General features: G+C 71.2%; 52 protein-coding genes, 1 pseudogene and 1 riboswitch (2 of these 54 only partly in view). Of the genes and pseudogenes, 12 read left to right on the top strand and 41 right to left on the bottom strand.

Features of this window, described 5'->3' with window-relative positions; translation table 11 throughout:
- Both EDD31_RS10470 and EDD31_RS10465 read right to left on the bottom strand, forming a co-directional pair.
- Positions 1-499 carry the 5' portion of a type II secretion system F family protein gene (locus EDD31_RS10470; RefSeq protein ID WP_342768043.1) on the bottom strand. The gene continues 206 nt to the left of window position 1, outside the view, so the window shows 499 of its 705 coding nt (coding positions 1-499); it begins with the start codon at positions 497-499; the stop codon falls past the left edge of the window.
- A gap of 146 nt (positions 500-645) precedes the next feature.
- Positions 646-1,884, bottom strand: a complete 1,239-nt coding sequence (locus EDD31_RS10465) for a TadA family conjugal transfer-associated ATPase (protein ID WP_123304099.1) — start codon at positions 1,882-1,884, stop codon at positions 646-648.
- Between the two features lie 186 nt (positions 1,885-2,070).
- Between EDD31_RS10465 and EDD31_RS10460 the strand changes: the two genes are divergently transcribed.
- Positions 2,071-2,706, top strand: coding sequence for a class I SAM-dependent methyltransferase (locus tag EDD31_RS10460; protein WP_123304098.1), 636 nt, complete (start codon positions 2,071-2,073; stop codon positions 2,704-2,706).
- Between the two features lie 68 nt (positions 2,707-2,774).
- Complete coding sequence (locus EDD31_RS10455) at positions 2,775-3,917, top strand: phosphotransferase (protein ID WP_123305423.1); 1,143 nt, start codon at positions 2,775-2,777, stop codon at positions 3,915-3,917.
- 9 nt (positions 3,918-3,926) lie between these two features.
- On the opposite strand, the gene EDD31_RS10450 is transcribed toward EDD31_RS10455, so the two are convergent.
- Positions 3,927-7,154: an ATP-dependent DNA helicase gene (locus EDD31_RS10450; protein WP_123305421.1), complete on the bottom strand. Its 3,228-nt coding sequence runs from the start codon at positions 7,152-7,154 to the stop codon at positions 3,927-3,929.
- A complete protein-coding gene (locus EDD31_RS10445) occupies positions 7,151-10,456 on the bottom strand; it encodes an ATP-dependent DNA helicase (protein ID WP_170163272.1) in 3,306 nt (1,101 codons plus the stop codon). The genes EDD31_RS10450 and EDD31_RS10445 overlap by 4 nt, the downstream gene beginning before the upstream one ends.
- Before the next feature lie 111 nt (positions 10,457-10,567).
- Between EDD31_RS10445 and EDD31_RS10440 the strand changes: the two genes are divergently transcribed.
- The 3 genes from EDD31_RS10440 to EDD31_RS10430 all read left to right on the top strand — a co-directional run bounded on the left by EDD31_RS10440 (position 10,568) and on the right by EDD31_RS10430 (position 13,098).
- Entirely contained in the window at positions 10,568-10,795 is a 228-nt protein-coding gene (locus EDD31_RS10440; protein ID WP_123304096.1) for a DUF3107 domain-containing protein, read from the top strand.
- A 230-nt stretch (positions 10,796-11,025) separates the two neighbouring features.
- Positions 11,026-12,708, top strand: a complete 1,683-nt coding sequence (locus tag EDD31_RS10435) for a DEAD/DEAH box helicase (protein WP_123304095.1) — start codon at positions 11,026-11,028, stop codon at positions 12,706-12,708.
- 42 nt (positions 12,709-12,750) lie between these two features.
- On the top strand, positions 12,751-13,098 hold the full coding sequence (locus tag EDD31_RS10430; RefSeq protein WP_123304094.1) for a hypothetical protein: 348 nt from the start codon (positions 12,751-12,753) through the stop codon (positions 13,096-13,098).
- Here the strand turns inward: EDD31_RS10430 and EDD31_RS10425 are convergent.
- Positions 13,095-13,736: a MarC family protein gene (locus tag EDD31_RS10425; RefSeq protein WP_123305419.1), complete on the bottom strand. Its 642-nt coding sequence runs from the start codon at positions 13,734-13,736 to the stop codon at positions 13,095-13,097. The genes EDD31_RS10430 and EDD31_RS10425 overlap by 4 nt on opposite strands.
- Positions 13,737-13,738: 2 nt before the next feature.
- A complete protein-coding gene (locus tag EDD31_RS10420) occupies positions 13,739-14,602 on the bottom strand; it encodes a PHP domain-containing protein (protein WP_123304093.1) in 864 nt (287 codons plus the stop codon).
- A 248-nt stretch (positions 14,603-14,850) separates the two neighbouring features.
- Between EDD31_RS10420 and EDD31_RS10415 the strand changes: the two genes are divergently transcribed.
- Entirely contained in the window at positions 14,851-16,422 is a 1,572-nt protein-coding gene (locus tag EDD31_RS10415) for an aminopeptidase P family protein (protein ID WP_123304092.1), read from the top strand.
- A 60-nt stretch (positions 16,423-16,482) separates the two neighbouring features.
- Here the strand turns inward: EDD31_RS10415 and EDD31_RS10410 are convergent, their stop codons facing one another.
- The 4 genes from EDD31_RS10410 to EDD31_RS14895 all read right to left on the bottom strand — a co-directional run bounded on the left by EDD31_RS10410 (position 16,483) and on the right by EDD31_RS14895 (position 19,823).
- A complete protein-coding gene (locus EDD31_RS10410; protein WP_123304091.1) occupies positions 16,483-17,013 on the bottom strand; it encodes a GNAT family N-acetyltransferase in 531 nt (176 codons plus the stop codon).
- Positions 17,014-17,143: 130 nt separating this feature from the next.
- Positions 17,144-18,001, bottom strand: coding sequence for an alpha/beta hydrolase (locus EDD31_RS10405; protein ID WP_123304090.1), 858 nt, complete (start codon positions 17,999-18,001; stop codon positions 17,144-17,146).
- Between the two features lie 197 nt (positions 18,002-18,198).
- Positions 18,199-19,038, bottom strand: a complete 840-nt coding sequence (locus EDD31_RS10400) for a sugar phosphate isomerase/epimerase family protein (RefSeq protein WP_123304089.1) — start codon at positions 19,036-19,038, stop codon at positions 18,199-18,201.
- On the bottom strand, positions 19,035-19,823 hold the full coding sequence (locus EDD31_RS14895; RefSeq protein ID WP_211336107.1) for a YflT domain-containing protein: 789 nt from the start codon (positions 19,821-19,823) through the stop codon (positions 19,035-19,037). The genes EDD31_RS10400 and EDD31_RS14895 overlap by 4 nt, the downstream gene beginning before the upstream one ends.
- A gap of 120 nt (positions 19,824-19,943) precedes the next feature.
- On the opposite strand from EDD31_RS14895, the gene EDD31_RS10390 reads away from it, so the two are divergent.
- Positions 19,944-21,074, top strand: a complete 1,131-nt coding sequence (locus EDD31_RS10390) for an Mrp/NBP35 family ATP-binding protein (protein ID WP_123305417.1) — start codon at positions 19,944-19,946, stop codon at positions 21,072-21,074.
- Between the two features lie 82 nt (positions 21,075-21,156).
- Here the strand turns inward: EDD31_RS10390 and EDD31_RS10385 are convergent, their stop codons facing one another.
- From EDD31_RS10385 to sigE, 4 genes are all read right to left on the bottom strand, one after another.
- Positions 21,157-21,723 carry a twin-arginine translocase TatA/TatE family subunit gene (locus EDD31_RS10385; protein WP_123304088.1) on the bottom strand — a complete coding sequence of 189 codons (567 nt, stop codon included), beginning with the start codon at positions 21,721-21,723 and terminating at the stop codon, positions 21,157-21,159.
- Positions 21,724-21,795: 72 nt separating this feature from the next.
- Positions 21,796-23,184 (bottom strand): S1C family serine protease, encoded by a 1,389-nt coding sequence (locus tag EDD31_RS10380; protein WP_123304087.1) that lies wholly within the window; start codon positions 23,182-23,184, stop codon positions 21,796-21,798.
- Positions 23,181-24,101: an anti-sigma factor family protein gene (locus EDD31_RS10375; protein WP_123304086.1), complete on the bottom strand. Its 921-nt coding sequence runs from the start codon at positions 24,099-24,101 to the stop codon at positions 23,181-23,183. The genes EDD31_RS10380 and EDD31_RS10375 overlap by 4 nt, the downstream gene beginning before the upstream one ends.
- Entirely contained in the window at positions 24,098-24,694 is a 597-nt protein-coding gene (gene sigE, locus EDD31_RS10370) for an RNA polymerase sigma factor SigE (RefSeq protein ID WP_123304085.1), read from the bottom strand. Before sigE ends, EDD31_RS10375 begins: the two co-directional genes overlap by 4 nt.
- Before the next feature lie 165 nt (positions 24,695-24,859).
- Here sigE and EDD31_RS10365 point away from each other — a divergent pair, with 165 nt between their 5' ends.
- The gene (locus EDD31_RS10365) at positions 24,860-25,492 is read left to right on the top strand and encodes an O-methyltransferase (protein WP_123305415.1); all 633 of its coding nucleotides are present in this window, start codon (positions 24,860-24,862) and stop codon (positions 25,490-25,492) included.
- Here the strand turns inward: EDD31_RS10365 and EDD31_RS10360 are convergent.
- The 8 genes from EDD31_RS10360 to EDD31_RS10325 form a co-directional block, all read right to left on the bottom strand.
- The gene (locus EDD31_RS10360) at positions 25,489-26,145 is read right to left on the bottom strand and encodes a response regulator (RefSeq protein WP_123304084.1); all 657 of its coding nucleotides are present in this window, start codon (positions 26,143-26,145) and stop codon (positions 25,489-25,491) included. The genes EDD31_RS10365 and EDD31_RS10360 overlap by 4 nt on opposite strands.
- Positions 26,133-27,437 carry a sensor histidine kinase gene (locus EDD31_RS10355; protein WP_123304083.1) on the bottom strand — a complete coding sequence of 435 codons (1,305 nt, stop codon included), beginning with the start codon at positions 27,435-27,437 and terminating at the stop codon, positions 26,133-26,135. The genes EDD31_RS10360 and EDD31_RS10355 overlap by 13 nt, the downstream gene beginning before the upstream one ends.
- A 107-nt stretch (positions 27,438-27,544) precedes the next feature.
- Positions 27,545-29,164 carry a leucyl aminopeptidase family protein gene (locus tag EDD31_RS10350; protein WP_123304082.1) on the bottom strand — a complete coding sequence of 540 codons (1,620 nt, stop codon included), beginning with the start codon at positions 29,162-29,164 and terminating at the stop codon, positions 27,545-27,547.
- A 1-nt stretch (position 29,165) separates the two neighbouring features.
- Complete coding sequence (locus EDD31_RS10345; RefSeq protein ID WP_123304081.1) at positions 29,166-29,333, bottom strand: DUF3117 domain-containing protein; 168 nt, start codon at positions 29,331-29,333, stop codon at positions 29,166-29,168.
- A gap of 174 nt (positions 29,334-29,507) precedes the next feature.
- Positions 29,508-30,302, bottom strand: a complete 795-nt coding sequence (locus tag EDD31_RS10340) for an LOG family protein (protein ID WP_123304080.1) — start codon at positions 30,300-30,302, stop codon at positions 29,508-29,510.
- Positions 30,303-30,308: 6 nt separating this feature from the next.
- Positions 30,309-31,439: a succinyl-diaminopimelate desuccinylase gene (dapE, locus tag EDD31_RS10335; protein ID WP_123304079.1), complete on the bottom strand. Its 1,131-nt coding sequence runs from the start codon at positions 31,437-31,439 to the stop codon at positions 30,309-30,311.
- On the bottom strand, positions 31,432-32,874 hold the full coding sequence (locus EDD31_RS10330) for an NAD(P)H-quinone dehydrogenase (protein WP_245991345.1): 1,443 nt from the start codon (positions 32,872-32,874) through the stop codon (positions 31,432-31,434). The genes dapE and EDD31_RS10330 overlap by 8 nt, the downstream gene beginning before the upstream one ends.
- Positions 32,875-32,998: 124 nt before the next feature.
- The gene (locus EDD31_RS10325) at positions 32,999-33,922 is read right to left on the bottom strand and encodes a glycerophosphodiester phosphodiesterase (RefSeq protein ID WP_123304077.1); all 924 of its coding nucleotides are present in this window, start codon (positions 33,920-33,922) and stop codon (positions 32,999-33,001) included.
- Between the two features lie 129 nt (positions 33,923-34,051).
- On the opposite strand from EDD31_RS10325, the gene EDD31_RS10320 reads away from it, so the two are divergent.
- Both EDD31_RS10320 and EDD31_RS10315 read left to right on the top strand, forming a co-directional pair.
- Positions 34,052-34,906: a purine-nucleoside phosphorylase gene (locus tag EDD31_RS10320; RefSeq protein ID WP_123304076.1), complete on the top strand. Its 855-nt coding sequence runs from the start codon at positions 34,052-34,054 to the stop codon at positions 34,904-34,906.
- A gap of 38 nt (positions 34,907-34,944) precedes the next feature.
- On the top strand, positions 34,945-36,690 hold the full coding sequence (locus tag EDD31_RS10315; RefSeq protein ID WP_123305413.1) for a phospho-sugar mutase: 1,746 nt from the start codon (positions 34,945-34,947) through the stop codon (positions 36,688-36,690).
- Here EDD31_RS10315 and EDD31_RS10310 read toward each other — a convergent pair.
- The 10 genes from EDD31_RS10310 to EDD31_RS10265 all read right to left on the bottom strand — a co-directional run bounded on the left by EDD31_RS10310 (position 36,687) and on the right by EDD31_RS10265 (position 45,800).
- A complete protein-coding gene (locus tag EDD31_RS10310) occupies positions 36,687-36,902 on the bottom strand; it encodes a hypothetical protein (protein WP_123304075.1) in 216 nt (71 codons plus the stop codon). The genes EDD31_RS10315 and EDD31_RS10310 overlap by 4 nt on opposite strands.
- A gap of 148 nt (positions 36,903-37,050) precedes the next feature.
- The gene (locus tag EDD31_RS10305; RefSeq protein ID WP_123304074.1) at positions 37,051-38,352 is read right to left on the bottom strand and encodes a thymidine phosphorylase; all 1,302 of its coding nucleotides are present in this window, start codon (positions 38,350-38,352) and stop codon (positions 37,051-37,053) included.
- 7 nt (positions 38,353-38,359) lie between these two features.
- A complete protein-coding gene (locus tag EDD31_RS10300) occupies positions 38,360-38,773 on the bottom strand; it encodes a cytidine deaminase (protein ID WP_123304073.1) in 414 nt (137 codons plus the stop codon).
- Positions 38,770-40,056, bottom strand: coding sequence for an amidohydrolase (locus EDD31_RS10295; RefSeq protein ID WP_123304072.1), 1,287 nt, complete (start codon positions 40,054-40,056; stop codon positions 38,770-38,772). Before EDD31_RS10295 ends, EDD31_RS10300 begins: the two co-directional genes overlap by 4 nt.
- Positions 40,057-40,080: 24 nt before the next feature.
- Positions 40,081-41,172, bottom strand: coding sequence for a mannose-1-phosphate guanylyltransferase (locus EDD31_RS10290; protein ID WP_123304071.1), 1,092 nt, complete (start codon positions 41,170-41,172; stop codon positions 40,081-40,083).
- Positions 41,173-41,174: 2 nt separating this feature from the next.
- Positions 41,175-42,383: a YihY/virulence factor BrkB family protein gene (locus EDD31_RS10285; protein WP_123304070.1), complete on the bottom strand. Its 1,209-nt coding sequence runs from the start codon at positions 42,381-42,383 to the stop codon at positions 41,175-41,177.
- A gap of 34 nt (positions 42,384-42,417) precedes the next feature.
- A complete protein-coding gene (locus EDD31_RS10280; protein ID WP_123304069.1) occupies positions 42,418-44,244 on the bottom strand; it encodes a glycoside hydrolase family 2 protein in 1,827 nt (608 codons plus the stop codon).
- A 50-nt stretch (positions 44,245-44,294) separates the two neighbouring features.
- Positions 44,295-44,663, bottom strand: a complete 369-nt coding sequence (locus EDD31_RS14890; RefSeq protein WP_211336104.1) for a DUF202 domain-containing protein — start codon at positions 44,661-44,663, stop codon at positions 44,295-44,297.
- Positions 44,663-45,031: a YidH family protein gene (locus EDD31_RS10270; protein ID WP_123304068.1), complete on the bottom strand. Its 369-nt coding sequence runs from the start codon at positions 45,029-45,031 to the stop codon at positions 44,663-44,665. Before EDD31_RS10270 ends, EDD31_RS14890 begins: the two co-directional genes overlap by 1 nt.
- A gap of 1 nt (position 45,032) precedes the next feature.
- Positions 45,033-45,800 (bottom strand): SDR family oxidoreductase, encoded by a 768-nt coding sequence (locus EDD31_RS10265; protein ID WP_123304067.1) that lies wholly within the window; start codon positions 45,798-45,800, stop codon positions 45,033-45,035.
- 81 nt (positions 45,801-45,881) lie between these two features.
- Between EDD31_RS10265 and EDD31_RS10260 the strand changes: the two genes are divergently transcribed.
- A complete protein-coding gene (locus EDD31_RS10260) occupies positions 45,882-46,622 on the top strand; it encodes an SDR family oxidoreductase (RefSeq protein ID WP_123304066.1) in 741 nt (246 codons plus the stop codon).
- Positions 46,619-47,293, top strand: a complete 675-nt coding sequence (locus tag EDD31_RS10255) for a FadR/GntR family transcriptional regulator (RefSeq protein ID WP_170163271.1) — start codon at positions 46,619-46,621, stop codon at positions 47,291-47,293. Before EDD31_RS10260 ends, EDD31_RS10255 begins: the two co-directional genes overlap by 4 nt.
- 12 nt (positions 47,294-47,305) lie before the next feature.
- Here the strand turns inward: EDD31_RS10255 and galK are convergent, their stop codons facing one another.
- From galK to ribD, 9 genes and pseudogenes are all read right to left on the bottom strand, one after another.
- Positions 47,306-48,625: a galactokinase gene (gene galK / locus EDD31_RS10250; RefSeq protein ID WP_123304064.1), complete on the bottom strand. Its 1,320-nt coding sequence runs from the start codon at positions 48,623-48,625 to the stop codon at positions 47,306-47,308.
- The gene (locus EDD31_RS10245) at positions 48,622-50,043 is read right to left on the bottom strand and encodes a UTP--glucose-1-phosphate uridylyltransferase (protein WP_123304063.1); all 1,422 of its coding nucleotides are present in this window, start codon (positions 50,041-50,043) and stop codon (positions 48,622-48,624) included. The genes galK and EDD31_RS10245 overlap by 4 nt, the downstream gene beginning before the upstream one ends.
- Positions 50,044-50,139: 96 nt before the next feature.
- Complete coding sequence (locus EDD31_RS10240; protein WP_123304062.1) at positions 50,140-50,991, bottom strand: exodeoxyribonuclease III; 852 nt, start codon at positions 50,989-50,991, stop codon at positions 50,140-50,142.
- 74 nt (positions 50,992-51,065) lie between these two features.
- Positions 51,066-51,944, bottom strand: a complete 879-nt coding sequence (locus EDD31_RS10235) for a bifunctional 5,10-methylenetetrahydrofolate dehydrogenase/5,10-methenyltetrahydrofolate cyclohydrolase (RefSeq protein ID WP_123305412.1) — start codon at positions 51,942-51,944, stop codon at positions 51,066-51,068.
- A 20-nt stretch (positions 51,945-51,964) separates the two neighbouring features.
- The gene (gene glyA / locus EDD31_RS10230) at positions 51,965-53,284 is read right to left on the bottom strand and encodes a serine hydroxymethyltransferase (protein ID WP_170163270.1); all 1,320 of its coding nucleotides are present in this window, start codon (positions 53,282-53,284) and stop codon (positions 51,965-51,967) included.
- Between the two features lie 39 nt (positions 53,285-53,323).
- A riboswitch (ZMP/ZTP riboswitch) is annotated at positions 53,324-53,411 on the bottom strand.
- Between the two features lie 53 nt (positions 53,412-53,464).
- Positions 53,465-53,950 (bottom strand): 6,7-dimethyl-8-ribityllumazine synthase, encoded by a 486-nt coding sequence (gene ribH, locus EDD31_RS10225; protein ID WP_123304061.1) that lies wholly within the window; start codon positions 53,948-53,950, stop codon positions 53,465-53,467.
- 8 nt (positions 53,951-53,958) lie between these two features.
- Positions 53,959-54,597, bottom strand: a pseudogene (gene ribB, locus EDD31_RS10220) (3,4-dihydroxy-2-butanone-4-phosphate synthase); the annotation flags it as partial.
- 11 nt (positions 54,598-54,608) lie between these two features.
- A complete protein-coding gene (locus EDD31_RS10215; RefSeq protein WP_123304059.1) occupies positions 54,609-55,208 on the bottom strand; it encodes a riboflavin synthase in 600 nt (199 codons plus the stop codon).
- A protein-coding gene (gene ribD / locus EDD31_RS10210) for a bifunctional diaminohydroxyphosphoribosylaminopyrimidine deaminase/5-amino-6-(5-phosphoribosylamino)uracil reductase RibD (protein ID WP_123304058.1) crosses the window boundary here: on the bottom strand, positions 55,208-55,701 show its final stretch. It continues 553 nt past the right edge of the window; only the last 494 of its 1,047 coding nucleotides appear in the window; the start codon falls outside the window, past its right edge; its stop codon occupies positions 55,208-55,210. Before ribD ends, EDD31_RS10215 begins: the two co-directional genes overlap by 1 nt.

The raw sequence follows: 55,701 nt of genomic DNA, 5'->3' as shown, positions 1-55,701 counted from the left end.
ATTGGCGGGCTTCGACCTCGCCCCGAGTGCGAAGGTCCTCACGGAGCATGCGCGCCAGCGTGCGCAGCAGCACTCCGAGATCCGTACCGCCGACCTCCCGGGCCAGGCGTAAGGCTTCGCAAATCCGGTCAGCGACGGGATCGGCCAACCGACCCTTGAGCGCATCGAGAGATTCCACGAAGCGGCCGGTTGCTCGGTAGTCCTCGGTGAAGCGCTGGAACTCGCCGCGCACTTCCTCGGGGCCGCGTTCCCCGATGGCGATCAAGGCCTCCGGCAACGACAGGCCCGCACGGATGGCCGAGACGATGTCATCGATGACGTCCGGCCAGACGGCGCGGAGTCGCATGCGTCGCTTGCGGGCGCGAGCCCGGACCAGGACCAACGGCGCTCCCGTCGCGATGATGGTGAAGCACAGTGCGACAGTAGAGATTCCGGTGACGGCGAGAGTCACGACCCCGGCGGCCAAGCCGACGCCCATGCTGGCAAGAACCAGACCCATCGGCGTCACCGTGGGAGCTCCCGCATGAACCAAGAGGTCCTGCGTCCGCTCGATCCAACCAGCCCGCACCCGACGCCGGGGCGGACCCGGTTCGAAGAACGAGAACCAGATGCTCAGGAGGCCGGCGCCCAGGACTAGCCCCGCTACTACCCCCATGCGGCGACCTCCGGATGGAGCAGGCTGGACAACTCGAAGCCCGCGCGACGAAAAGCCTCGCCCTTGGGCGGATACCCATCAGCGCGCTGCAGCGCACCCTCACGGTGGTGGAAGATCTCGGCGGTCTCAACCACGGCCCCCTCGACACGACCGGTGACCGCCACGATCTCGCGCACCGAGCGGCGGCCATCACGCTCGAGGTCGAGGTGGACGACGAGATCAATCGCCGAGGCAACAGTGGGCACGACAAAGGACGCGGTCACGTTCTCACCCGCGAGCAGCGGCAGCGTGCATAGCTTGGTCACCGCTTCGCGGGCCGAGTTGGCATGCAGGGTGCACATCCCGGGGAGGCCGGAGTTCAAGGCGATCAACATGTCGAAGGCTTCAGCCTCGCGAACCTCACCGATGATCAGGCGGTCGGGGCGCATGCGCAGCGCCTCCTTGACCAAGCGGCGCAACGGGACCTCGCCCGCCCCCTCCAGGTTCGCCTGTCGAGTCTGCAACGCGACGGTGTCGCGTGCTGGGAGGTTGAGTTCGAAGACCTCTTCGCAGCTGATGATGCGCTCGGTGGCCGGTATCGAACCGGCGAGCGCGCGGATCATCGTGGTCTTGCCTGCTTGGGTAGCGCCGGAGACCAGCACGTTCAAGCCCGATACGACAGCCGCGTGCAGGAAGTCGGCAGCCTGCGGTGTGAGCGACCCGAGCGTGACCATGTCGGGAAGGCTGCGGGCTCGAGCGACGAACTTACGGATGTTGACCGCCCATCCGGTCGTGATGTCCGGGATGACAACGTGGACACGCTCCCCGCCGCTCAAGGTGGCATCCACGAAGGGAGTGGACAGGTCGAGCCGGCGACCAGAGGTCCGCAGCATGCGCTCGACCAGCTCACGCACCTGCCGGTCATCGAGGATGGTGGTGGTCAGTTCGGGGCGGCCACGCCGCGCGACAAACACCTTCCCCGGCTCATTGATCCAGATCTCCTCGATCTCGTCGTCCTCGAGATAGCGCTGGAGCGGGCCCAGACCGGCGACGGCGTCCATGACGTCCTTGATCGCGGCCTCGGGATCCACCAGCGGGGGCACCAGTCCGGCAAGCGAACGATCGTCATAGTCAGCCAACGCAGCGGCAACGAGGACCTGCATGCCCTCAGCATCACGAGCCGGATCCACTCCACGCCGGCGCACGAGCTCGCGCACTTCGCTCTCCAGTAGCGCGACGCCGTCATCCATCCGGCACTCCCCCCGTGCAGATCGCGATCCCCCGACCACGATGTGGCAGAAATGTAGTGGAAGGCCTCGTTTCCGGCCAAGGGCTCGGGCGCATCTGTGGACAACGGCTGGCTGATCGAATCATCGATCTTTGCCGAACCGGCAAAACCGCAACCAGAATCGGGATGCCCGGTGCACGATGAGCGCATGGATGATCTGCACGCCTCGCCGGCCGAATCGCCCGCCAGCTTCTGGGAGTCGAGGTACTCGAACGCTCCGCGGGTCTGGTCCGGCCGGGTCAATCAGGTGCTGGCTGACGTGGCCGCTCCTCTCCCGCCGGGCCGGGCGCTGGACCTGGGGTGCGGGGAAGGGGCGGACGCGATCTGGCTGGCACAGCAGGGGTGGAACGCCACCGGGATGGACATCTCTGCCACCGCCATCGCGCGCGCACGAGCGGCGGCAGCCCACGCGGCCGCGGGAGGCGCGCACTACCTCGTCTCCGACCTCTCCCAGCTCCCCTCCGGCGTCTACGACCTGGTTTCCGCGAGCTATTTCCACTCCCCCGTGGAACTCGCGCGCGTCGAGATCCTGCGGCGCGCCAGTGCGCTCGTCGCACCCGGAGGTCATCTCCTCGTCACCTCCCACGCCGATTTCCCGCCCTGGGCCGAGAAGCCGCATCACGACCACCACTTCCTCAATCCACAGGAGGAGATCGACCAGCTCGAGCTCGAGCCCGGCCAGTGGGAGATCGAGCTGGCCGAGACCCGGCCGCGCCAGGCCACCGGACCACAGGGCGAGCGCGCGACTCTGGACGACGTCGTGGTGCTGATCCGCCGCCGCTGAACCGGGCCTCGCCCTCCCCTCGGCGCGTGCACCGGGCAGCGCGGGGCACTCAGGCCTACCGTGACCCTGTGCCACGTTCGATGCTCGCTCTCGCCGCCCTCGCCACCTCAGCAGTGCCCGGCCTGGACGTGGTGGCCACGCGCCCGCCCCAGCTGACCACGAGCGAGTTCCAGAGCACCGGAGTACTAGACGGCAATGGCCGCGCCTGGGTGGTGCGCGCTCCGCTGACCGATGCTGCCGGTGCCGCGCTGGAGGCCGAGGCCGCGTTGCTGGTCCGCCTGGCTGAGGAGGTCTCCTCCGGGCGGCTGCCGTTCGCGGTGCCGCAACCGGCCGGTTTCGCCCAGCTGCCTGAGGGCGGGCGCGCCATGGTCCACCGCGCGCTCGTGGGCCGCGAGGTGCTGCTCGATGAACTGGACGGCGGCCCCCTGGCCGTGGATCTTGCCCGCGCCATCGCCGCGATCCATGAGCTCGACATCGCTCTGGTGGCCGAGCTCGGCCTGCCCGTCTACGACGCCGAGGCCTTCCGCAAACGCCGTCTGGCCGAGGTGGATGAGGCCTCACGCACTGGGCACGTGCCCGCGGCGTTGATCAACCGTTGGGAACGGGCGCTGGAGGACCTGCGGCTGTGGACCTTCGAACCGGTGGTGGTCCATGGCGATCTCGCTCCCGAACACGTGCTGGTCCACGACGGCGAAGTGAGCGCCATCCACTCCTTCTCGGCCGCACATGCCAGCGATCCGGCGGAGGACCTGGCCTGGTTGCAAGCCTCCGCCCCGGAGGACGCCCTGCCGATCATCGCTGAGGCCTATGCGGCCGCGCGCAGCGGCGCCGAGGATCCAGCCCTGATGGACCGTGCGCTGCTCGCCTCCGAACTCGCCCTGGCGCGTTGGTTGCTGCACGGCGTGCGCACCGAGGACGCCACGATCGTGGACGACGCCACGGCCATGCTGCGCACGCTGGAAGAGGACGTGGCCGACGCTCCGGAGATCGGCCGCAGCGAGCCGGCCGTGCACTGGGAGGTCGCTCCCGAGGAGGATGAACCGGCCGGTGACACGGACTCCGACGACGATCGCGTCGAGCACGCGGATCCCGACGAGGACCACGAAGCCGACCAGGCCACTGACCTGGAGGGCACCGCCCCGCACCGCATCGCCGGCCCAGCGGAAGAGACCGAGCAACTCCACCTCGGCGAACGGCTCGAGGATCGCTGAGGCCCGCGCTCAGTCCGGGCGCCCAGCCGCTACGGCCAGGCGCTCGACGATCTCATCCTCGGTGAGCATCCCGGCGTAGATCGGCTCGTCATGGCCGATGTACTGGAAGGCGGCCCGCACCTGCTCCAGCGGCACCTGACGCTCGCGCGCCCATGCGAGGCGGTACAGCGCCAGCTGCATCTCCTTGACCGCGAGCTCCTGCGCGTCCACGGGCGGGCGTCCGGTCTTCCAGTCCACCACGATGAAGCCGCCGGGATGTTCGTGGTCGGGGAAGACGGCATCGATCCGGCAGCGCACGATGGTGCCGCCCACCGGCGTGAGCAGGTCGGTCTCAATGGCCACCGGGGTGCGCTGCGCCCACGGGGAGGCCGCGAAGTGCTCGCGCAACTGCACCAGGTCCGCATCGGAGGGGACGGCCTCCTCCACGCCGCTGATGATGTCCTCGGCATCGATGAGCGCGGCGCGGTGGTAGTACTCCTGGATCCAGGCGTGGAAGCGGGTGCCGCGGCGCGCGCCCACAGTGGGCTTGGCGGGCACCGGGCGGCGGCGCTGCAGAGCGAAGCCCGCCGGATCAGACATCAGCGACATCATGGCCGAAGCGGAGAGCCGGCCCGCGATGGCGACCTCCTCGGGCTCGCGGGTGTCGCGCTCAGCCAGGAGTAGCCGCGCCTCGGCCCGCCAGCGATCGACCACCGGGTCGCGCGAGTCCTCGGAGAGTTCCGCCGGCTCTGCGCTCAGCACGGCACGGGCGGCCTTCTCCACCGCCGGACGGCGCGCGCCAAGCACATCCGGTACCCACTCGGCCCGTTCGGATTCCAGGGCAGGGTTCTCCGCCCCGTCCTCGGGCGCCTCGGCCCAGGGCCGGCACTCGTCAGCGAGACGGCTCGCGGCGAGGAGGAACCGAGACGGCGGAAGCGGGGTCTTGCCGGCGCGGAAGTGCGATGCGGACACCAGCATCGCCCGCTTGGCCCGGGTGAGGGCCACGTACGCCAGGCGGGTCTCCTCGCTCAGGCGGTGCGCACCGGCGGCCTGCCGGAACTCCTCCCGGGCCGCTGCGACGTCCTGGTGCGTGGCGGCGCCCGCCACGTCCAAGGAGGGCAGGTCGGCGGCGTCCTGCCGCAGCGGGTAGGGAAGCTCGCCGATCGAGGTCAACCAGGCGTTGTCGGTGACGGAGAGGTCGTCCTGGGGTTTCGAGGCGTAGTTCGGAAACTGCTTCTCCACCAGCCCGGGCACGGCCACGACGTCCCACTCCAGGCCTTTGGCGGCGTGGATGGTCAGGAGCTGAACCACATCGGTCTCCGGCTCGTCCTCGGCGATGTCCGCGCCCTCCAGGCCGCGCTCATGCTCAGTGGCGGCGTCGAGCCAATCCAGGAAGGCCCCGAGCGTGGGGCGCAACGCCCCGGCTGCGGCGTCCTGGGCGTAGCCGGCGGCGACCTCGGCGAAGGCGTCGAGCCGGCTGCGCCCCGCAGGGCCGTAGCGCGCGGTGAGTTCGAGATCCACGCCGAGGATCTGCTCGGCTGCCCGCACCAGCTCAGGGAGCGCCAGCTGCGTAAGACCTCGGAGCCGGCGCAGCTGCCCGGCGAGCCGGAGCACACGCTCGGTCGCTGCGGCGGACAGGCCGCCGGCTTCGGCCTCGGCGCTGGTGAGCGCATCGAGGGCCTCTACCAGGGGCACCTCCCGGCCCAGCGAGCGGGCGAATCCGGCCAGGGCGTGCAGGTCGGCCGCGCCCAGGTTCAGCGAGGTGAGCAAGCGCACGAGCTGGTCCCCGCGCCCGGCGTCGTCGATGACGCGCAGGGCTGCGCGCAGGTCGAGGACCTCCGGGCAGGTGAGCAGGCCGCCCAGGCCCAGCACCCGGTAGGGCACGCCGCGGGCTTCGAAGACCTCGATCAGGGGGCGAAACTGGGCTCGGTTGCGGCACAGCACCGCGGCGGTGTCTTGGCCGCGCCGCCAATGCTGCTCCAGAAAGGCAGCGACCTCCTCGGCCTCCTCGGGCTGGGTGGAGGCCAGCGCAGCACGCACGTGACCGGGCCCGGCGCCGGGGCGCGCCGTCAGCTCCCGCACCGCGAAAGGGCTGGTGGCGCGCAGCGGTGCGGCCACGGCATTGGCCAGGCGGAGGATCCCGTGGTCGTTGCGCCAGGCGGTGGTCAGGTCGAGCGTGGGCGCCGGGGCGCCGTCGGCGGTGGTGAACTGCTCCCGGAAGCGCTTGAGTGAGGCCGCTGAGGCGCCGCGCCACCCGTAGATGGCCTGGTTCGGGTCCCCCACCGCCGTCACCGAGTGCCCGGACTCACCCGAGGCGGTGCCGAAGAGGTGGGAGAGGAAGTCCAGCTGGGCCACGGAGGTGTCCTGGAACTCGTCCAGCAACACCACCCGGTAGGCGTGACGCAGCTGCGCACCGGCCTCGGGCACCTGGCGGGCCACGCGTGCGGCGAGCGCCACCTGGTCGGCGAAGGTCACCAGCCCCAGTTCCCGCTTGCGCTGCTCCACCGCCTCGACCAGATCGAGCAGCTCGCGACGCTCGGCCAGGGCGCTGATCGCGGCGGCGACGTCCTTGGCCGGCCCTTTGCTCCGAGACCCCGGCGCCGGGGACTTGGCGCTCAGGTCGGTGAGCAGATCCTCAAGGAGCTCGCGGGCGTCGGCGATGCTCAGCACGTTCTCGGTGACTCCGGCTGCCAGGCCCAGCAGCGCCGTGGTCAGGGCCGGGGCCTTGCGGGTGGTGGCGAGGTCGTCCTGCCAGGACCGCAAGGCCCGGTCAGCCAGCTGCCAGGCCCCGGCGTCGGTAAGCAGGGCGGCGTCCGGGTCACCGCCCACCCGCAAGGCATGCTCGGCGGCAACCGCCGCAGCAAAGGAGTTGTAGGTGGAGATCTCCGGTTGGTGGGCCAGCGCGTCCTGGTCGGCCTCGCCGCCCTCGATCTCGGCGATGCGCTGCTGGAACCGGCTCAGCCGGGCACGGATGCGCTGGGACAGCTCCGCAGCCGCCTTGCGGGTGAAGGTCAGCCCCAGCACCTCCTCGGGCCGGACCACGCCGTTGGCCACCAGGTAGACCACCCGTGCCGCCATGGTCTCGGTCTTGCCCGAGCCGGCCCCGGCCACGACGAGCACAGGGCCGTGGCCGGCGCGGATGACCTCCTCCTGCTCAGCGGTGGGGGGGTGCTGGCCCAGGATCTCCGCGATCCGTCTAGGGCTGTAGGTCTCGGGCACAGCGCTCGTCGAGGCCGCTCCGGTAGGGCTGCTGGTCATGACGTCACCCGCGCCCCGTCGGCCTTGGCCGGGCACAGCGTCACGAAAGGGCAGGTGCGGCAGTGTTTGCCGGGCGTGGCCGCGAAGTGGGCGCCGCCCATCGTCTCCGCGGTCTGCGCGATGAGCTGGTGGGCCCAGGAATCCGGGCCGTCCAAAGCCGGCTGGCCGCGCTCGGGTGCCTTCCTCTGGCCGGTGCCGAGATAGACCAGGCGTGCCCCGCCGGCACGTAACCCCGGGAAGGCGCCGGCCTCCGCCGCCACCTGGTAGGCGCCGAGCTGGGGGTGCTCGGGGGCCTCGGTTTGGGAGATGGCCGTGCCGGAGGTCTTCAGGTCCACCACGCGCACCAAGCCGGCCTCCAGATGCTCGACCCGGTCCACGGATCCGCTCAGGTGCGCGCGGCCGACGTCCACGCGGAACCGTTTCTCCGTCTCGACTTCGCCGGGCACCTGGGCGATGTACCCGGCGTAGTGCTCGAGCATGGCCTCGGCCCGGGCCCGTTCGGCGCGGGCGAGCCAGCCGTGCCCGAGAGCAGGAGCCATGCGCGGCCACTTCTCCTCGAGCGCCACACGCAGCTGCTCGATGGGTGAGTGCGGGTGTTCTTCGGCGATCTCGTGGATGAGCGTGCCGAGATCCTGGTGCACCGAGCCCTCCTCGTGCCCCGCGGCCTCGGTGAGCATCCAGCGCAACGAGCAGTCCCGCACCCGCTCCACCGCCGAGGGGCGGATGCGCACGCGCTCGCCCGGTTGGGCCAGCGGCGCGACCGAGCTCGGCGCGGGCAGCCCGGCCCAGCTCCCCGGATCCGCTCCCGGCACCCCCTCAGCACGCAAGCGGGCCAGGAGGGCCGCGGCCTCGGTGCGGCGGGTGCGCGAGGTGCCCGGTTCGGTCAGGGCGTGCCGGAGTTCAGCCACCAGGGACCGCAGATCCAGGGAGGTCACCGGCGGTTCGGGCCGCTGCTCCGGCGCAGCGAGCTCGAAGAAGACCGAGGGGCGGGTCTCGTCATCGAGGACGGCCGTCAGCACCAGCTGGCGGCGCGCCCGGGAGGTGGCGACCGCGAACATGCGCAGCTCGTCGTCCAGCACCGCGCGGCGGGCCGCGGCGTAGTCCCGGCTACCCCGACCGGAGACCAGGTCCATGAGCAGGCCCGACGCCAGCGCGGTGTCCCGCAACCGCAGATCGGGCCAGACGTCTTCCTGCAGACCGGCGACCACCACCAGATCCCACTCCCGCCCGGCGGCGCCGGCGGCGGTGAGGATCTCCACGCTCTCGGCGCGCACGCCCTGGGCCGCGAGCGAGTCGGCGGGTAGTTCCTGACTGCGCAGGTGCTCCAGGAAGTCCGCGGCCCGCGCCCCGGGAGCGCGCTCGGTCCACTGCTCCGCCGCCTGGAAGAGCGCCATGACGGCGTCCAGGTCCGCGTCGGCGCGCTGCCCGGCGGCGCCACCTCCAAGGGCCTGGCGACGCCAGTGCTCGGCCAGCGACAGTGCCTGCGGCGGCTCAGCCGACGATTCCTCCGGCGCCGGCGGACCACTGCGAGCCTGGCGCGGGGCCTGGGCGGCATCCCACAGCGCCCACAGCGCCGTCTCCGCGCCAGCGCCGGGGCGTTCCAGCTCGGTGCGCGCGGCGCGCAGGAGCCTCGAGATCTGCTGCATGGGCCGGGCCGCCTCGCGCAGCGCCTCAGCAGCATCGTCCTCGCTCACTGCCGCGCCCTCCAGTGCGCGCGCTTGCAGCAGCTCGTCCAGCGGATCCGCGCTGCTCAGTAAGGCGGCCAGTACCTCGTCGATGGCGCGCCCCTCGGCCAGTGGGGTGAGCCGCACCTGACGGCGCAGCCGGCGCAACCCGATGGCATCGGCGCCCCCCAGTGGCGAGACCAGCAGCTCGGCGGCGTCCTCGCCGGAGACCTCCCGTCCGCCGAGCTGGGCGAGGGCGACGTCGAGCGCCAGCAGCAGCGGACGCACGGCGGGTTCCTCATGTAGCACTCGCGGCAGGGTCTGACCGCTGGCGGGGATTCCCCAGGAACGCAAGAGCCGCTGCACGCGCCGGGCATGGCCGGCGGATCGCGTGATCACGGCCATCTGTGCCCAGGTGCGGCCTCCCGCCAGGTACTCCGACCGCAGCCGCCGAGCGATCCACGCCCCCTCCTGAGCTGCGGACCCCACCACCGCGGTGGTGAGCGCACCGGAGTACCCAGCGCCCTGCGGGCCGGCGGCATCCGTCTCGGGCTGGACCTCGGCGGCGCCGGCCGACCGGTGGCGCGCCACCGCGCGGGTGGAGATCGCGCGGGTGATGCGCTGGCTGAACTCGCGCAGCTGCGCGCCCTGACGGTGCACCTGCTCCAGATCGATGCGCGCGGCCGAGAAGCCGCCCAGCTCGGCGGCGGTCTCCGCCCGGCCGATCAGGTCGGGCATCCCGCCGCGGAAGCCCTGCACGCCGGCGTCCGGGTCGCCGAGCAACACCAGTTGCGCGCCATCGGCTGCCAGGATGCGCAACAGGCGAGCGGTGGCGACCGTGGCGTCCTGATAGTCATCCACGATCACGGTGGACCAGCGCGGGCGCGGGGCCCGGGGTACCTCGCTCTCCCAGGCGCCGAGCGCCTCGGCGGCCTCGGAGATCAGCCGGGAGCTGTCGAACATCTCCCCGCGATCGGCGGGCACGGCCTGCAAGGTGGTGTTGTCCAAGTATTCGCGCAGCACATGCGCCCCCGCCCGCCACTCCGGACGGTCGTGACGTGCTCCCAGCTCGTCGAGCTGCTCGGGGCTCAATCCCAGCTCGGCGGCGCGCATGAGTAGATCACGCAACTCGGCCCGGAAAGCCGGCAAGGCCAGGATCTCCGGGCCGATCCACTCCGGCCAGGGCACGTGCGCCCCCGCGCCGGCGCGGTGCCCCTCAAGCAGATCGGCGAGGATACGGTCCTGATCGGGGCCGGTGATCAGCAGCGGATCGGGTTCACCCCGTTCATGCGCGCGCAGGGTCAGCAGGGAGTGGGCGAAGGAGCCGGGCGTGCGCACCAGTAGCGCGCTCGAGGTCAGGCCCAGGCGGCGGGCTGCGGCTTCCTGCGCGGCATCGGCGGCGCGCCGGTTCTGCGCGAGCATGACCGCGCCGTACTCACCGCGCTCAGGATCAGGCTGAAGGGCGCGCGCCCGCTCGATGAGCAGGTGCAGCGCGGTGGTGGTCTTGCCGGTGCCGGGGGCGCCCACGATCAGCACGTGCCCGTCGTCCGCGCCCCAGGTGGCCGCACGCTGCTGTGCCGGATCGAGGGCAGGGGCAGCGGCCGGAGCAGGCGGAAGTACCGGTCGCAAGCTGGCCATGACCAGCACCCTGCCACAGGCCGGCGACATGGCCGGACGGCCCCGATCCGCTCATGGCATAACTCCCCTACCTGTGCCGCGCATGCGCGGACCGCCGCCTAGGATGGCGGTATGCAGATCACGATTGGCATCAAGCACTCTCAGCGCGAGCTGACCCTCGAGACCACCGAGACGATCGAGGCAGTGCGCGCCAAGGTCGACGAGGCCACCGCCGCCGAGACACCCCTGGTGCTCAGCGACGACAAGGACCGTCAACTCATCGTGGACCCGGAGTCCATCGCCTACATCGAGCTCGACCCGGCCAAGGAGCAGCGCCGCGTGGGCATCGGCCTGGCCTGAACCACACCCCCGCAGGCCGCGGGCGGTGACGCCATGACGCACCGCTCCTCGACGAGCGGGCGCTAGGCGTTACCCTGGGGGGACCAAACGGTTGCCCGGTCGTCTCGCAGCCCGATGCCGCTCACCGCGGCGCTTCTTCCACGATCGGCTGCCGACGCCTCGCGCGAGGCCGCCGCTCTGCCCAGTCGGAGCCGTGACGGCGCGCGCCCCAACCGGAGGTTCGCCCCCGAATGACCGATCAGAGCACCGAGACCGCCACCGGCGTCCTCGACACCACCAATGCCGCCATCCCCGTCTCCGACGACGTCGCTCCCGACGTCGCCGAGAAGCTCACCGTCGCCGAGCTCGAGGAGAAGACCTTCGCCGATTTCGGCGTCGTCGAGGACATCGCCGGCGCGCTGCGCGACGTGGGCATCACCCACCCCTTCCCCATCCAGGCCCTGACCTTGCCAGTGGCGCTGAGCCGCCAGGACATCATCGGCCAGGCCAAGACCGGCACGGGCAAGACCCTGGGCTTCGGCCTGCCGTTGCTGCAGAACGTCGTCTCCCCCGGCGAGGACGGGTGGGACGAACTCGCGAACCCGGGCAAGCCCCAGGGCCTGGTGGTCGTCCCCACCCGTGAACTCGCCAAGCAGGTGGCCGAGGACCTCGCCACCGCCTCGCGCCGCCGCTCCCTGCGCATCGTGCAGGTCTACGGAGGCCGCGCCTACGAGCCGCAGATGGAAGCCCTGGCCGCCGGCGCCGAGGTGGTCGTCGGCACCCCCGGGCGTCTGATCGACCTGATGAAGCAGCACGTCCTCGATCTGCGCTCGGTGCGCACCGTCGTGCTCGACGAGGCCGACGAAATGCTCGACCTCGGCTTCCTCCCTGACGTCGAGACCCTGCTCGCCGCCACCCCGGCCACGCGCCACACCATGCTTTTCTCCGCCACCATGCCGGGCGCCGTGGTCGCGATGGCCCGCCGTTACATGAGCCGGCCCACGCATATCCGCGCCCAGGACCCGGACGACCAGGGCGCCACGGTCAAGGACACCCGCCAGGTGGTCTACCGTGCGCACGCGCTGAACAAGGTGGAGATGCTCTCGCGCATCCTGCAGGCCGAGGGCCGCGGACTGACGATCGTCTTCACTCGCACCAAGCGCACCGCGGCAAAGGTCTCCGACGAGCTCGCCGAGCGGGGCTTCGCCTCGGCCGCGATCCACGGTGACCTGGGCCAGGGCGCCCGTGAGCAGGCCTTGCGCGCCTTCCGCACCGGCAAGGTCGACGTCCTTGTGGCCACCGACGTCGCGGCCCGCGGCATCGACGTCGACGACGTCACCCACGTGGTGAACTACCAGTGCCCCGAGGACGAGAAGACCTACCTCCACCGCATCGGCCGCACCGGCCGCGCCGGCAACACCGGCACGGCCGTGACCTTCGTGGACTGGGATGACCTCCCCCGGTGGGGCCTGATCGACAAGGCCCTCGGCCTCGGTAACCCCGCCCCCGTGGAGACCTACCACACCTCTCCCCACCTCTACTCAGACCTCAACATCCCCGAAGGCACCACCGGACGCTTGCCGCGCTCGGCTCGCACTCGTGCCGGCCTGGGTGCCGAGGAGGTCGAAGACCTCGGCGAGACCGGCGGGCGTGGCGGCTCGGGTGGCCGTAACGCCGGCGGACGCGGACGCGATGGTGGCCGCGGCGGCTCCGGCGGCCGCGGTGGGTCCGGCGGACGCGGCGGCTCCGGCGGACGCGGCCAGGGCCGCCGTGGCGGATCGAGCTCGAGCGCTCCGAGTAGTCAGAACGGCAACGCCGGTCGCTCCACTCCGAGCACCTCCGAGCCCACCGGCGACGGCCAGCGTCGCCGCCGCCGTCGTCGCCGCTCGGGTGGCTCAGGCGCGCAGAACCCCGGCGGTTCGTCCGAGGCCTGAGCTTCCGGCCGGACGACGTCGAGGCGTCTGACCGGATCGCGTATGAACACCGTCGAGAATCTGCTCAGTCGCCTCTCTGGCTCGATCACACTACTCAGCGTCGACGAAGAGGTTCAGGCGTACCGCTGGGCACTTCGCCCCGGGGTGCGCGTGAAGCTTCTACTCAGCGAGCAGGGCGTCAAAGAGCGTCACGCCCGGATCGTGGCTGGGAGTCCCACCGGGGCCTTCGGGCCGAGCGTCTCAGCTGAGGAGGCTGGCTGGCGCCTGTTGTCCGTACACCTCGAAGAGGACGCAGAGACCGGTGATGGGAGCCGGTCCGCGTGCTCCGCGAACGTTGATAGGCCGGCTCCGGACGGCATCGCGCCGTCCGGAGCCGCCCGCGCGGCCTAGAGCTCGGCGTCGATGAAGGCGAAAACGGCGTCGGCCATGAGCTGGACCGCGATGGCTGCGAGGAGCAGACCGGCCAGCCGGGTGACCAGGGTTGTGCCACCTTCGCCGAGCACCCGGTGCACGGTGTTCGCGAAGCGCAAGGCCAGGTAGATGCACAGGTGGACCGCCACCAGGGCGATACCGATCGCCACGCGGGGCGCCGCTGTGCCGTCGGATTCCTGCACGGCCAGCATGGCCGCGACGATGGCACCTGGGCCAGCCAGCAGCGGGGTGCCCAGCGGCACCAGCGCCACGTTCAGCGGCCCCTTTCCCTCGGCGATCTCCCCGGTGGGCTCCGGGCGGCTGCCCCAGCCCATCAGGAGTTCCAGGGCCACCAGCAGCAACAGCAGACCGCCCGAGAGCTGCAGCGCTGGCAGCGAGATGCCCAGGAATCCGAGGATGTACTGCCCGAAGAGGGTGAAGACCAGGATGACCGAAAACGCCACCAGCGTGGCGTGCAGCGCTGCGCGCCGCCGCTGCGCCGCGGTAGCGCGCGGGGTCAGCGCGAGGAAGACCGGCACAGTCCCGAGCGGGTCCATGATCACGAAGAGCGTGAGGAAGGTCGTGGCCAGCAGGGTGAGGTCGACGACGTCGTGGATGGTCATGGCCGCACCACCTTCAGACGACCTGCTGCTTCGATCTGCTCGAACACCGCGGGCTCGGTGAGATTCTCGCCGAGCCGGTTCGGCTTACCGGCGCCGTGGTAGTCGCTCGAGCCGGTGCAGGCCAATCCGAGCGCAGTGGCCAGCGCGGTGAGCTGAGCGCGCTCGGCTGCCGTGTGATCGCGGTGATGGACCTCCAAGCCCATCAGACCGGCCTCGGCCATCTCGGCGATGGCCGCATCCGAGACCACCCGGCCGCGCACCCCGGCACGGGGGTGGGCAATCACCGGCACGCCACCTGCTTCCAGGACCGCCTCGATGACCTCGGTGGCTTCGGGGGCGTAGTAGCGCACGTAGTAGGCGGTGCGTGGAGTGAGCACCGAGGCGAAGGCTTCGGCGCGGTCCTCGACCACACCGGCCACCACGAGAGCGTCGGCGATATGTGGGCGCCCGATGGTGGCGCCGTCGGCGGTCTGGGCGCGCACGTCCTCCCAGGTGATGGGGTAGTCCTCGGCGATCCGGTTGACCATCTCCTCGGCCCGGATCAGGCGCGAGGCGCGCGAGCGCTCAAGCTCCTGGGCGAGCGCCGGATGCGCGGGGTCGTGCAGGTAGGAGAGCAAGTGGACCGAGAGACCCTCGGCCTTGCATGAGATCTCCGTGCCCCGCACCAGGGCCACGCCGGTGCGCGGGACGGCCGCGGCCGCTTCGGCCCAACCACCGGTGGTGTCGTGATCGGTCAGGGCGACAACGTCCAGGCCGGCGATTGCTGCGGACGCCATCAGAGCGGACGGCCGCTGGGTGCCATCCGAGACGGATGAATGGGTGTGGAGATCGATCCGCCGGTCGGAGTCAGCTGCAGGCACCCGCTCATCGTAGAGCCCGGCGTGATGGCTGCTCGAGGAGCGGGGGCGTGGAGTGCCGCGCCCGCCCTCAGAAGCCTCCCGCCCCCCTCCGCGTTTGTGCTCAGCAGATGTCGGAATGGCGGGCCCGGCGGGAGCTGAGAGCGACGTCTACTGCGCACAATCGCGAGGTGGTGGCGCGCGCTGCGCCGGGAACCCTGGGAGGGTCCCCGGGGGCTCGCGCGGCGCCTGCGGGATGCGATCATGGCGGCATGACTGACCAGCACACCGCCGAGACCGCTGCCAGCACCGATTCCGAGGACCAGCCGCTGGAGGAACGCGGCTCCAACCGCTCCCAGCGGCCGAGTTCCCCGGCCTTCCGCGCCTTCATCGCCGAGGGGTGGGCTGAGCGGCCAGGCGGACTGCCCGAGCGCTCTGCCGCGGCTGACTTTGCCGCCGAGCGCCGGGCGGCGATCGGCCGGCTCTTCCCCGGCGAACGCCTGGTCATTCCCGCCGGGGAGTTCAAGACCCGCTCGAACGACACCGACTACCGCTTCCGCCCGCACACCGCCTTCGCGCACCTGACCGGCCTGGGCAAGGACGAGGAGCCCGACGCCGTCCTGGTGCTGCACCCGGTCGACGGCGCGGAGGCCGGTAGCGCCGACTCCGAGGCTCCCACGCACGACGCCGTGCTCTACTTCCGCCCCCGCGCCGGCAAGAACACCGAAGAGTTCTATGCCAACGCCCGCTACGGCGAGCTGTGGGTGGGTGAGCGCCCCTCGCTCGCCGAGGTCTCCGCCGTCACCGGGCTGCGTGCCGAGCACATCGAGACCCTGCCCGACGCGATCGCCAAGGACGTCGGCGCCGGGCATGTCTCGGTCCGCGTGGTCCCGCAGTCGGATGCGTCCGTCGAGGCGCAGGTGGCCGAGGTGCGCCAGCAGGCCGGCATGAGTGAGACCGCGGCCGAGGCCGACGCGGAGCTGGCCACTTCCCTGTCGGAGCTGCGGCTACGTAAGGACCCCTTCGAGATCGAGCAGATGCGCGCGGCCGTGAACGCCACCGGTCGCGGCTTCGCCGAGATCATCCGCAACCTGCCCCGTGCCGTCACTCACCCGCGCGGCGAGCGCGTGGTCGAGGGCGCCTTCGAGGCTCGTGCCCGCGAGGAAGGCAACGGCGTCGGTTACGACACCATTGCCGCCTCCGGCAATCACGCCAACACCTTGCACTGGATCCGCAACGACGGCCAGGTCCGGCCGGGCGAGCTGATCCTGGTGGACGCCGGCGTGGAGGTCGATTCGCTCTACACCGCCGACATCACCCGCACCATCCCGGTCGATGGCCGTTTCACCGAGCCGCAGCGCAAGGTCTACCAGGCTGTGCTCGACGCCGCCGACGCCGCCTTCGAGCGCGCCGGCCAGCCCGGCACCCGCTTCCGCGAGGTACACGCCGCCGCCATGGAGGTGATCGCCGCCCGCTTGGAGGAGTGGGGCATGCTGCCGGCCAGCGCCGCGGAATCCCTGACCCCCGAGGGCCAGTTCCACCGCCGCTGGATGGTCCACGGCACCAGCCACCACCTGGGCATGGACGTGCACGACTGCGCCCAGGCCCGCCGCGAGATGTACCTCGAGGCGCCGCTCGAGCCCGGTATGGTCTTCACCATCGAGCCGGGCCTGTACTTCCGGGCCGATGACCTCAAGGTGCCCGAGGAGTTGCGCGGTATCGGGGTGCGCATCGAGGACGACGTCCTCGTCCGCGAGGACGGCTCGATCGAGAACCTCTCAGCGCATATCCCCCGCCGGGTGGAGGACATCGAGGCGTGGATCGCGGATCTGCGCGCGGAGTGAGCCGCGGGCCAAGCGGATGCCCGGTCCGCGCTGTGTGCGAATCGGTTGCCGATCTCGCCCTCATAGGGGCGGGATCGGCAACGAATGTGGCTCGTCCCTCGCTGTCGTGCCGGCGAGGTCCTTGAAGTAGCGGGCCACTGGCCAGCGCTGGAACCCGGTGCCCTCGTATGCCCGGCGGGCGGGTGCGTGGCCGGGGTCGTCGCCCGTCTCGGCCATGATCATGCGCATCCCGGCGGCGCGCGCCGTGCTCTCTGCCTGCTGCAGGAGCGCGCGCCCGATTCCCTGGCCATGGAAGTCGGGGTCGGTGGCGAGCACGTAGACCTCGCCCATGGCGTCCTCGGCATGCAGACGTGTGCACACCCACCCGCGAGGTTCGCCGTCGACCAGCGCGACATGGATGTTGTCGGGCTCTCCATCAAGAAGCGCTCCAAGATCCTCCGCCTGACGCTGACGCCATCCGGCCGGGTAGAAGGATTCGTACACGAAGGCGGGGACTGCCGATTCCAACTGGGCGAAGACGGGCTCCCAGGTCCGCAGCGACAGTGACAGCAGGGCTTCGCGATGACTCGCACGGTAGGCGACGATGTCCATCCCGCGACGGTACGAGACCACGTGCGCCGGTGCACGGCCTTCCGGCGCCGTGGGTCAGGACCTTCGGACGCCGGGTCCTGAGCGGCCGTCTCCAATTGGGTCAAGAGAGCGGCGGCTCTTGGACCTGATCTCAGTGGGGCAGGGGATCCTCGGACCATAGCCATCTCAGCGCGTCGGGCAGGAGTACGCCGCCGTGGTTCGGGCTGGGCCCGCCGTCGCCGGTCACCAGCCTGGTGTCGTACCCGGCCCGAGCGAAGGCCGCGGCTGTCTCGAGATTCTCGGCGAACCAGTTGTCCCGGCGCGAGTTCCAGTTCAGGTCGCGGTGGGCCGCGTGCAGGAAGACCCGTATCGGCCGACGTGGCTCGCTCGCCAGGAGCGCGGGGTACGGATTCCCGCCGGGTATCTGGGCGAAGCTGGCGTTGAAGGCGATCACCCTGCCGATGCCATCGGGCCGGCACCACGCCGCGGTCACCGCCGCATTGCCTCCGCTGCTGCCCCCGCAGATCCCGCGCTGGCTGGGGTCCGCTGAGACCCGATGACGCGCCTCGACCAGGGGCAGAACCTCTTCCAGTAAGAAGCTGCCATAGTTCTCGTCGAAGGCGTCGTACTCCGCGTTGCGATGCTTCGTGGTGACGCCATCGACGTCCACGACTCCCGGGTCGACGAAGACACCGATCATCGGAGGCAGGTGGCCGGCCGCGGCGAGGTTGTCGAGCACGACGGCGCCGCGCACCTCTCCCTCCGGGTCCAGGTACCACCACCCGTCATTGAAGAACATCACCGCGCACTCCTCGTCTGGCGAGTTTCCGACCGGACGATGCACCCAGATGCGCCGCCGCGTGCCCGGGAAGCGATCACTGCCATCGATCCAGATCTCTTCAGTGAGGCCGGGCTCCACAGGCGCGCGCAGCAAGGAGTCCGGGCCGTGTTCGTAGGACACGTCGCTCTGAGACACGGGCAGGGCCTGAAAGGGCATGCGGGTCGTCATGACCCGACCCTAGGGCTCTCCGGCGGGCCGACGGCGAGGTATGGATGGCATCCCTGCGCGCGGAGTGAGCCGCGGGCCAGCCGGGTACCCGATCCCACCGTTCGAGCAGATCGGTTGCCGATATCGCCCCTATAGGGGCGTGATCGGCAACGAACCGGCCCGCGAGAGGCAACGAACCGGCTGGGGCGAGCGCCAGGTCAGCGCTCCAGGACCGACTGCCCGAGGTGCTCGCGAGCGAAGGCGAGCGAATCGGCCAGCGCCGTGCGCCGCGCCACCGAGGACCTCCCCCGGGTGTTCAGCTCCACCACCACGGAGCCGCCGAATCCCCGCTCGGCCAGGCGGCGCAGCACCTCGTCGCAGGGTTGATTGCCCTGCCCGGGGGGCCAGTGCTCGTCCTTGAAGTTCGGGCTGCCGTCGCACAGATGCAGGTGCGCTAGCCGGTCGCCGAGCTGATCGACCATCGCGAGGGTTTCCTCAGGGCTGTACCCGGCCGTGGCGGAATGCGAGAGGTCGAGGGTCACCGAGCCGTAGTCGTGCTCGAGCGGATCCCACCCCGGGGCGTAGGCCTGGATGCTTCGCTCACGCCATCGCCCCGTCTTGGCCCGCCAGGGAAACATGTTCTCCACGGCCAACCGCATGCCGTCGAGCCGCTCACGCTCGGCGATCGCTCCCACGAAGTTCTCCGCATAACGGCGTTGCCAGATGAAGGGCGGGTGGATGACGACCGTCTCCGCCCCCACGTGGTGGGCGAGTTCTGCGGCGCGGTCGACCTTGTCCCAGGGATCGGAGCCCCACACGTTCTGCGTGAGCAGCAGGGTGGGGGCGTGGATCGCGAAGATCGGCAGCTCGTAGCGCTCGGAGAGCTCGCACAGGCCGTCGCCGTCCCGCGAGAGCGGGTCAGCCAGCACCATGACCTCCACGCCGTCGTAGCCGAGGTCGCGTGCCGCCTGGAAGGTCGCTTCGATCCCGCCGGGATAGACCGAGGACGAGGACAGCCCCACCGGAATCCGCCGGACAGGTTCGGGCGCAGCGCTCATCGGGGGCTGTCGGTCCGGTCCTGGGGCGCTTCAGGCTCCGCGGCCGGGCTCGCGCCGGGTTCGAGATCCTCGTAGCGCAGGCCGTATCGGGGCCGTTCACGCTTCTCGCCCACCGCGCCGGGGCGGGGCGCTGGAGGCCGGCTCTCGGCGGGCTGCTCTGCCGGTGCGTCACTGGCTTCGGGGGTAGATCCGCTCGCCGGGGCCGTCTGTCCGTACGGACCAGGCTGACCCGGCGCAGCGGGCTGGGCACCTGCCGAGGGAGCCGGCACGGCGGTCTGGGCGGCCTTCTGACTCACGCGCCCGGCGTGGCCGCCCTGGGTGAGCAGCCTGCTTGCCTCGCCCGCGCTCTGCGGATCGCACAGAATCGCGTAGCGCGAGGCGACCACCTGACTGGCGGAGGTGAAGTCCCGCTTGCCGCCGGTCATGGCGTAAGAGACGACGGCGAAGAGGATGCCGAAGGCCGCGCCGATGAGCACACCGGCCAGGACCGGGAAACCGCCATCGGGAGTGAAGAGATACATGAGCAGCGAGATCAGCAGGCCGAACCACGCGCCGGTCATCGCGCCGGCCAGAGCCACGCGTGGATAGTTCAACCGGCCGGTGATGCGCTCGACCATGCGCAGGTCGGTGCCCACGATCGTGACCTGCTGGACGGCGAAGGACTCATCAGAGAGGTAGTCCACCGCCTTCTGTGCCTCGAGGTAGGTGCCGTAGGAGGCGATCTCCGACCCAGTGGGCAGGGTGGGGACCATGGTGGGCTGACGTTGACTTCCGGGCAGGGCCATACGCTGATCATCCTCTGCGCCGGGCTGTGACGCCAACGACTTCGCGCAGCGCGTAGTCCGTGGCCCGCCCCACCTTCCCGCGCCCGCATGGAAGGGCCGCTCGCGCCTACGATGGAGGGCATGAGTGCCCCCACTGTGGAACGCGTTGAGGCCGAGCTCGAGAAGGTCATCGACCCCGAGATCCGCCGCCCCATCACCGAGCTGAAGATGGTCCGCTCGGTCGAGGTCGCTGAGGGCGGCACCGTGGTGGTCGGCATCGACCTGACCACATCCGGATGCCCGCTGAAGGACACCATCACCAAGGACGTGAAGAACGCCGTCTCCCATCTTGAGGGCGTCAGCGCCGTCGAGGTGGAGATGGGCGTGATGAGCGAGGAGCAGCGCAAGGAACTGCGCTCGTTTCTGCGTGGCGGCGCCGCCGAGCCGGAGATCCCCTTCTCGAAGCCCGGGTCGCTCACCCGCATCTACGCGGTCACCTCCGGCAAGGGCGGGGTGGGCAAGTCCTCGGTGACCGCCAACCTCGCGGCCTCCATGGCCGCCGAAGGACTGAAGGTGGGTGTGGTCGACGCCGACATCTACGGCTTCTCCATCCCCCGCATGCTCGGGGTCACGCACTCCCCCACCAAGGTCGATGACATGATCCTGCCCCCGGTGGCCAAGGACGTGAAGGTCATCTCCATCGGGATGTTCACCCAGGGTGGGCGCCCCGTGGTCTGGCGCGGCCCCATGCTGCACCGCGCCCTCCAGCAGTTCCTCTCCGACGTGTTCTGGGGCGATCTGGACGTGCTGCTGCTGGACCTGCCCCCGGGCACCGGCGACATCGCCATCTCCGTGGCGCAGATGCTGCCGAACTCCGAGATCCTCGTGGTCACCACCCCGCAGGTGGCGGCGGCCGAAGTGGCTCAGCGCGCCGGCATCATCGCCGAGCAGACCAAGCAGCGGGTGGTCGGGGTGGTAGAGAACATGTCCTGGCTCGCCCAGCCCGACGGCTCGCGCGTGGAACTCTTCGGCTCCGGTGGCGGCCAGCGAGTCTCGGAGGAGCTCAGCAAGGAGCTCGGCTACGACGTACCGCTCCTGGCCCAGGTGCCACTGGAGATGGCGCTGCGCGAGGCCTCGGACACCGGCACGCCGCTTGTGCTGCGTGAGGAGGACTCTCCCGCCACCGAGTCGCTGCGCTCCCTCTCGCGCACCCTCTCGCACCGCTCCCGCGGCCTGGCGGGCCGCTCCCTGGGCATCTCCCCGGTCGGCTGAACGCCCACTACCAGGCGAGCGCTGGGCGCTCGCTTGGGTGGGCGCTGGGCTCGTCTACAGAGCGCTGGACTCAGCCGCAGGCTCAGGTCGCTTCGGCGTCGAAGGGCACGACATAGCCCGCCTCGCCGTGGCGCGGGCGCGCCGGTGCGGTCCGGTTCGAGGCTGTGGGCGAGCCCTTCGAGTTCCGCGCTGGACGCGATGCTGCACTCGCTGCCGTTCCGCCCGCGGCGGCTCCCGCCGCGCGTGCTGCGCGGCCAGCACTCGCACCGCCGGTAGCGCCCGCGGCCGAACCTGAGCCCGCGGCCGAACCTGAGCCCGCGGCCGCCCCGGTGGCGGTACCTGACTCCGTAGCCGAGGTCCGCGCGGCACGGCGGGCTGCTGCCCCGGCCGACGGCCGGCGCGGCTCGTCAGCCAGCGCTTCGCGCACGATGCGGCGCGGGTCGTACTGGCGCGGATCGAAGTTGGCGAGTTCCTCGTACTCCTCGCCCAGCTCCTCCTGGACCTTCTCGCGCGCGCCCACAGCGATCTGCTTGACCTCGCGGGTGACCCGGGCCAGCTGCTGGGCAAGTTCGGGCAGCTTCTCCGGGCCGATCACCAGGAGAGCAATCACGATGAGGATCAGCAGCTCTGACCCATTGATCCCGAACACAGCTACAGACTAGGCCCTGCGGGGAGGGCGGCGGAGACAGTCAGCGGACGCTTCGGCCCCGAGGAGGGCCGTCTACTCGCTGATCTGCTCGTCCAGGACGACGGTGACGTACTCGATTCCTGAGCCGGAGCGCACGCCGAGCACGACCTCATCACCCGGGGCGCGGGCGCGAATCGCCACGATCAGTTCGTCCGGTGCCGTCACCGGGCGGCGGTCGATCGAGATGATGATGTCTCCCGGCTCGATTCCGGCCCGTTCCGCCGGACCGTCCGGTACCAGCGGCGGTCCGCCCTTGGACTCCTCGGTGACCACCTGCACCCCCTCACCGGTGTAGGTGGGGTCCAGCATGACGCCGATGACCGGGAAGGTGGCGTGACCGTCCTCGATGATCTGCTCACTGGTCCGGCGCACCTGGCTCGCGGGAATGGCAAAACCCAGGCCGATACTGCCGGCGCTCGCCGCATTGCCACCGTGCGCAATCGCGGTGTTGATGCCGATGACCTCGCCGTCGGCATTGATCAGCGGGCCACCGGAGTTACCGGGGTTGATCGCGGCGTCTGTCTGGATCGCGTTGATGAACGTGGTCTGATCGCCGCCACCGGCCCGCACGGGCCGGTTGAGCGCGGAGATGATGCCTGAGGTCACGGTGCCTTGCAGACCCAGTGGTGCGCCCACGGCCACCACGGGATCGCCCACCTGCACAAGATCGGAATCGGCCAGGGCCAAGGGTTCGAGCCCGTCCACCTCAACCCGCAGGACGGCGAGGTCGTAGTCCACCGTGGAACCGACCACCTCAGCCTGCTCCTGGCTGCCGTCCGCGAAGGTGACCACGATGGAGCCGCCACCGGATGCCGGGGCGATCACGTGATGGTTGGTCACGATGTAGCCGTCCTCGCGCAGCACCATCCCGGTACCGGTGCCGCCTTCCCCGCCACCCAGTGCCTGGATGTACACGGTCGAGGCCAGCGAACTCTCGGCGATGTCTGCTACCGATCCGGCCGTCCCGCCCGGATTCGAGGACGGCAAGGTCTCGCTCTGCGCCGCCTCTGACTGGCTGAGGATGAGCTGCTGCGCGCCCGCGCCCAGCAGCAGACCGCCGAGCAGGCAGATCACCATGAGCAGCACCGCCACCGCGAGGGAGACGCTGCGCCGCCGACCGGGAGCGCGGTGACTGACCGGGGCGGATCCTGCCGGGTAGTCGCCTGGTGGCGGAGGGGCGTGGGGGTCAGCCGGGGCCGGTTGCAGTCGACCGGCGCCCGCCGGCTGGCCACCGGAATCGGCTCCGGCCGCGGGCTGGCCGCTGTGTTCCGTGCCGGCATCCTGCGGCTCGCCGCCACTGGGCGTTCCCCCGGGCAGCACGTACCCGCCAGGCGTGGGTGAGGCGGCGTAGTCCTGACGGGGCCGGGAGGTCAGCCACGGCGGCGGGGACGACGGTGGCCCACCCGTGGGCTGGTCGCTCATCGGCTCTGCACCAGCTGGTCGGTCCAGCGCAGCAAGGCCTGCCACCCTTCGATCAGCTTCCCGGTGACGGCGTGGGGGCGCTCCACCGGCATGCCCTCGGCGATCTCCGCCACGAGGTTGCGGTTCTCGGTGCTGGTGATCACGACCACCGTGTGCGAGCACTGCAGCACCAGCGTGAAGCCAGGCCCGGGCAGCTGATGCGCGACGCCGTCGCCGAGCTCGACCTCGGGGTAGCGGCTCAGCTCGGACTCCTCGACGATGCCGCGCTGCGCGATCAACGTGGCCGTCCGACCCCGATGGGTGACCTCGGCGAGCAGCACGTCCTCACCCTGCTCCACGATGGTGCCGAGCACGCGCAGCTCGGCTCCCTCGGGGAGACGGTCGGGCGCGGGCCAGTCGTTCTGTTCCAGCCAGCTGATGCCCGCCTGGGTCTGGGTGGCGGCGGGGAAGCCGAGCGCGGCCACTCCGGACTCCGGCGTCGGGAACTGCACGGGCAACAAGCTCGCTCCCGAGCTCTGGCTGAGCAAGGTGTCGGGGTCACCGGAGCGCTGGAATGCGGTACCGATCACCACGAGCAACACGATGAGGCTGGCCGCACCGGCCATGGCCGCGCCGCTGCGCGCCACCAGGCGGCGCCGGCTAGGCCGGTCGGACCAGGTGCGGGCGACCGCGTTGCCCAGGCCCACCTCCGGGGCCGGGATCGGCTGGGAAGCCACGCCCATCAGGCGGTGGGTGAGATCGGGGGGAAGGGGGAGGTCGCCGGTCTCCGTCAGTGTGCGACGCAGCGCTCGTTCGGCGGCGAGCGCCTCGCGGCATTGCGGGCAGACCGCCAGGTGCTCCGCCGCGCGCTCGGCGGCCTCAGGTCCGAGGCGGCCATCGGCCAGTGCGGTGATCTCCTCATGCAGATGCGCGCTCATCCCACCTCCGCCCGTGTCGATCCAGGCCCGCCGACAGCACCTGCTGCCGGTGCCGAGGGTGCCCCCGCCGCAGCGGGACGGCGATGCGCGAGCTGCTCGCGCAGCAGTGCCCGTGCGCGATGAATGCGGGAACGGACGGTGCCGAGCTTGACGCCCACCGTGGCCGCGATCTCCTCATAGCTCAGACCTTCGATGTCGCAGAGCACCACGGCCACGCGGTACTTCGGCGGCAACGCGGCGAGTGCGGCCTGGATGTCCAGATCGAGATTGCCGTGCTCAAAGCCGCGCTCCGGCTCGTGGGCGTCGTGCGCGGCGGGCAGACGCTCACCGGCTTCACCTAGCGGGTCGAAGCGCAGCCGGGAACGGCGCCGAGCCTGGTCGAGGAACAGATTGGTGGTAATCCGGTGCAGCCAGCCTTCGAAGTTCCCCGGCTGGTAGGAGTGCAGGGAGCGGAAGACGCGGACGAAGGTTTCCTGGGTGAGATCCTCGGCATCAGCGACCGAGCCAGTGAGGCGGTACGCCAGCCGGTACACCCGCGGCGAGTGCTCGCGGACAATGTCTTCCCAGTCGAGCACGCCCAAGCCTTCGTCCATTCTGGGCCCTCCTCGTTTCGCCCGGTGGATCCGGACTGCTTTCCACCATGCTACGTGCGTGGCTGCGCGCGTGCTGGCGCGGGCCTGCGAGCTGGCGCACGTCAGGGTGGCACAATCGAGGCAATCATCCACGGGTCCAGCAGCCCACCAGCTCAGGAGGCCGTCATCACTACGTCCAAGTCCCAATCATGGGCCTACGCCGAGGAGTTCGCCCACGAGGACGAAGCCACGGCCGCGGCGCGCTCACGCGCCCGTGAGCTGGGCGTACCTGCCGTCTCCGCAGGAGTGGGATCCGCCCTGCGGGCGATCGCGCGCATGGTCTCGGCCCGCACCGTGGCCGAGGTGGGCACCGGCGCCGGCGTCTCCGGCCTCTGGCTCCTGGCCGGCATGGGCACCGACGGAGTGCTGACCACCATTGATGCCGAGCCGGAGCATCAGCGCGCCGCCCGGGAGTCCTTCACCGCGGCAGGCCTCAAGCCGGCCCGCACGCGCCTGATCGGTGGCCGGGCCCGGGAGGTGCTTCCCCGCTTGGCTGACGGCGCCTACGACCTGGTCCACCTCGACGGCGATCCGGACTCCTCGCTGGACGACCTGGACCAGGCCGTCAAGCTCCTGCGCCCCGGCGGGGTGCTGGCGGTGCACGCAGCCCTGTGGCGCGACCGGGTGGCCGACCCGGCCCGCCGCGACGAGGACACCGTGGCGATGCGCGAAGTGGGCAAATCCATCCGCGCCGACGAGCGCCTGGTGAGCACGCTGATCCCGGCCGGTGACGGCCTGCTGGTGGGTGTGCGGGTCTAGCCGAGGCCGGCCCGGTAGAGGCACAGCGCCACCTGCACCCGGTTCTCCGCCTCCAGTTTGGCCATGACCCGCGCCACGTGCGTCTTCACGGTGGCCAGGCTGACGAAGAGCTTCGAGGCGATCTGCTGATTGCTCAGCCCCTCGGCCACCGCCAGCGCGATCTCGCGTTCCCGTTCGGTGAGCACACTGAGCCGGCGCAAGGCCTCCGCCTCCGGGTCGCCGGGCTGCGCGGCCGTGGCTTGCCGGATGAGCTGCCGGGTGACCGACGGCGAGAGCACGGGGCGCCCGGCGGCGCCCTGCAGCACGGCGGCCACCAGTTCCGCCGGCGGAGTGTCCTTCAGCAAGAACCCGCTCACGCCAATCTCCAGGGCGCGTAGCACGGTCTGATCGGCGTCGAAGGTGGTCAGGATCAGCACCGTGAGGGCCGGATCACGCTCCAGGAGCCGCTCGGCGCAGGTGAGGCCGTCCATGCCTGGCATCCGGATGTCGAGCAGCACCACATCGGGGCGGTGCACCGCGACCTGCGTGAGTGCCGTCGCGCCATCACCGGCCTCTCCGACGATCGCGATTCCTTCGGCGCCATCGAGCAGAAGCCGCAGCCCCGACCGGATGAGTGCCTCGTCGTCGACGAGGACCACCCTCACGCTGCCCATGGCAACCATGCTCTCACCACGAATGTCTCACCGGTGCTCACGCTCAGGTCTCCCCCCGCCAGCCGGACGCGCTCGGCCGCCCCGATCAAACCCACTCCGGCGCCGCCGTCGTGGGGGCGTGCGCCCACCGCTGTCGGGTTGGTGACCACGACGGTCACCTGATCTCCCGGTGCTCCGGTGATGCTCACGCGCACCGGTTGCCGCGGGGCGTGCCGCAACGCGTTCGTCAGCGCCTCCTGCACCACGCGGTAGGTGTGGCGCCCGGTTCCGGCGGGGAGCTGAGCGAGGTCTGCCTCCACCACCACTTCGACCGGGGATCCGGCGCGCCGGACCTCCGCGGCCAGCTCAGCGAGGCGCTCGGCGACATCGGGAGAGGGCTCGACCTCCTCCGCCGAGCCCGTCGCGCGGAGCTGCGGCTCGGGCGCGGCTGCCTTTCCGGCTGTGGTGGAGGTCTCGCCCGAGGATCGCAGGATCTGGAGGGTGGAGCGAACCTCGTGCAGCGCTTCGTGTGCATTGCGCCGGATCGCTCCCGCAGCCTCCTGGGTGCGGGCGAGATCGAGGTCGTCGCGGTACTCGAGCGCGCCGGCATGCAACGCGATCAGCGAGAGCCGGTGGCCGAGTTCATCATGGAACTCGCGGGCAATGCGGTTCCGTTCCTCGCTGCGTGCCCGGGCCTCGGCGGACTCTCGCCCGGCACGCTCCGCCGCCGCCTCCCGGCGAAGGCTCTCCACCAGCTCCCGGCGTGCTCCGATGCTCCATCCCAGGAGCCCGGGCAGGGCAACGCTGACGACCAACGAGATCCAGACCGCGAGCAGGCCCGTCACCGAGGACTGGAACAGAGCGTCCTCCTGACCAGGGAAGGGCAGCCAGTGGCGCAGCACGAACTCGACCACTGCCACGGAGAGGGTCACCGCGCCGAGCGCGGCCAGCAGCTCCCTGATCCGGCGGCGTGTGCCGAGCGACGTCACGGCCAGAAGAAAGGCTCCGATGGAGCAGGCGGATAGCCCGGAGATCAGGCAGAGCGCGATCGCGATCGCCAGGGGAGCCCGGCGCCGGAATCCCACGAGCACCATGGCCAGCACGCCCAGCACGACGTCGAGGAGCATCACGGCCAGGAGCGCCACGTTCTCCCCTTGCAGCGCGAGATCGCCGGAGGCGGTCGTCGGGACATCGCCCTCGAAGGCGGTGGTGGTCCCGATCCCCCAAACCCCCAGGCCGGCGAAAAACCCGATCATCGCCGCGAGGGCGAGCTTCCAGACCCTGTTCCACGTGCGGACGACGACACCTGCCATCTCGCCATCGTAGGGAGCCGCCTGGCGGCACCGCGTCGACCGAAAGGACGACCCGGGGCCGGCCACCCGACGTCCCACGCCGGTGCGGCGACTGGCCCGGCGTGGCCTCAGCTCTGAGCGAGATCCTCGAGGTAGCGCAACAGCAGGCGTGCGCCGAAGCCGGTGGGGGCCTGGGCGGGGAGCTCCATCGAGCCACTGCCGTTGCGGCCCACGCCGGCGATGTCCAGGTGTGCCCAGCGGCGCCCGGCCGCGAAGTGCTGCAGGAACAGCGCTGCGGTGATCGAGCCGGCTCCCACATTGGAGGTGGCGATGTGCGAGAGGTCAGCCACCGAGGAATCCAGCGAGGAGCGGTAGTCCTCCACCAGGGGCATGTGCCAGGCCTGCTCTCCACTGGCGCGGCCGGCTCCACTCAGTGCCTCGGCGAAGTCCTCGGCGGGCGAGTACAGCGCCGCGTGGTGACGACCGAGACCGAGAGTCGCGGCACCGGTGAGGGTGGCGATATCGATGATCTCATCCGGGTCGAGGGTGGCCGCCGCCCAGCTCATCGCGTCTGCCAGCACCATGCGCCCCTCGGCGTCGGTGTTGCCGATCTCCACGGTGGTGCCGTCGAAGACGGTCACGATGTCACCGGGCCGGTAGGCGGAGTCGCCGATGGCGTTCTCGGCCAGGGGCAGCACCGCGGTGACCGTGACCGGCAGGGAGAGCTCGGCGGCTGCGAGCACGGTGGCCAAGGCCGTGGCGGCGCCGGCCATGTCGGTCTTCATGGGAATCATCGGCTGCGGGGGCTTGAGGGAGAGGCCACCGGTGTCGAAGGTGATGCCCTTCCCCACCAGCGCCACCGACGGCGCGGATCCCGCACGAGGCTGCCAGGTGACGGTGACCAGCCGCGGCGGGGTCGCGGAGGCTTGCCCCACTGCCAGCGTGGCGTCGAAACCGTGCTTGGCCAGCCAGCGCTCGTCGTGAACCTCCACGGAGAGCTTGCCGCCCGGCCGCGAGCCGGCCGCAGCAACGAGGGCCTTGGCCTGCTCGGCCATCCAGGCAGGGTTCTTCAGGTTCGAGGGCGTGGCGGCCAGGTGCCGGGCGAGCCACGTGGCGCGGGCTGCAGCGCGGGCGCGGCGCACGGCGGTCTCGGACCCGTCGACCTTCCCGATGACCGTGAGCTTCTCGGCAGGCTGCTTGGTCTTGGCCGGGCTCTGCGCGTTCCGGGGGAGGCGGTAGGCGCCCAGGGCGAAGCCCTCCGCGAGGGAGCGCAGCCCGTCGGCGTCCAGATCGGTACCGGCGGTCAGCGCCGCGGTCTCCAGGCCTGCCACGGCCCGCGAGGCTGCCAGGCCGGCCTGCCGCCAGTGCTCGGGACGGCCTGCCCCGATACCAACCAGCACGATCGTGCCGGGGAGATCCACCCAGACCGGTTCCCAGGCATCCGGGAGCGTGCGCGGGAGCCGAACGGTGGCGGTCCACCCGGGCGAGCCCGCGCTGCCGTCGGCCCGTTCAGCCTCGGCGACGAGATCGATGTCGTACAAGGCCGCCACATCAGCACCCTGGCCGGCCAACACTGGCCGGGACTCGCCCACGCGGCCGGACTTCTCCTGCGGAGCCGGCCGGACCGGCACGATCATGGCGTCGTTACCATGCCACGGCTCGCGCGGCGTGATGGGCGCGTCGAGAAGCGTGACGGCAGGAAGGGTGAGCAGCGCTGCGGGGGAAAGCTGGTGACGATCAGCCGGCATATCAGCTGTCGACCGCGTCGAGTGCGCCGCCCAACTCCGCAGCCTCGGCCGGGGTCAACTCGACCACGAGACGGCCACCGCCCTCCAGCGGAACCCGCATGATGATGCCCCGGCCTTCCTTGGTCACCTCAAGCGGTCCGTCGCCAGTCCTCGGCTTCATCGCGGCCATCTGATGTACCCCTCTTCTCATAGATCCTCTGCTCACCCCGCGCCGGGGAAGCACCCGCCACGCGGCAGGGCGAATCACTGGCCCCATTCTATGACACACGCCGCACCCGTCACCGCCGGAGAGGTCTCAGACGTCTATGCGAACGGTGCGGAGCGGCTCCGGCGCGGTGCGAGATTACTCGGGGGCGCCGCCGGCCTCGTCGGCGGCCACAGCCTGGGCCTCCGCCTCGCGCGCCAACCGAGCCTGGCCCTTGCGGACCACGTCGACCGCCTCTTCGGCCGTGTCCACGATCGGCAGGAGGTCGACGTCGGCCTCGGAGATCATCCCGCGCTCGCGCATCGTGTTCCCCAGCCAGTCCACCAACCCGCGCCAGTAGGACTCCCCGACCAGCACGATCGGGAAAGAGGAGACCTTCTGGGTCTGGACCATGGTGAGGGCCTCGAAGAGCTCGTCCATAGTGCCGAAGCCGCCGGGCAGGACCACGAAGCCCTGGGAGTACTTCAAGAACATGGTCTTCCGCGCGAAGAAATACCGGAAGTTGACCCCGAGATCCACCCACTGGTTCATGCCCTGCTCGAAGGGCAGCTCGATCCCCAGGCCCACCGAGGTCCCATCGGCGTCGACGGCGCCCCGGTTGGCGGCCTCCATGATGCCGGGACCGCCCCCGGTGATGACCGCGTAGCCGGCCTTGACCAGCCGTTGCGCGACCTCCCGGGCCAGCGCGTACTCCGGCTCCTCAGGCTTGACGCGGGCGGAGCCGAAGACCGAGATCGCGGGGCCGAGATCGGCCAGTGCACCGAAGCCCTCGACGAACTCGGCCTGGATGCGCATCACGCGCCACGGGTCCTGGTGCAGCCACTCGATGTCCTGCTCGGAGGCGAGCAGCCGGGTGTCCGTGGTCTCCTCGGGGATCCGCCCCCGGCGCAGGAACACCGGGCCTCGCCGGTAGGTGCCGTCTTCTTCAGCCATCGGTCCTCATTCCTCGATTCCGGGTGTGCCGGCATCCGGGCCGGCGTCGTCGGTGAGCCAGCCACGCAAGGCGGCGGCGCAGCTACGGATCTGCCCGGTCGGGCAGTGCTCGTCGTCGGCGTGGGCGAGCTCAGGATTCCCGGGGCCGAAGTTCACGGCCGGGATCCCCAACTCAGCGAAGCGCGCCACGTCGGTCCAACCGTACTTCGGTCCCGCCACCCCTCCGGTCACGCTGGTCACCGCGGCGACGAACTCCTGCACCAGGAGCGCGTCGAGCCCAGGCCTGGCGCCGGGGGCGGAGTCGCTGACCTCGACGTCGAATCCCTCGAAGACCTCACGCACGTGGGCCGCGGCTTGCTCGGGCGTCGCCGAGGGTGCGAAGCGATAGTTGACCGAGACGGTGCAGCGGTCCGGGATGACATTGCCGGCGATGCCGCCGCTGATGCCGACGGCGTTCAGTCCCTCGCGGTAGACGAGTCCGTCGACCTCGACCTCCGCCGCGGTGTAGTGCGCGAGCCGGTCCAGGATGGGGGCGGCGGCATGGATGGCGTTGCTGCCTCGCCAGGAACGTGCCGAGTGCGCGGCGCGGCCGGTGGTGGAGATATCGGCGCGCAGGGTGCCGTTGCAGCCCCCCTCGATCCCGCCGTTGGTGGGTTCGCCCAGGATGGCGAGGTCGCCGTGCAGCCACTCGGGGTGGAGGCGTGCCAGGCGGCCGAGTCCGTTGAGCTCGGCTTCGACCTCTTCGTGGTCGTAGAAGACCCAGGTCACGTCCCAACGGGGTGCGGCGAGCGTGGCGGCCAGGTGCAGGGCGACGGCGACCCCGCCCTTCATGTCCACGGTGCCGCGGCCCCAGAGCGCCTCGGACTCGGTTCCTGCGTCGCGGAACGACGTGGGGAGATTCGCTGTCACGGGCACGGTGTCGATATGCCCGGCGATGACCACTCGCCTGCTGCGGCCCAGGTGGGTTCGGGCCACGATCGCATCGCCGTCGCGCAGCACTTCCAGCTGTGCCGAGCGGGCCAGCGCGGTTTCGATGGCGTCGGCCAGGGTGGTCTCGTCCCCGGAAACCGAGGGGATGTCGCAGATCGCTGCGGTGAGGGCGACGACGTCGCCGCTGAGGTCGAGAGTCTCAGGCACGGTGCAACCTCCGGGCTGCTTCGGAGATCGAGCCGGTCAGTGAGGGGTAGATGGTGAAGACCTTCGCGAGGTCGTCGACCGTCAGGCGCTGGGCGACCGCCAGGGAGATCGGGTAGATGAGTTCCGAGGCGCGCGGGGCGACCACCACTCCCCCGATGACCTCACCGCCCGGGCCGTTGGCGAAAAGCTTGATGAAGCCCTCGGTGATCCCGAGCATCTTCGCGCGGGCGTTGCGGGCCAGGGGCAGGTAGGTCTGCACCACCTGAGTGGTCTCGTCCTCACGCGGCACGGTCACGCCCACGGTGGCGATCTCGGGAGCGGTGAAGATGTTTGCGGTCACCTCCGAGAGGTCCAGCGGGGAGACGGCGTCACCGAGGGCGTGCCACATGGCGATGCGGCCCTGCATCGCCGCCACCGACGCCAGCGGCAGCACGCCGCTGCAGTCCCCGGCGGCGTAGACGCGCAAGGCCGTGGTGCGCGAGACGCGGTCGACCTCGATATGGCCGGCGGCAGAGATCTCGACGCCGGCCTCCTCGAGGCCGAGGCCGCCGGTGTTCGGCACCCCGCCCACCGCCACCAGGCAGTGCGAACCCGTCACGACCCGCCCATCCGTCAGCTCGACCTCCACGGCGTCGCCATCGTCCTTGCTGACGCGGCGCACCGCGGCGGCCCGGGAGCGCGAGAGCACGGTCATGCCACGACGGCGGAAGACGTTCTCGATGAGTTCGGCGGCGTCCTCATCCTCACCGGGCAGCACGTGCTCGCGGGAGGACACCAGAGTGACCGCAGTGCCGAGCGCGTTATAGGCGCCGGCGAACTCCGCGCCAGTCACACCCGAGCCGACGACGATGAGGTGTTCGGGTGCCTCATCCAGGTTGTACATCTGAGCCCAGGTGAGGATGCGTTCGCCGTCCGGCTCGGCGGTGGGCAGCACGCGGGGACTCGCTCCGGTGGCCACCAGCACGATGTCGGCCAGGAAGGTCTGCTCCTGGCCGTCGGCGAGGGTGGCGTGGACCTCACGCTGACCCAGGCGGGACAGGTCCGCTCCGATCCGCCCCGAGCCGGCCACGAGTTCGACCCCGGCGCGCTCCAGAGAACCGCGGATGTCCTCGGACTGGTTCCGGGCCAGCTCGACCACCCGGCGGTTGACCACGCCCAGGTCCGCCCGCAACCGGCCGACCTGCCCATCGCCTCCACCGGTGAAGGCGATCCCCAGCTCGGCAGCCTGCTCGGTCACGGTCAGGGCCTCGGCGGTCGCGATGAGCGTCTTGGAGGGGACGACGTCGGTCAGCACCGCTGACCCACCGATCCCGTGGCGCTCGATGAGGACCACGCGCGCCCCGAGCTGCCGGGCCACCAGGGCAGCCTCGTAGCCCCCGGGCCCGCCACCGAGGATGGCGACCGTGGAGCCTTCACGCACTGGCGACGCGCCCACGCCTTGGTCGCGACGGTTCTCTTCCGAGGTGGGGGCAGGGCGGGGATCAGGGGCCGAATGGGCCGGAGCGTCGGGGTTCACCCCTCGCATTCTGCCGAAGTCCCGCTGCTCTAGCGAGATCGGCTCAGGCGGGAAGGGCTGCGCCGGCGGGCTGCTGGGGTGCCAAAGGCCCCGAGGTGGCCGCCAACGGGCCGCCGGGCACCGGCGACCCGGCCGCCCCGGGGCCGGCAGGGAGCGCCATGGCGGAGGAGGCCGGGAAGAGCGAGCGCGCCTCGAGCCAACCGAGCAGTCGACCAGGACGGTCAGTGATGATGCCGTCCACACCGGCGGCTGTAGCTGCCGCCCAGTGCGGGGCCTCGTTGAGCGTCCAGGTCATCACCTGCAGGCCACGCGCGTGGCAGTCACGCACCAGGCCGGGGCGCTCCAGCAGCATCAGGCCGTGCGGGTTGCAGGCGCTGACCTCCAGCTCCTCGCAGAGGTCGAGCAGCTCCTCGGTGGCGTCCCACATGTGGCCGACGATCAAGCCGCGTGGGAGGTGGGGGGCGACCTCGCGCAGGTTGGCCACAGTCTCCACCGAGAAGGACTGCACCATCACCCGGTTGGCCAGCCCGGCCTCGTCGATGAGGGCGATCACCGGTGCGAGCAGCTCCGGGGACCAGGTGCCCTTGACCTCCATCAGCAGGTCACTGCCACGGTGGCGGGTGAGCAGGGCCAGGACCTCGGGCAGCAGCGGCAGCGCCGCGCCCCGGTAGGCCGGGTCGAACCAGCTTCCGGCGTCGAGGTGACGGACCTCATCGGCATCCAGGGCGCTGATCGGCCCGGCGCCATCGGTGGTGCGCTCCAGGGAGTCGTCGTGGATGACCACGGCGGCGCCGTCGGCGGTGGGCTGGACGTCGATCTCGATCATGTCCGCACCGTCCATCGCGGCGGCGACCATGGCGGGGATCGTGTTTTCCGGGGCGAGCGAACTCGCTCCGCGATGCGCGATGACTAGGGGCTGGTGCCGCTGCTCCGCGCCGCGGATGGGCCCTGCGTATGTGGAAGACATCTCTGGCACAGTACGACCGATCCAGTGCGTGATGGGGCGACTGCGGCGCCGCGCCATGAACTGTTCCCCGGCCGTTCAACTGCCTGCCGCCGCGGCGTTACGCACGGTCACCCAGGTAGCGTCTGTGCCATGACGACCCCCCTTCCCTCCCTGGACGACCCGGCCACCGACCCGCGCGAGATCGCCGCTGCTGCGGCCCGGGAGATCGCCGCCCGCAGTGGCGTGGACCGCCACGACCTCGCCCTGGTGCTGGGCTCGGGATGGGGCGGAGCCGCCGACCTGCTCGGCGAGACCGTGGCCGACCTGCCCGCCGAGGAGCTCCCGGGCTTCTCCGCACCGGTGGTGCCCGGCCACGGCGGACGGATCCGCTCCATCCGGCTGTCGTCGCAGCCCAGCGCTGAGCCATCGGAGGTGCGGCACGCCCTGGTGCTGGGTGCACGCACCCACTATTACGAGGGCAAGGGCGTGCGCCGGGTGGCCCACGCGGCGCGGGTGGCCTCGGCCTGCGGCGCGAGCACCCTGGTCCTGACGAACGGCTGCGGGAGCGTGCGGCGCGAGTGGGGGCCCGGTTCGGTGGTGCTGGTGTCCGACCACCTGAACCTCACCGGCACGTCCCCGCTGGAAGGCGCGACCTTCGTGGACCTGACCGATCTGTACTCCGCTCGCCTGCGTGGCGTGGCACGCGAGGTGGACGCCGACCTGCCCGAGGGGGTCTACGCCCAGTTCCGAGGGCCGCACTACGAGACCCCGGCCGAGGTGCGGATGGCCGGGGTCATGGGCGCCGACCTGGTGGGGATGTCCACCGCACTCGAGGCGATCGCGGCCCGCGAGGCCGGACTGGAAGTCCTCGGGCTCTCCCTGGTCACCAACCTGGCGGCCGGGGTCTCCGCGGAGGCCCTCTCCCACGAGGAGGTCCTCCAGGCCGGCAGCGACGCCGGTCCGCGCATCTCACGGCTGCTCGCCGAGATCGCGGGCCGGCTGTGAGCGAGGAGCTCGACCTGCACGAGCGCGCCCAGGAGTGGATGGCCGGCGATCCGGATCCAGAGACCCGGCACGAGCTCGCCACCCTGCTCGCGGCCGCCACCGACGTCTCCCCGGTGGCGCACGAAGCCATGGTCGGCGGCGCGCTGCCCGATGCCGCCGCAGCCACGGCCGAGCTGGCCGACAGCCTTTCCGGCCCCTTGGCCTTCGGCACCGCCGGGCTCCGTGGGCGGCTGGGCGCGGGCCCGAATCGCATGAACCTTGCGGTCACGCGCCGCGCCACGGCCGGGTTGTGCGCGCACCTGCGGGAACTGGTCGGTTCCGACTTCACCGTGGTGATCGGATACGACGCCCGCCATGGCTCCCGCCGCTTCGCCCGGGACGCGGCCGCCGTGGTGGGCGCAGCAGGCGGGCGGGCCCTGGTGCTCGACGAGCCCGGACCCACTCCTCTGCTCGCCTTCGCCGCCCGCCATCTCGGTGCCGATGGCGCGGTGATGGTCACCGCCTCGCACAACCCGCCCCAGGACAACGGCTACAAGGTCTACCTCGGCGGGCGCGCGGTGACCGGCGCTGCGCAGGGGACGCAGATCGTGCCCCCGCACGACGCCGCCATCGCGGCGGCGATCGAGGCCGCGGCCCCCGCTGCGCAGATCCCGGCCGACGGCCCGTGGGAAGTGGTCGATCCCGCCGTGCGCGCCGCCTACCTCGACCGCGTGGCGTCCCTGGCGCCCGGAGAGCCGGCCTCGGCGCTGCGCGTGGTGCTCACCTCGCTGCACGGCGTGGGCGGGCAGATGGCCACAGAGGCCTTGCAGCGCGCCGGCATCGAGGTGCTCCCGGTGCCCGAGCAGGCCGAGCCCGATCCCGACTTCCCCACCGTGGCCTTCCCGAACCCCGAAGAGCCTGGGGCGCTGGACCTCGCCCTGAACCTCGCCCGGGCGGAGAACGCCGACCTGGTGCTGGCGAACGACCCGGACGCGGATCGCTGCTCGGTGGCGATACCCGCCGCCGGTGCCCCTGGCGGATGGCGCCAGCTCACCGGCGACGAGATCGGCGCACTCCTGGGCGCTCGCGCGGCACGGGACCATCAGGGGCAGGCCGGTGCGCTGCTGGCCTCCTCGGTGGTCTCCTCCCAGCTGCTGGGGCGCATCGCCACCGCTCACGGCCTGGAGCACCGCGAGACGCTCACCGGCTTCAAGTGGATTGCGCGCGCCGATGCCACCGATGACGCAGTCACCGGTGGTGCAGGCGCGGGTGCTGCTCGGCTGGTCTTCGGCTACGAGGAGGCCATCGGATACTGCTGTGATCCGGAGGCGGTGCGGGACAAGGACGGCATCTCGGCGGCCGTAGTGATCGCCCGGCTCGCCGCGGAGCTGCGCGCTGAGGGCCGGAGCCTGCAGGACGGACTCGATGACCTGGCCCGGGACCACGGAGTGCACCTGACCGCGCAGGTCTCGCTGCGCGTGGCCGACCTCAGCCGGATGACCGAGATCATGGCGCGGTGGCGCGCCACGCCTCCCCACTCCCTGGCCGGCTCCGCGGTCGAGGGGGTGTCGGACCTGGCCCTGGGTGAGCGGCTTCCACCGACCGATGCACTCATCATCACCACGGCAGACGGTAGCCGCGTCATCGTGCGGCCCTCCGGCACGGAACCAAAGCTCAAGTGTTACCTCGAGGTGATCGAGGCCGGGGGTGATCGCGCCGAGGATGCGCTCCACGCGGCCCGCGAGCGGGCACAGTCACGACTCGAAGCCTTGCGCACCGCCGTCGAGGAGCTCCTGGAAGCCTAGGACTCCGGCTCCTCGTCCGCGGGATCGGCGAGGTCGGGAAGCTCGTCGAGCTGTTCGGCGACGTCGGCTGGATCGGCCTCCCGGGTGGCGGTGACGACCTCGGGGTCGGGCGCGTAGTCCTCCGGGGTGGCGGCACCGTCGGCGTGGTGCTCCTCGGCCAGGGACTGCGGATCGCTCTCGATACCCACGGGGTCAGGCAGCTGCGAAGTCATCACTAGGCCTCCTTCTCTCGGACACACTGGCCCGGCAGGCGTGACGCCCGGAGCCGGGCTACCAGCCTGCCCCTGAGCGCCCCAGCTCCGCAAACGCGCAGCGCTCCGGCGCCGGGCCGCTGCGCGTGGCGGAGCCTGCAGGCACCCGTCAGCCCACGCGGCCGAGGATGCGGCTGCCTGGCCCGACGCCACGGGCCTCGTCAACGGTCGCGTGCACCGTGACCGCCGCTTCGAAGGCCTCCTGAGCGCGCGGTATGCGCTCGGGAGTGTCGGTGTGCAGGGCCGCGATGGGCTGCCCCGCGCTCACCTGCTCCCCTGGGCCCACCAGCAGCTCAACACCGGCGGCTGCCTGCACGGCGTCCTCCTTACGGGCCCGCCCGGCCCCGAGCCGCCATGCGGTCACGCCCACCTGATAAGCCTCGAAGGTCACCGCGCCCGGCGCCGTGGCGCGGACTTCCTCCACGTGGCGGGCAGTCGGTAGCGCCGCCTCCGGGTCGCCACCCTGAGCTGCGATCATCCGCCGCCAGAGGTCCATGGCGCGGCCATCGGCGAGCGCCTCGGCCGGATCCGCCTCACCCCCGCCGCCGAGCTCCAGCATCTCCCGCGCCAATGCCACGGTCAGCTCCACCACGTCCGACGGGCCGCCACCGGCGAGCACCTCCAGGGACTCACGGACCTCCAGCGCATTGCCGGCCGTGCGGCCGAGCGGCTGATCCATGTCAGTCAGCACCGCGGTGGTGGGGAGCCCGGCGTCCGCGCCGAGGGCCACCATGGTCTCCGCGAGTTCCCGCGAGCGCTCCAGATCCTTCATGAAGGCCCCGGAACCGGTCTTCACATCGAGCACCAGGCCGCAGGCTCCCTCGGCGATCTTCTTGGACATGATCGAGGAGGCGATCAGCGGGATGGACTCCACGGTGCCGGTGGCATCGCGCAGGGCATAAAGCTTGCGGTCGGCCGGGGCGAGATCATCGCCCGGCGCGCAGACCACCGCGCCCACCTCGCGGAGCTGGGCCTCGATCTCGGCGTTGCTCAGTTGCGCGCGCCAGCCAGGGATGGCCTCGAGCTTGTCCAGGGTGCCGCCGGTGTGCCCGAGACCGCGGCCGGAGAGCTGCGGCACGCTCAGCCCGCAGGCGGCCACGAGCGGCGCGAGCGGCAGCGTGATCTTGTCGCCCACGCCCCCGGTCGAGTGCTTGTCCACGGCCGGTCGCGGCAGTCCCGAGAAGTCCAGCCGGCGCCCGGAGTCGATCATCGCGGTGGTCCAGGCGGAGATCTCCGCGCGGTCCATGCCGCGCAGCAGGATCGCCATGGCCAGGGCCGACATCTGCTCATCGGCCACCACACCACGGGTGTAGGCGTCCACCACCCAGGCAATCTGCGCGGGGCTCAAGGCCGCGCCATCACGCTTGGTGGCGATGATCTCGACGGCGTCGAAGAGCTCGGGCGCGTTCATGCCGGTCTCACGCCTCGAGGTGGCCCGGGCCGAACGCCTCGGGCAACAGCTCGCCGAGCTTCCACACGCCTGAGGCAAGAAGCACCTTGAGGTGGGCACCGCCGTGTTCGAAGAGCAGCTGCCGGCACCGGCCACACGGAGTGAGCAGTCGCCCCTCGCCGTCGACGCAGACGAAAGCGGCCAGCCGGCCCCCACCACTGCGCATCAGATCCGAGATCAGGCCGCATTCCGCGCACAGCCCGAGGCCGTAGGAAGCGTTCTCCACATTGCAGCCGCTGACGTAGCGCACATCGGTGGTCACGGCGGCCGCGCCCACCGGGTAGCCGGAATACGGCGCATACGCGTGGGTCATCGCGGTGTGGGCCAGTTCCTGCAGGTGTTCCCAGGCCACCGTGGCATCGGCAGCGTCATGCTCGCTCATCCACTCAACTCCTCACCGGTCAGCAGGGCGGTCCGGGCCAGGACGCGTGCGCCGATCCCGATCGCGCGCTCGTCGAAGACGGCGTCTCCGCGGTGCAGGTCGTGGTTGGGCCCGCCGGGTGTGCGGGTGCCGAGACGCACCATGGCTCCGGGCACCTCACGGAGGTACCAGGCGAAGTCCTCGCCGCCCAGCGACTGGTCGGTCAGTTCCACGGCACCGGGGCCGATCTGGTCCTTCACCGCAGCGTCCAGGCAGCGGACCGCGGACTCCTCGTTGTCCACCGGAGGGATGCCCTTGACGTGATCGATGCTCAGCTCCACGCCGAAGGGCGCCGCGAGGTGGTGCGCCGCGTGCTCCACGAGCTGTTCCAGCTCCGCCCACACCCCCGTGTGCAGGCAGCGAATGGTGCCGGTCAAGGTCCCGGACGCCGGCATGGCGTTGGCGGCGCTGCCAGCCTCGATCGCACCCCAGGTCAAGCTGACTGCGGCGCGCGGATCGGTGCGTCGGCCCAGCACGGCCGGCAGGCCGGTGGCCAGGTGGGAGAGGGCGGCGATCACATCGCCGGTGTGGTGGGGCCGGGAGGTGTGCCCGCCGTCGGCGGAGACGGTGAGTGTGAGGGTATCGCCGGCCGCAGTGATCGGGCCGATCCGCGAACCGATGGTGCCCAGGGTGACCCGCGGGGCGCAGTGCAGCGCGTAGATCCGGGCCACGCCGGCGACCCCGCCCTGCGCGATGACCGTCTTGGCGCCGCCGGGCTGGACCTCTTCTGCTGGCTGGAAGATGCAGCGCACGCCCACCGGAAGGTCACCAGCCCGCTCGAGTTCGGCCAGGGCCAGGGTCGCGCCGAACAGGGCGGCAGTGTGCAGGTCGTGGCCGCAGGCGTGGGCGCGGCCGGGGATCTGCGAGGCGAAGTCCAGCCCGGTCTCCTCGGGGATGGGCAGTGCGTCGATGTCCGCGCGCAGCGCGATCCGGCCCGGCTTCGCGGGGCGCGGCTCCGCCCCGATGTCGACGATGACGCCGGTGGGGTCGAGCCGGCGCGGTTCCAGCCCTGCGGCCCGGAGCCTCTCCATCAACAGATCGGTGGTCTCGTGCTCGCTCCAGCCCAGCTCGGGCCGGGAGTGGATACGGCGGCGAAGCGCCACCAGGTCGGGGTCGTGCTTGCGGATCAGTTCATCGACACGGCGCGCCACGGCCGAGGCGCGCTCGTGCACCGGCGGTACTGCGGGCTCTTCGTCGACGGCCTGCGTGGCAGCCTCAGGTGAGTGCGTGGTGGTCTCAGGCATGTCTGCCAGCCTATGCCGCAGAGCTCAGCGCAGGTGGTCCCGCTCCTCGCCCAGCGCGGTCACCACATCCTTGACCCGCTGCGCATGAGCCTGGGTGGTCACCAGGAGAGCGTCGCCGGTATCGACCACCACGGCGTCGGGGATGCCGAGCACGGCGATGGTGCGTCCGGTTCCGGGCAGGACCACCGCACCGGCGCTGTCGAGGGCGATCACATCACCCTCTCCGCGCACGTGCGCGCCGTCCGCCTGGCAGGGCACATGGGAGGTCAAGCGAGCGAAGTCGCCGATGTCATCCCAGCCCATGGCGGCGGGCACCACCGCGACCCCGCCCTCGAGGGCCACCGGCTCGGCGATGGCGTGGTCGATGGCGATCTTCTCCAGGCCCGCCCATCGCTCCTGCAGCACCTCGGCCTGTTGGGGGGTGTCCCAGGCAGCCGCGATGGCACGCACACCTGCGGCCAGCTCGGGGCGGCGGTGTTCGAGGTGGCCCAGCAGCACGGAGGTGCGCATGACGAACATCCCCGCGTTCCACCGGTACTCACCGGTGGCCAGGTAGGAGGAGGCGGTGGCCACATCCGGCTTCTCCGTGAAGGTGACCGCCGTGCGCGCGGAGTCGAACCCGTCGAGCAGCGCACCGGTGCGGATGTAGCCGAATCCGGTGGACGGCTCGAGCGGCTCGATGCCGATGGTGACCACGTAGCCGGCGCGGGCCACGGCCACGGCCTCGGTGACGGCCGACGTGAAGGCGTCCTCATCACGGACCACGTGATCTGCCGGGAAGGAGCCGACGACCACGTCACCGTGACGCTCGTGGATGACGGCGGCCGCCAGCGCGATCGCCGCCATCGAATCGCGTGGCGAGGGCTCAGCGAGCACCGAGTGGGGGTCGACCTGCGGGAGTTGCTCACGGACCGCGGCCGCGTGCGCGACGCCAGTGACCACGGTGGTCGAACCCTCCCGGGTGAGCGGGGCCAGTCGAGCCACGGTCTGCTGCAGCAGGGAGGATCCGGCGCCGGTGATGTCGAGGAGGAACTTGGGGCTGTCGCGGCGCGACAGGGGCCACAGGCGGCTGCCCGCGCCGCCGGCCGGGACAATGGCGTGGAGTGCTTCGTTCATGATCACCTTCTCGCGTCGTTTCGGGCGGCGGCCTTGCGCTTGCTCTCCTCGTAGGCCAGGCGTTTGGAGACCGCCTTGCGGTGGGCCTGCACGAGTGTCGCTTCGGCCTTGGCCACCCGGCGGCGCTGGAGCGCCCCCACCAGACCACCGCGCTCGGGGAGCGGCTCGGGCTCGGGTAGCGGTTCGGGTTCCTCCACCGGCTCTTCGGGGATGATCGTGCCCGTCAACGGCTGGTGGCTCCAGAACTTCGTCTCCGGAACGGACTCGGTGACATAGTTCGGGCGGCTGTAGAGGTGCACGGCCTCCGGGCTCACGGCACGCACGGGCGCGGGCGGGTTCGCGGTGAAAGCGGCGACGAACAGCGCGAGGCGGGCAGCCAGGTTCACCCAGAGCAGGATGGTGACCAGCGCGGCACCGGCGGCCAGCAAGGGATCATCCACGGCTCCGATCAGCGAGGTCCCACCCACCCGCAAGGCCCCGGAGGTCATCGCACCGAGCGCCGCGCCGAGCAGGAGATCCCGCCTGGGAGCCCGCACTCCCGCCGTGAAGCGGAAGAGCATGAGGAACACGCACCAGTCGACAGCGAAGGCAGCGAGGAGACCGACCACGCGCAGGGTCCAGCGCAGTGCCGGCCCGTCCAGGTCCACCAGGCCGAGCACCTCGCTCGCGGCCTGCGAGGCCACCGTGGCCAGCACAGCAGCCAGGACGACACCGAGAGCGAGAGCCAGGAAGCCCATGAGATCCCGGGACTTGCCCAGCGCAAAGTTCTCCGGCGGTGCCACGATCCCGAACATGGCGCGGATGGACATGCGCAGCGCAGTCATCACCGTGAGCGCCGTCCACAGCAGCACCACGGCGGCGATCCCCCCGGGAATGGTGAAGATGTTCTCCAGCACGAGGGAGTCAGGGCTGACCAGACCAGGCTCACCGGGGGTGTCCAGCAGGCCCGGGAGCACCTCATCAAGCTCCCCGAGCACCATCTCGCGCAGTTCCTGGTTGCCGCCGAGCACCGCCATGAAGACGGTCCACGCCAGCGTCAGGCTGGCAGCGATGGCAAAGAGCGCGGAGTAGGCGATACCGCCGGCGAGGAGGTTGCCCCGGGAGATCAGGTAACGGTCGATGCTGCGCCCGAGCCGGCTGGCCTGGAAGCGCTCGACCAGCCCGGTCACCGTGGCGACCAGGCCGTTCGACGGCTTCCCCGTTCTTGACATGGGGATGAGGCTATCTTGGGAAACCGCTCACACCTCAGCGCGCGCCGCGGACCAACCCAGCGAGGGTCTCGATCGGGAGCTTGGGGCGGCGCTGGGCATCGCAGAGGCCGTTGGTCTCCTGGTGGGTGTCGGTCAGCTGGGTGTAGCAGAAGCCCGAGAGGTGCTCGGAGGCGTGGACGGCCTGCAGGATCGCACCGAGGCGCGCCTCGAAGTCCGCGGCGTCGCTCGCGGTGGAGTATCCCCAGCTGTCCTCGGGCACCTCGCTGGTCACGAAGGAGACCCCGCCGAACTCGGTGAGCATGATCGGCTCGTCGCTGCCCAGGCTCTGCAGGGCCGGGGCGTCCTGCGCACCGAGCCACAGGCGCCGCCCGGCGGGACCGATGCCCCGGATCATCTCGGCCAGCGTCTCGCGGCTGCCATAGCGCTTGCGCAAGACCTCACCATCGGCCTCATAGTCGTGAATGGTCCAGACGTCGGAGTCGGTGTGCTCCCAGCCATCATTGGAGATGACGGGGCGGGAGGGGTCGAGCGCGCGGGTGAGGTTGGTCAGGCCCACGGCGTAGGCGCGCTGGGCCGGGTCGTGGCTGCCGTGCTGGATGCCCCAGGACTCGTTGAAGGGCACCCAGGTCACGATCGAGGGGTGGGAGCGATACTGCCGCACGATCTCGACCCATTCCGTGGTGAGTCGCTGCACAGCCAGGGCGTTGAACTCGTATGCCCCCGCCGTCTCACCCCACACCAGCAGGCCGAGGCGGTCACACCAGTAGAGGAAGCGCGGATCCTCCACCTTCTGGTGGATCCGCAAGGCGTTGAAGCCGAGGTCACGGATCAACTCGGCCTCCTCACGCAGGGCAGCCGGGGAGGGCGCGGTGAAGTGCGAGCCCGGCCAATACCCCTGCTCCAGCACCGAGCGGAGGTAGACCGGGTGCTCGTTGAGCAGGAACCGCCCGTGCGCCGTGCCCACCGAACGCAGACCGAGGTAGGAGGCGACGACGTCGCTCGCCTCGCCGTCGCCGCGGACGGTCACGGCGGCATCGATCAGTCGCGGGTGCTCCGGGGACCAGGAGTACTCGTGCTGCAGCTGGCCGTTGCGCAGGCTGTTGATCGGGATGTCGGCGATGACGGTCTGCTGCTCGGAGGGCACCTGCAGCCGTGCCAGCGGCTCACCCCGGTAGCTGAGCGCGACATCGACTTCGGCTCCGGGATGACGGTGGCTCAGCTCCAGCTCCATGCGCACGGAGTACTGCGCCAGGTCCGGCGTCCAGGCCAGCGAGGTCACGTGCAGCTGGGGCACCGCCTCCAGCCACACCGTGCGCCAGATGCCGGTGGTGCGGTAGTACCAGATGCCGTGGGGCTCCTCCTTCCAGTCCTGCTTGCCACGCGGGAGAGTCGCATCGAGGGGATCGTCCTCGGCTCGCACCACGATCACGTGCTCCCCGGCGCCCTCGGCGAGGGCCTCGGTGATGTCGACGCTGAACGCGGTCTGCCCGCCCTCATGCACACCGACATGGAGGCCGTCGACCCAGACCTCGGCGCGGTAGTCGACGGCGCCGAAGTGCAGCAGCAGGCGCGTGCCCTGCTCATCCCATCCGGCTTCCTGCAGGTCGCCAGTGCTCACCGGGATCCGGTACCAGACCACGGGGTGGTAGCCGGTCTCCCCGATCCCCGACTCGGCCGACTCCGGGGCGAAGGGCAGCTGAATGCTCCGGTCGAAGACCTCAGTGCGGCGGTGCCATCCCTCAGCGCGGCCACGATCGTCATCGTCGTAGGCGAAGCCGCAGCGGCGGTCGAGGCTGAGGTGCGCTCCGCGCACGAGTTGCGGACGAGGGTAGGTGCCGTCCTGGCTGCTGGCGGTGATCATGGGGCTCCTCCAGTGGTTCCAGATGGTGACAGGGGCAAGGCGGAGCGCGGCTACAGTGCCGCGCTCACCACGTACCAGGTGGCGGCGAGCAGCGCGGTGGCAGCGGCGCCAGCGGTGGCCATCAGCATGCCACCGCCGGGCATGGGCCGGGCGGTGGCCCTCTCGCTCGTCCGACTGCCGGGGCCATCGGGACCGGCGGCACGCAGGGCCGTATCGATGGCACGCACTCGTGAGCTGACCAGGCGCAGGGCCACCAGGCCGAGAGCGACCGCCAGGGCGGGCAGCACCATGGCGAGCACGGGCTGACTCGCCCCCGCGTAGCGCCCGGCAATGGCCAGGCCCGCGGTCGCGGCGAGGATGGTGCGGCGCCACGCGAGCTCGGTGCGCTCCGGCTGCAGTCCGGGATCCCAGGGCGGCATCAGTACTCCCCGAGGGCCAGGCCGCCACCGATCAGCACCGCGACCGCCACCAGGGCGAGGATCAGCGGCAGTGCGGAGAAAGGTGACGGCAGCGGCGATCGCTGGCGGATGGCGCGCTCGGTCCGCACCCACCCCCACCACGCTTGCGCAATGACCAACACGGCGGCGGCAATGAGCACGATCGCCGCCCCGTGACGGAGCAGGGGGTGTTCCGGCACGCCCAGCGCCTCTAGGGCCACCGCCCCGGCGAGCAGCGCCATCGTGGTGCGGATCCACGCCAGGAACGTCCGCTCATTGGCCAGTGTGAATCGTGGGTCGGGCTCTTCACCCACCCGGTACACACTGCGCGGGAACCGCCGATCCGCCATCTCAGCACTCCTCCCTCTCCCCCACGGCGCGGTAGGCGGCCTGGGGGCGTTGGGTGGCGAACTTGCCGCCACTGACGTCCAGCACCGTACCGGTGGTGTAGCGGGCGAGATCGGAGGCCAGGTAGCACACGGCGTCGGCTACCTCCTCGGCCGTGCCCCAGCGGCGCAGCGTGAGGGTGTCGAGCAGCTCCTCCTGTTCCGCCGCGGGCAGCGCGGCGAAGCCGTTCATGGCGGAGGGGATCATGCCGGGCGCGTAGCAGTTGGCGGTGACGTTCCACGGGCCGAGCTCCCCGGCCAGCACACGGGTGAACTGGACGACGGCGGCCTTGGAGGCGGCGTAGGCGGCGGCACCCACGCTCGGGATGGTGGCCGCGAAGGAGGCCGCGTTGATGATCCGCCCGCTGCGCTGGCTCTTCATCGTGGCGATGGCGGCCTGGCACATGACAAAGACCCCGCGGGTGTTCACCGCGAAGCACTGATCCCAGGCGCCGGGGTCGAGGTCCTCCACCGCGCCGGTGACATTGATACCTGCGTTGTTCACCAGGACGTCGAGGCGGCCGTGCTCGGCGACCACGGCGTTGATCGCCGCGCGTGCCTGCTCGGGATCGGAGACGTCGCAGGCGCGGATCGGCACCGCACCGGTGTCCGTGGCGGCGAGGTCAAGCCCGGCGACGATCGCACCCTGCTCGGCGAAGCGGCGGGCGATCACTGAGCCGATCGCACCACGTGCGCCCGTCACGACGACGACCGCGCCACGGAGATCAATCACGGTGACTCCTTGGGATAGCAGCCGTCACCGGAGCGACGGCCGGCAGCCAGCCTGCCTGCACCCCAATAGTATGATGATTTGATGACGACGTCACGAATCGCGTGGATCGCCGGGGCCAGCAGCGGGGTGGGCGCGGAGTGTGCGCGCCGGCTGGCCCGCGCCGGAATGGGCGTGGCGCTGTCCGCTCGCCGCGCGGAGCGACTGGAGGAGCTGGCGGAGGAACTGCGCGCCGAGGGGGCTGCGGTGTCCACCGTCCCGCTCGATGTCCAGCACAGCACCTCCATCGCCCAGGCGCACGAGCGGGTCGTGCGCGAACTGGGGCCGGTGACCGACCTGGTGGCCGCCGCCGGGCTGAATGCGCCGGAGCGGCACTGGCGCGACCAGAGCATGGCCATGTTCGAGTCGGTGATCGCCACGAACCTCACCGGCGTCGCCCAGCTCATCGACCAGGTGCTGCCCGGGATGCGCTCCGCGGGCACCGGGACGATCACCGCGGTCTCCTCCTTCGCCGCGTGGCGGCACTCCCCTCATGCCGGGGTTGCCTACAGCGCCTCCAAGAGCGCGCTGAAGCCGCTGGTGGAGATGCTGAACACGCACGAGCAGGCCCACGGCATCCGTGCCTGCCACCTCTGCCCGGGCGATATCGACACGGACTTCCTCGATCAGCGCCCCGAGGTTCCTGACGCCCACGCCCGCTCGCGGATGCTGCAGGCCGATGATGTCGCCCGGGCGGTGGAGTTCGTGCACACCGCGCCGGCCCGTGTGTGCGTGGACGAACTCGTGCTCAGTCCGGTCCAGGGCGCCGACCCCCTGGCCCCGTGAGCCAGCCGGCACGGCCGGGCCGCTTCCCCCGGGTGCTCGAAGAGCTCGGGGCGTCGATCTGCTCGGGAGCACTTCCCCCGGGCCAAGCGATCACCCTCGATCAGCTCGAGGTCCAGATGCGGGCCTCACGCACCGTGGTCCGCGAGGCAGTGCGTTCACTGGCGACCATGGGTCTGGTCGAGACCCGCCAGCGCGTGGGGGTGCGGGTGTTGCCACTCGAGTTCTGGAATCTCTTCGATTCACAGGTGATCCGCTGGCGTCTGGCCGGTCAGGACCGCGAACAGCAGGTACGGATGCTGCGCGAGATCCGCCTCGCCATCGAGCCGGAGGCCGCGCGCCTGGCTGCCCGCCACACCGGGCCGGGATTGGCCCGTGCCCTCGAACAGGCGGCCCGGCACATGCTCAGCATGTCCGGCCACGGCCCCGATCGCGCCGAGACCTTCGCCGCCGCCGATGACGCCTTCCATCGGCTGGTGCTCCAGGGCTCGGGCAACGCGATGTTCGTCCAGCTCGCCGATGTCGTTGCCGCCGCACTCCACGACCGCGCTGCTCACGTACAGGCCGCCGACGACGGCGCGATGCACCTGCACCTCAAGCTGGCCCAGCAGATCGGCGGCGGCGATCAGGACGCGGCCTGGCACACCAGTCGCGCCATCATCCTGCGCGGCTGAGGACCCTCGGTCTCAGTCGCTCTCCTCAGCCCGGCTGGCCGGGCTGGCCGCCACGGCGGGTAGGAAGCCAGGCCGAGCGAATCCGGCGTCTTCGAAGGCTCGGGCGATCTCAGCCCGCACTCGCGCGGCGTCTGCGGCGTCCACCACGGCGATCGCGGATCCACCGAAGCCCCCGCCGGTCATCCGGGCCCCATGCGCACCCGCTGACTGAGCGGCGCTGACCGCGAGGTCGAGTTCAGGGCAGGAGATCTCGTAGTCGTCGCGCATGGACACGTGGGAGTCGTCGAGCAGGGCGGCCATCTCGGCCAACGCGGCGCGGGCCGCCGGGCCGCCCGCGGTGAGCCCGCCGCTGCGCAGGAGGTCGGCGAGGTCGCGCACACGCTGGATCTCGGTGACCACGTGCCGCACGCGCTTGCGCTGCTCCTCGGTCTCCAGCCGCTCCAGCACTGCCTCCAGGGTGGCTCCAGCGGCGACGTCGTCGGCCACCTCGCGCAGGTCACGGACCTGCAGCACACCGACTGCCTCCTCGCAGGTGGCGCGGCGCTGGCCGTATCCGCCGTCGACGTGGCTGTGCTTGGCGCGGGTGTCGATGACGAGCAACTCCAGGCTGGCGGCGGCCAGATCGAAGGGCACGTGCTCGATGGCGCCGTCGCGGCAGTCCAGTAGCAATGCGCGGCCCGGGTGTGCGCGCAGGGAGGCGGCCTGGTCCATCCCGCCCGTGGGGGCGCCTGCCACCTCGTTCTCGGCACGCACGCACAAAGCGGCAAGAACCGCTCGGCCGGCATCGACCTCCGCAGGCGAGACCGCGCCGTCGGGGGCGTCCCGGATGAGCCCCAGGCCGGCGATCTCGTCCCAGGCGATCGCGGCCGCGCACTCCAGGGCGGCCGAGGAGCTCAGGCCTCCGCCGCTGGGCACGCAGGAGACCACGGCGATGTCCGCGCCCGGCAGGCGGCGGCGCTGCGCGGGACCGCCCGGTTGCTCCATGGCCCAGGCCACCCCGGCCACATACGCCGGCCAGCCGGTGACCTCGGCGGGGGAGCCGACCGGGCCCACCGCGTCAAGGTCGAGCTCGGCGGCACCGTGGGCGGAGGAGGAGACCAGGCGCAGCGTGCGGTCCTCGCGTGGCCGCACCGCCAGAAAGGTGCGATGCGGCAGAGCGATGGGCAGCGCCAGCCCGCCGTTGTAGTCGGTGTGCTCCCCGATGACGTTGACCCGGCCGGGTGCGGACCACACCCCGGCGGCCTCACCGCCGAAAGCCTCGGTGAAGAGCGCACGGGCGCGGGCGGCGCCCTCGCCGGGCTCCCAGGCGGGCAGGACGTCGGGCGCGCTCATTCAGCACCACCGCCGGTGCCCTGGACACCTGTGGCCGTGAGCTGGGCACCATCGGGCACAGTGGCGGGTTCTGTGGTGGCGGGCAGGTGGGCCTCACCGGTGGCGCTGACCCCGGAACCAAAGGTCCAGTCCCCCTCGACGGTCAGTGAGGTGGCCTCACGCAAGGAGGGAGCGCCAGCGGGGAAGCGGGCGTCGAAGGCACCGATCGTCTTGTAGGCCTTCGACAGTGAGACCAGCGGCGCCGGCACGGTGGCGCGCAGCCGGCCGGAATCGGTGAGCTCGTAGACGTCGGAGCGCAGCAGCAGCAGGTCATTGGTGGTCTTGACGGGCAGGAAGCGCTCCCGCCCGACCTCGATGACCTCCGCACCGGGGAAGACGGCCACGGCTGCGCCCATGGCGGACTCGATCTGGATCACCTCCGGGGAGGTGGCGTCCGTGGGATCGACGGTCTTGACGTTGCGGATCAGCGGCAGCTCCAGCACCCCGCCGGTGCGCTCCAGCTCGGCGTCGAGTGCCTCGAGGTTGAACCACAGGTTGTTGGTGTGGAAGTAGCGGTGGCGCTGCGGATCCAGGGAGGTCGCCATGTCGTCGGGGTGGGTCTGGGCGGTCTCGCGCTGGATGATCCGCCCGTCCGCCTTGCGGACCACGAGCTGGCCGCCCTTGACGTCCGCCGGGGTCTTCGGCGACATCTCTGCTGCGTAGGGGGCCCCGGAGGCCGCGAACCAGGCCGCGAGCGCACCGTCTGGCGCCGCTCCGAGGTTGTCGGAGTTCGAGACCGAGGCGTAACGGAAGCCGGCGGCCAGGAGCTTCTTGATCACGCCGGAGGCGTGCAGGGCCGGGTAGAGGTCGCCGTGCCCGGGCGGGCACCACTCGAGCGAGGGATCGGCCGGCCAGCTCACCGGCTCCAGGGTGTCGGCGGCGAGCTTGGGCTCACGGTTCTGCAGGAAGTCCAGCGGCAGTCCCTCCACGGCGAGATCCGGGTAGGGGGCCAGCGCTTCCAGGGTGTCGGCCTGGGTGCGGAAGGAGTTCATCAGGATCAGCGGGAGCGGCGCGCCGGTGGCTTCCCGGGCGGCGCGGATCTGGCCCACGATGACGTCGAGGAAGGACAGCGAGCGCCCCTGCCCGGTGCGCACCGGCAGCAGCGACTTGGCCTTGTCCATGCCCATGGAGGTGCCCAGGCCGCCATTGAGCTTGATGATGGCCGTCGCGCTCAGTGCCTCAGCGGCGTCGTCCGCACTGATCTCGAGGTCGGCGTGGCGGGTGATCTTTCCCAGCGGTTCGACGTCGTCCTCGCGAATCAGCCCGCTCTGCCCGGATTCGAGGATCCGGTAGAAGCGGCTGAAGGTCTCGATGGCGGCCTCCGGCACGTCGGCCTCGGCCATTTTGGTGCGGGCCAGTTCCAGTCCGCGCTCGCTCATGACTGGGACACCTTTCCTCGAGTGCTCACCGGACGATCCTAGGGGCAGCCGGCCAGCGCCGGCGCCGCCGGGCAGCGACCACCGGCGGGCCGTGTGCTACAGCGCGAAATGGACCACGAGCGGGGCATGGTCGGAGAAACGCGTGTCGTAGGACTCGGCGCGATCGACCTCGGCCGAGGTGGCGAGCGCCGCGAGCTCGGGGTTCACGATCTGGTAGTCGATGCGCCAGCCGGCATCGTTGTCGAAGGCCTTGCCCCGCTGGGACCACCAGGTGTACGGCCCCTGGACCTCCCCGGCCAGGCGGCGGCCGAGGTCGACGTAACCCAGTTCATCGAACCAGGTGTTCAGGTAGGCGATCTCCTCGTCGAGCACACCGGCGGTCTTGTTGTGGTTCGGCTTCCAGTTCTTGATGTCGGCCTCGGTGTGCACGATGTTCAGGTCACCACCGACGAGCACGTGACGCTTTCCCGCGCGCGCGTCCTCAGCGAGCTCGGCGAGCCGCGAGGTGGCCTTCTTCAGGTGCGCGTACTTGGCGTCCATGGACTCCGGCTTGGTCAAGGTACCTGAGTGGATGTACACCGAGACCACCGTGAGCGGGATGTCCAGGCCCGGGACGGCCAGGTCCATCTCCACCCAGCGGCCGGTGTCGATGGGTTCTTCACTCTCTCCGAGGCCCACGCGCACTGCGGTGGCCGGGTACCTGGCGGCCACCGCCACCCCGGCACGGCCCTTGATGTCGCAGGCCTGGTGTGCGAGCGTCCAGCGCCCGCCGTCGCGGTCGCCGTCGTTGGCGCCGAGGAGATCCTCGACGACGTCATCGGGGGCCCGGACCTCCTGGAGCAGGAGCACATCGGGCTGGCGGTGCTCCAACCAGCCGGCCATGTCCTTCTTGAAGGCGGCGCGGATGCCGTTGACGTTGACGGTGGCCACCTGCAACGAGGTACCCATCAGTAGTTTCCTTTCGTGGCGGGAGGGGCAGCATGCACCGGCGTGCCCGGCTCGGGCCGGGCACGCCGGGCGGTTCAAGCGCGACGGCGCTCTGCGGCTTCGACGGCGTTGCGGAAGAGCATGGCGATGGTCGTGGGGCCTACGCCGCCCACGCGCGGGGTGATGGCTCCGGCCACCTGCTCACAGGACTCATCGACGTCGGGCAGCAGCTTGCGGCCCTCGTAGCGCACCCCTCCGCCGACCACCGTGACCCCGGGGGTCAGGTGCTCGGGCTGGAGGATGCCGGGAACCCCGGCCGCGGCGATGACGATCTCGGCACGCCGGGTGTACGCCGGCCAGTCCGGCACGCCGGTGTGCACCACGGTGACCGCGGCATTCGCGGTGTCCCGCTTCTGCGAGAGCAGCAGAGCCAGCGGCCGGCCCAGGGTGGTACCGCGGCCCAGGATGCAGACCTCACGCCCGGCCACCGGGATCTCGTAGTGGGCCAGCAGCGTCTCGATCCCGGCCGGTGTGCACGGCACCGGTCCGGGCATACCGAGGGCAAGCCGGCCCATGTTGACCGGGTGCAGGCCGTCGACGTCCTTGTCCGGGTCCAGGGCCAGCAGCGCCGCGTCGAAGTCGATCTGCGGTGGCGTGGGGTGCTGCAGCAACACCGCGTCGACGTCGTCGGCGTCGTTCATGTCGGTGATGGCCGCGAGCACGTCGGCCTGGGTGGCGCTCTGGGGCAGGTGCACGTGCGGGGAGGTGAAGCCGAGCTCGGCGGCCCGGTCCATCTTCATCCGGATGTAGCCGGCCGAGGCGGAGTCCTCCCCCACCAGGATCGTGCCGAGGCCGGGGCGGTGCCCGGCGGCCACGAGTGCCTCGATACGGGGGGCGAGCTCGGCGAAGACGGCGTCGGCCACCGGCTTGCCCGGGAGCAGCCGGGCCTGGTGCTGCGTATTCTCGGAGCTCACGGCGTCCTCGTGGGGGGCGGTCACTGGGCCAGCCCGGAGTAGAGCGGGAAGTTCTCGGTCAGGGTGGCCACGCGGGCGCGAGCCGCCTCGACGTCAGCGGCCGCGCCCTCGCGCAGCACGGTGGCAATGATCTCGGCGACCTCAGCGAACTCGGCAGCGCCAAAGCCGCGCGTGGCGAGCGCCGGTGTCCCGATGCGCAGCCCGGAGGTGACCATCGGGGGACGGGGGTCGTTCGGGACGGCGTTGCGGTTCACGGTGATGCCCGCCGCGTGCAGGAGGTCCTCGGCCTGCTTGCCGTCGAGCTCGGAGTGGCGCAGGTCCACCAGCACCAGGTGAACGTCGGTGCCGCCGGTGAGCACCGAGACACCGGCCTGGGCGAGGTCCGGAGCGGTCAGTCGATCGGCCACGATGCGCGCGCCCTCCAGGGTCCGGGCCTGCCGGTCGGCGAACTCCTCACCGGCGGCGATCTTGAAAGCGATGGCCTTGGCCGCCACCGCGTGCATGAGCGGGCCACCCTGCTGACCGGGGAAGACGGCTGAGTCGAGCTTCTTGCCCCAGGTGGCCTTGTCGCGGGTGAGGATGAAGCCGGAGCGCGGGCCACCGATGGTCTTGTGCACGGTGGAGGAGACGACGTCGGAGACCGGCACCGGGCTGGGGTGCAGCCCAGCGGCCACCAGGCCGGCGAAGTGGGCCATGTCAGTCCACAGGTGCGCGCCCACCTCGTCAGCGATCTCGCGGAAGGCGGCGAAGTCCAGCTGACGGGGGTAGGCCGACCAGCCGGCGATGATCACCTTCGGCCGGTGCTCACGTGCCGCCTGGCGCACGAGCTCCATGTCGACCAGGTGGGTCTCGGGGTTCACTCCGTAGGCGGCGACGTCGTAGAGCTTGCCGGAGAAGTTGAGCTTCATTCCGTGCGTGAGGTGCCCGCCGTGGGCGAGGGAAAGGCCGAGGATCTTATCGCCCGGCTTGGCCAGGGCGTGCAGCACCGCGGCGTTGGCCTGGGCGCCGGAGTGGGGCTGGACATTGGCGTGCATGTCCGGGAGCTCGGGGCCGAAGACCGCCTTGGCGCGGGCGATCGCGAGTTCCTCGGCGATGTCGACCTGCTCGCATCCGCCGTAGTAGCGGCGGCCCGGGTACCCCTCGGCGTACTTGTTGGTCAGCACCGAACCTTGGGCCTGGAGCACCGCGCGAGGCACGAAGTTCTCGGAGGCGATCATCTCCAGCGTCTCGCGCTGGCGGGTCAGCTCGCCGTCGAGAACGGCGGCGATCTCCGGGTCGAGCTCGGCCAGGGAAGCGTTCATCACCTGGGCGGTGGTGCGGGCAGCGGCGTGGTCACTCATGGGGTCCCTTTCGGCAGTCACGGGGGCTAGCTTCCGGTGACCCTCGGCCCAGGCGTACGACCGTCAGGGGTCTGTCTGTGCGCCGCTCCCCGGTGGTCATCCACCCGCGCCAGTCGCGGCGGTTTCAGGCTACCAGCGCCGGGCTCCCCCAGGCACTGCGCGTCCCCCGGGGCCGGGACGTCAGCCGGCCGGCGTCGACTCGCGCAGCTGACGGAGAGTCAGTGCCGTAGCGATCGCCGCCTGAGCGGCCTCGGCGCCCTTGTCCTCCCGTGAGCCCGGCAATCCCGCGCGGTCGAGGGCCTGGGCTTCGTCGTCGGTGGTCAGGACGCCGAAACCGACCGGGACGCCGGTCTGCACCGAGACGTCGGTGAGGCCGGAGGTGGCCGCCTGGCAGACGTAATCAAAGTGCGGGGTCCCGCCGCGGATGATCACCCCGAGAGCCACGACGGCGTCCGCGCCGGAGCGTGCCGCCGCGGCGGCGGCAACCGGGAGTTCGAAGGAGCCGGGCACGCGAAGCAGTGTCACCTCGGCACCGGACTCCTCCGTGGCTCGCATGGCGCCGGCGATCAGGCCGTCCATGATCGCCGCGTGCCACTGCGAGGCCACGATCACCACCGACAGGCCGGTGCCGTCCGGGGTGATCCTGGGTGATCCTGCTCCGCTCATGGTGCGTCCTTTCGGTAGGTGAGGAGGTCCGCGATGGTCACGAGCGCGAGACCGTGGCGATCGGCCAGGGCCTGCGCCTGTGCGCGGGTGGTCATCGTGCCGTCGTCCTCGACGAGTTCGGCGATGGCGGCGACCTCTCCGGCGCCGGCGATTCGGCACAGGTCCACAGCGGCTTCGGTATGCCCCGGGCGTTGCCGGACCCCGTCTGCGGCGGCGCGCAAGGGCAGGACGTGGCCGGGCCGGATCAGATCACCCGGGCCGGAGTCCGGGTCGGCGAGCACCCGCAGCGTCCGGGCCCGATCAGCGGCGGAGATGCCGGTGCCCACGCCGGTGGCGGCGTCAACGGAGACGGCGTAGGCCGTGCCGCGGGGATCCTGGGAGCGCGGCACCATCAGTGGGAGCTCCAGAGCGTCGGCCCGGTCAGCGGGCATCGGGGCGCACAGGTATCCCGAGCTGTGCCGCACGGTCCACGCGATCCACTCGGTCGTGGCGGCCGCGGCGGGCAGGACGACGTCGACCTCGTCCTCCCGGTCGTGGTCATCGGCCACCAGTACCGGGCGCCCCTGGCGTAGGCAGCGCAGCGCAGCCTCCACCCGCTCCGTCCGCTCCGGGCTGAGGTCTCCGGTCGGCGTGAGTCGAGTCGACATACGCGCCGCGGTCATGCTTCGGCCTGGGCAGCGAGGAGGCGCTCGACGTACTTGGCGATGACGTCGACCTCCAGGTTGACCGGGTACCCGGGTGACAGAGCCCCGAGAGTGGTCCGGGTGAGAGTGGTGGGCACGAGCGCGACCCCGAAGGCCTCCGCGCCGGCCCAGGTCACGGTGAGAGAAACCCCCTCCACCGTGACTGACCCCTTCTCCGCCACGTAGCGGGCCAGCTCTCGGGGTATCGCGACATCGACCTCGTCCCAGCGCGCGCCGGGACGACGCTCCAGCACGGTGCCGACGCCGTCGACGTGCCCCTGCACGAGGTGGCCGTCCAGCCGGCCGTCGGCGCGCACTGCGCGCTCCAGGTTGACGGAGGCGCCTGCTTCGAGTCCGCCCAGGCTGGTCCGGCGCAGGGTCTCCGGCATGACATCGGCACGGAAGCCGTCATCATCGGCGGCCGTCACCGTGAGGCAGACACCGGCCACAGCCAGCGAGTCGCCCCTGCGAAGCCCTGGCAGCACGGTGCGCGCGGCCACGGTGAGGATGGCGGCGCCCTCGGCCTCGGCACAGCTGATGACGGTGCCGACCTCCTCGACGATTCCGGTGAACATCAGTGAGCTCCTTCGAGTCGGCGGGCGGTGATCAAGATGTCCTCGCCCAGGTGGTAGGTCTCGGTTCGTTGCCAGCGCAGCCCGTCCCGGAGTGTGCCGATGCCCAGGTCGGGTACGGCCGGTTGGCCGGCGCCCAGCAGCACGGGTGCGAGGTAGCTGTGCAGTTCATCGACCAGCCCGGCGCGCAGGGCTGCGCCGAGCACCGTGGGCCCGCCCTCGATGAGCACGCGCCGGGCGCCACGCTCCCAGAGGTGGTCCAGGGCGGCGGCGATGTCCTGGGTGGCGAGGTGCAGCCACGGTCCCGGGCCCTGGCGGACCGCGGCAGCCTCCGGGACGGCACGCCGGCCGAGCACCACGCGCAGCGGCTGGTCCACCACCGGAGTGCCGTCGGCTCCCCGAGCGGTCAGTGCCGGGTCGTCGGCGAGGAGGGTGCCGGTGCCCACCACGATGGCGTCGACGTCGGCGCGCACCGTGTGGCCATGGGCGCGGGCGG

Origin of the sequence: Bogoriella caseilytica (assembly GCF_003752405.1) — a bacterium.
GTDB lineage: Bacteria > Actinomycetota > Actinomycetes > Actinomycetales > Actinomycetaceae > Allobogoriella > Allobogoriella caseilytica.
This window is presented reverse-complemented; position numbering and strand designations above follow the sequence as displayed.

What these genes read in the sequence shown, in the direction of transcription:
- EDD31_RS10465 (WP_123304099.1), bottom strand. Translation starts at nt 1,884, where the DNA reads ATGGATGACGGCGTCGCGCTACTGGAGAGCGAAGTGCGCGAGCTCGTG.
- EDD31_RS10460 (WP_123304098.1), top strand. Translation starts at nt 2,071, where the DNA reads ATGGATGATCTGCACGCCTCGCCGGCCGAATCGCCCGCCAGCTTCTGG.
- EDD31_RS10450 (WP_123305421.1), bottom strand. Translation starts at nt 7,154, where the DNA reads ATGACCAGCAGCCCTACCGGAGCGGCCTCGACGAGCGCTGTGCCCGAG.
- EDD31_RS10445 (WP_170163272.1), bottom strand. Translation starts at nt 10,456, where the DNA reads ATGGCCAGCTTGCGACCGGTACTTCCGCCTGCTCCGGCCGCTGCCCCT.
- EDD31_RS10440 (WP_123304096.1), top strand. Translation starts at nt 10,568, where the DNA reads ATGCAGATCACGATTGGCATCAAGCACTCTCAGCGCGAGCTGACCCTC.
- EDD31_RS10435 (WP_123304095.1), top strand. Translation starts at nt 11,026, where the DNA reads ATGACCGATCAGAGCACCGAGACCGCCACCGGCGTCCTCGACACCACC.
- EDD31_RS10430 (WP_123304094.1), top strand. Translation starts at nt 12,751, where the DNA reads ATGAACACCGTCGAGAATCTGCTCAGTCGCCTCTCTGGCTCGATCACA.
- EDD31_RS10415 (WP_123304092.1), top strand. Translation starts at nt 14,851, where the DNA reads ATGACTGACCAGCACACCGCCGAGACCGCTGCCAGCACCGATTCCGAG.
- EDD31_RS10410 (WP_123304091.1), bottom strand. Translation starts at nt 17,013, where the DNA reads ATGGACATCGTCGCCTACCGTGCGAGTCATCGCGAAGCCCTGCTGTCA.
- EDD31_RS10405 (WP_123304090.1), bottom strand. Translation starts at nt 18,001, where the DNA reads ATGACGACCCGCATGCCCTTTCAGGCCCTGCCCGTGTCTCAGAGCGAC.
- EDD31_RS10400 (WP_123304089.1), bottom strand. Translation starts at nt 19,038, where the DNA reads ATGAGCGCTGCGCCCGAACCTGTCCGGCGGATTCCGGTGGGGCTGTCC.
- EDD31_RS14895 (WP_211336107.1), bottom strand. Translation starts at nt 19,823, where the DNA reads ATGGCCCTGCCCGGAAGTCAACGTCAGCCCACCATGGTCCCCACCCTG.
- EDD31_RS10390 (WP_123305417.1), top strand. Translation starts at nt 19,944, where the DNA reads ATGAGTGCCCCCACTGTGGAACGCGTTGAGGCCGAGCTCGAGAAGGTC.
- EDD31_RS10380 (WP_123304087.1), bottom strand. Translation starts at nt 23,184, where the DNA reads ATGAGCGACCAGCCCACGGGTGGGCCACCGTCGTCCCCGCCGCCGTGG.
- EDD31_RS10375 (WP_123304086.1), bottom strand. Translation starts at nt 24,101, where the DNA reads ATGAGCGCGCATCTGCATGAGGAGATCACCGCACTGGCCGATGGCCGC.
- sigE (WP_123304085.1), bottom strand. Translation starts at nt 24,694, where the DNA reads ATGGACGAAGGCTTGGGCGTGCTCGACTGGGAAGACATTGTCCGCGAG.
- EDD31_RS10360 (WP_123304084.1), bottom strand. Translation starts at nt 26,145, where the DNA reads ATGGGCAGCGTGAGGGTGGTCCTCGTCGACGACGAGGCACTCATCCGG.
- EDD31_RS10355 (WP_123304083.1), bottom strand. Translation starts at nt 27,437, where the DNA reads ATGGCAGGTGTCGTCGTCCGCACGTGGAACAGGGTCTGGAAGCTCGCC.
- EDD31_RS10350 (WP_123304082.1), bottom strand. Translation starts at nt 29,164, where the DNA reads ATGCCGGCTGATCGTCACCAGCTTTCCCCCGCAGCGCTGCTCACCCTT.
- EDD31_RS10345 (WP_123304081.1), bottom strand. Translation starts at nt 29,333, where the DNA reads ATGGCCGCGATGAAGCCGAGGACTGGCGACGGACCGCTTGAGGTGACC.
- EDD31_RS10340 (WP_123304080.1), bottom strand. Translation starts at nt 30,302, where the DNA reads ATGGCTGAAGAAGACGGCACCTACCGGCGAGGCCCGGTGTTCCTGCGC.
- EDD31_RS10325 (WP_123304077.1), bottom strand. Translation starts at nt 33,922, where the DNA reads ATGTCTTCCACATACGCAGGGCCCATCCGCGGCGCGGAGCAGCGGCAC.
- EDD31_RS10320 (WP_123304076.1), top strand. Translation starts at nt 34,052, where the DNA reads ATGACGACCCCCCTTCCCTCCCTGGACGACCCGGCCACCGACCCGCGC.
- EDD31_RS10315 (WP_123305413.1), top strand. Translation starts at nt 34,945, where the DNA reads ATGGCCGGCGATCCGGATCCAGAGACCCGGCACGAGCTCGCCACCCTG.
- EDD31_RS10310 (WP_123304075.1), bottom strand. Translation starts at nt 36,902, where the DNA reads ATGACTTCGCAGCTGCCTGACCCCGTGGGTATCGAGAGCGATCCGCAG.
- EDD31_RS10305 (WP_123304074.1), bottom strand. Translation starts at nt 38,352, where the DNA reads ATGAACGCGCCCGAGCTCTTCGACGCCGTCGAGATCATCGCCACCAAG.
- EDD31_RS10300 (WP_123304073.1), bottom strand. Translation starts at nt 38,773, where the DNA reads ATGAGCGAGCATGACGCTGCCGATGCCACGGTGGCCTGGGAACACCTG.
- EDD31_RS10295 (WP_123304072.1), bottom strand. Translation starts at nt 40,056, where the DNA reads ATGCCTGAGACCACCACGCACTCACCTGAGGCTGCCACGCAGGCCGTC.
- EDD31_RS10290 (WP_123304071.1), bottom strand. Translation starts at nt 41,172, where the DNA reads ATGAACGAAGCACTCCACGCCATTGTCCCGGCCGGCGGCGCGGGCAGC.
- EDD31_RS10285 (WP_123304070.1), bottom strand. Translation starts at nt 42,383, where the DNA reads ATGTCAAGAACGGGGAAGCCGTCGAACGGCCTGGTCGCCACGGTGACC.
- EDD31_RS10280 (WP_123304069.1), bottom strand. Translation starts at nt 44,244, where the DNA reads ATGATCACCGCCAGCAGCCAGGACGGCACCTACCCTCGTCCGCAACTC.
- EDD31_RS14890 (WP_211336104.1), bottom strand. Translation starts at nt 44,663, where the DNA reads ATGCCGCCCTGGGATCCCGGACTGCAGCCGGAGCGCACCGAGCTCGCG.
- EDD31_RS10270 (WP_123304068.1), bottom strand. Translation starts at nt 45,031, where the DNA reads ATGGCGGATCGGCGGTTCCCGCGCAGTGTGTACCGGGTGGGTGAAGAG.
- EDD31_RS10260 (WP_123304066.1), top strand. Translation starts at nt 45,882, where the DNA reads ATGACGACGTCACGAATCGCGTGGATCGCCGGGGCCAGCAGCGGGGTG.
- galK (WP_123304064.1), bottom strand. Translation starts at nt 48,625, where the DNA reads ATGAGCGCGCCCGACGTCCTGCCCGCCTGGGAGCCCGGCGAGGGCGCC.
- EDD31_RS10245 (WP_123304063.1), bottom strand. Translation starts at nt 50,043, where the DNA reads ATGAGCGAGCGCGGACTGGAACTGGCCCGCACCAAAATGGCCGAGGCC.
- EDD31_RS10240 (WP_123304062.1), bottom strand. Translation starts at nt 50,991, where the DNA reads ATGGGTACCTCGTTGCAGGTGGCCACCGTCAACGTCAACGGCATCCGC.
- glyA (WP_170163270.1), bottom strand. Translation starts at nt 53,284, where the DNA reads ATGAGTGACCACGCCGCTGCCCGCACCACCGCCCAGGTGATGAACGCT.
- ribH (WP_123304061.1), bottom strand. Translation starts at nt 53,950, where the DNA reads ATGAGCGGAGCAGGATCACCCAGGATCACCCCGGACGGCACCGGCCTG.
- EDD31_RS10215 (WP_123304059.1), bottom strand. Translation starts at nt 55,208, where the DNA reads ATGTTCACCGGAATCGTCGAGGAGGTCGGCACCGTCATCAGCTGTGCC.